Source organism: Brevibacillus laterosporus (genome assembly GCA_007833815.1).
In the GTDB taxonomy this organism is placed as follows: domain Bacteria; phylum Bacillota; class Bacilli; order Brevibacillales; family Brevibacillaceae; genus Brevibacillus_B; species Brevibacillus_B laterosporus_D.
The window spans coordinates 3,698,087-3,755,757 of the sequence record CP033464.1 but is presented as its reverse complement, the minus strand read 5'-3'; the positions used below and the strand labels follow the sequence as shown (position 1 = coordinate 3,755,757).

The following is a 57,671-nucleotide window of genomic DNA, read 5'->3' as shown; positions in this document are numbered from 1 at the left end:
CGTAATCTTGAACACATCTCTACGATCGGCTTCCCACAAGACAAAGTACTTGGGGCTGGTCTCATTGACGGTAGAAATATTTGGCGAGCAGATCTAGCTCATAAGACAAATCTTCTCTCAAAAATTACAGGCCATGTCGATGCATCCCATGTCTGGATTCAGCCATCTAGTAGTTTGCTTCATGTTCCAATAAGTGTAAAACAAGAGACACAGCTTGACACGCTGGTAAAGGATTCCTTGGCGTTTGCGGATGAAAAACTAATAGAAATCAAGCATGTTACAGATTGGTTGCAAAATGGAGCGGAAAGCATCAAAGAAGTACTTGCTGAAAATCAAACGATCATAGAGCGAGTAGCTACCTCTGGAGCTAGAAATCGTCCTCATGTACATGAAGCTGTGGCGAGCTTGAAATCAGATCAGATAGGACGTATATCAAATTATGAACAACGCCGCCAAAAACAGCAAAACGTCTGGCATCTGCCTATCTTACCGACCACAACGATTGGTAGTTTTCCACAAACAACGGAGGTTCGTCAGGCCAGAAACAGATGGCGCAAAGGCGAATGGTCTAATGAACAATATGACCAATTTATACAAGCAGAAATCCGTGAATGGATTGAGATACAAGAAAAAGTTGGGCTTGATGTATTGGTTCATGGGGAGTTTGAGCGAACAGATATGGTCGAATTTTTTGGTGAAAAACTAGGTGGATTTGCTTTTACTAAGAATGGATGGGTGCAATCATACGGTTCTCGTTGCGTAAAACCGCCAGTTATCTATGGAGATGTAGAGTTTATTGAAGCGATGACGGTCAAGGAGAGCGTTTATGCACAGTCGCTTACCACTAGGCCAGTCAAAGGGATGATCACAGGACCAGTCACTATTTTAAATTGGTCGTTTGTGCGTGATGACATTACCAGACAACAAGTCACATATCAAATTGCACTTGCCTTGCAAAAAGAAGTGGAAGCGTTAGAAGCCAATGGCATCACTATGATTCAGGTAGACGAACCAGCATTGAGAGAAGGCTTGCCGTTAAAGAAAACAGAATGGGAAGCGTATCTGGGATGGGCCGTAAAAGCATTCCGCTTAACCACTGCTTCTGTTAAAGACACTACCCAAATCCATACGCATATGTGCTACTGCGAGTTTCACGATTTTATTGACTCCATCAGTGATTTAGATGCTGATGTTATCTCGATAGAAACATCGCGAAGCCATGGTGAACTAATTCATTCATTCCATCATCACTCCTATAATAAAGGAATTGGTCTTGGTGTGTATGATATTCATAGTCCCCGTGTACCAGCTGTGCAAGAGATGGTGAAAATGATTGAGAATGCTCTACTAGTGCTTGAATCTAGACAGTTTTGGATTAATCCCGATTGCGGTTTAAAGACGAGAGGTCATAAAGAAACGATTGCTTCCTTGGAAAATATGGTAACAGCAACTCGAATGGTCCGAAATAATGTAACGGCTACTCCTTAAGTGGATAAAAGGATCGATGAATAAATTAGTTCAGGAGGAAAGAAGTGGAACTACTAGCGAAAAGAGTACGAGATTCCAAAACATACATGACTGATCTTGTGTTTCCTCCCGATACAAACCATCACAACACGATTTTTGGTGGAAAAGTGATGGCGTATGTGGATAAGATTGCTTGCATAGCTCTGGATGAAAAAAGAAAACCTACTCTGGTTCCACCGATCATTCCTGAAACAGAAGAAGAGCAACGACAGTATGAACAAGCGCAAAAGCGTTATGAGGATCGAAAAAAACGTTGAAAAGAAAAGGAAAGCCAATTGGTGTGGAAACAAGGAAAGCTAAAAGAGCTCAGAGTAAATGGGATAAAATATAAGAGTTTTGAAGGAATCATAAACGAATGAAGCTAAGGCAGCATTTCTAGATGGGAACGAATCCTGATCACTGGAATGCTGCCATTACTATCTGGTTAAAAGTTTATCATAAGTATTCCAAGCAATAAAACCATCAGGACGAATAAGTACAGCTGCTGGTTCTTGTAGGGTGGATGAACTAGCACACTTATAAATGAGAAAGATATTCACTTTCAGTTGTGGATCGTTTATACTTAGCAGTAATGTTTTTGCTAGTAGAGAAGAGAGAAAAGAGAGAAAAGAGTGATACATTCGTGTTACGTCGGTTTTTTTCCTATTACCGCCCTTATAAAGGTTTATTCATTTTAGATTTTACATGCGCTATTATTGCGGGCCTGTTAGAACTAGTTTTTCCGTTAGCAGTAAATCAGTTTGTCGATAAACTGCTGCCGGGACAGGATTGGTCGTTAATTGTTGGGGCTTGTATTGCTTTGTTGAGCATTTATGTTCTGAACACAGCTCTAAATTATGTTGTTACCTATTGGGGGCACATGCTTGGTATTAATATTGAAACGGATATGCGTAAAAAACTATTTGATCATATCCAGAAGCTGTCGTTCCGCTTCTTTGACAATAATAAGACAGGACATTTAATGTCGCGCATGTCCAATGATCTAATGGAAATTGGCGAGATTGCTCACCATGGGCCAGAGGATTTGTTTATTGCCGTAATGACACTATGCGGCGCATTAGGTGTAATGCTATATATTAATTGGCAGTTAGCATTGCTTACGTTTTTAGTTATTCCTTTTCTTATTTGGCTAACCGTTTTCTTTAACAAAAAAATGACGGTTGCCTTTCGAACAATGTTTACCGATATCGCTGACTTTAACGCTAGAGTGGAGAATAACATTGGTGGTATTCGTGTGGTACAAGCATTTGGTAATGAAGAGTATGAGAAATCACAATTTGCAGTAAATAACGGACGTTTTCGTTTGACCAAATTACTTTCCTACAAAATTATGGCTATGAACATGTCCATCAGTTACCTACTCATGCGTCTTGTGACATTGTTTGTATTGATCTGTGGAACTTGGTTCGTGATTAAAGGCCAACTGACAGCGGGTGAGTTTGTCGGTTTTGTATTGCTAACGAACATCTTGTTTAAGCCTATTGAAAAAATCAATGCAGTTATTGAACTTTATCCAAAGGGGATTGCCGGATTCAGACGCTATGTAGAACTTTTAGATACGGAACCAGACGTGGCTGATTCACCAAATGCAATTGCTGTTGATCATCTAAAAGGAAACATTGAATACCATGATGTTACTTTTGGCTATCAAAACAAGGATAACATACTAAACAAAATTAATTTAACGATTTGTGCAGGTGAAACAGTAGCATTTGTCGGTCCATCTGGTGCTGGGAAAACAACATTGTGTAGCCTATTGCCACGTTTTTATGATGTGAATGCGGGTAGTATTACAATTGATGGAATGGATATTCGGGATATGAAATTAGAATCCTTACGTAAACAAATTGGGATTGTCCAGCAGGATGTTTTCTTGTTCGCAGGCACACTTCGTGAGAATATCATGTACGGAAAATTGAATGCCAGCGATCAAGAAGTATGGGATGCAGCCCGACACGCTAAACTGGAAGAATTTATTCACTCTCAAAAGGATGGATTGGAAACAATTGTTGGTGAGAGAGGTGTTAAGCTGTCAGGTGGGCAAAAACAGCGTCTTGCAATTGCTCGTATGTTCTTAAAGAACCCGACCATCCTCATTTTGGACGAGGCAACGTCTGCGTTGGATACAGAGACGGAATTGGCTATCCAGCAATCGCTTGAAAAGCTATCTGAGGGAAGAACTACACTTGTAATCGCTCACCGTTTAGCTACGATTAAAAATGCTGATCGCATAGTGGTTGTAACAAAAGACGGGATTACGGAGCAAGGAAATCATCAGGAGCTTATCGCTGCAAAAGGAGTCTATAGCAGACTGCATGAGGCGCAATTTTCAACACTAGTGAAATAAGCAGTGGTTTCATTGATCAATAAATAAAAAGCATCCCACGTTATTCCAATCAAATGGATGAAGTGGGATGCTTTTTTGATGAAGAATGCGAAAAGACCTCATTACGAATCTATCAAAATGTGGTCTGGTGGGACTTGTTAACGCAGGGTATCAGATAGAGTAGGAAGGGTCCGATCTGTACTAATTGTAGAAAGCAAGGTAGGCAAGTCTAATAATACGATCATGCGAGTACCTAGTTGAGCCATGCCATAGATGAACTCAGAAAAGAAGCTAGGCATCTTTTGAATGACGTCGCTTGGCACTTCTACAATATCGGTTGCGGCATCAACCATCAGCCCGAATATCTGATTTTTCACCATCACCATTATATAGCATCTGGATTCGGAGGATGATGTAGTAGCGTAGTTAAAAACCTTACACATATCAATAATAGGAATAATTGTACCTCTTAAATCAGTAACGCCGATAAAAAAAGGATTTTGGTTGGCAATAGGAGTAATTGAGCAGGATTTTTCAATAGATAAGATCTCAGTGATCGAGATGCCATACTCTTCCTGTTGAATACGAAAAATCACTTCTTTTTGACTGTTTGCTACTTTTTTCATCTACTCACCTGCTTTATAAAAGTGTATGTATAGAATGAATTTTCTGAAATAAACAAATCTACTGATTACAAATATGTTTAGTAATCATATAGCTTAACTATACTTGAGGAAAGGGTAAATATGCAAAACAAAAAAACAAAGTGTTGTAGCGGGTAACATCACCAATACCCATCGATAAAAAATCCCTATGTAAAAGTAATAGAAGATATGATACTATCATTTGAGAATGATAATCAATAGCATTTTACATGGATAGGTTACTTGACGTGCAATGAATTTGATAAAGGAATGATAGAGAAATGGTATCCCATGAGTCTCACAACGAGCAGGATGAATCAACAAAGCAAATAAAACAAAAATCTAGGCCTGCAGTTGCTATTACCATGATTATTGGTTTGTTAATCGCACTTGCTTTCGGAATGGTCGCTTCCATTTCTTTAGGTGCAGCAGATATTGATTTCTTGACCGTTTGGACAAGTATATTCTCGTTTGATCCAGACTTACCCTCGCATCAAATTATTCAAGAACTGCGTTTGCCTAGATCGATAGCAGCAGGTTTAGTAGGGGCTTTTCTAGCAGTATCAGGGGCAATCATGCAAGGTATGACTCGAAATCCTCTAGGAGATCCGTCTATTATGGGGGTAACAAATGGAGCAGGTTTTGCCATAGCAATTGCTTTTGCATTCTTTCCAGGTCTGTCTAACATCAACATGATGGTATTTTCCTTTTTAGGAGCAGGATTAGGAGCGAGTCTCGTTTTCGCAGTTGGATCGATGTCTAAAGGTGGGCTAACTCCCGTAAAATTAGCGCTTGCTGGTGCTGCGGTTGGTGCGTTACTAACATCATTATCTACGGCCATTGCCATCCATTATCATGTAGCAAAGGATATTAGTTTTTGGTTTGCAGGTGGAGTAGCTAACACACCTTGGACTAGTGTCGGATTGTTATGTATCGTGGGTGCGATAGGCTTCCCGATCGCCTTACTAGTAGCTCGTTCAATAACAATCCTAAGTCTGGGAGAAGACGTTTCTAAAGGCTTAGGTCAGCGGAATTTTTTCATTAAAGTGATTTGTATTTTAGTTGTATTACTTCTTACGGGTGCATCCGTAGCGGTGGCTGGTTTCATTGGATTTATTGGGCTGGTGATTCCACACGTAACTCGTGCTTTGGTAGGCGTAGATTATCGATGGATTATTCCGTGCTCCGCTTTGCTAGGTGCACTGTTGCTACTATTATCAGATATTGGTGCTCGTTTAGTAAATGCACCCTTTGAAACACCGGTGGGGGCTGTCACTGCCATTCTGGGAGCACCGTTCTTTCTGTATCTGGCTCGACGCGAAGGGAGGGGCTTATAATGCAAGTATTACAAAAAGGGAGAAAAAGCCCCTGGTTAGTCCTTGGAATGATCGCATCACTAATTATTGTTTCTTTTTTTGTTAGTTTACATTTAGGGGTCATTCGTATTGAACCGCTGGATGTAATATCTACTTTGTTTGGATTTGGAACAGCAGATAACAGTCTGATTTTATTTGAATTCCGGTTACCACGAATGGTTATTGCTTTGTTAATTGGTGCTGGGCTCGCTATTTCCGGCTCCATTTTGCAAAGTGTATCGCAAAACGAACTAGCTGAACCAGGTATTATTGGGATTAACTCTGGTGCTGGCTTATTTGTGGTGGTCTATATTTATTTATTCAGTGGCTCGATGACAGCTATTAGTACGTTTTCTATTTTTATTTTGCCATTAGTAGCATTAGCAGGTGCCTCACTTTCCGCCTTTCTCATTTATATATTAGCATGGAAAAATGGTGTGACACCGACACGACTCATTTTGGTCGGGATTGCATTGAATGCTATTCTGGGTGCTTTACTAATCGTCTTTCAGCTAAAAATGAACGATACCGACTTCATGAAAGCTATGATTTGGTTATCGGGAAGTATTTGGAGTACAAATTGGAAATATGTATTAGCTACGCTTCCGTGGATTGTTTTTCTGATTCCTTATACGTTGTATAAAGCACGTTATTTAAATGTATTAAACCTTGGCGATGATGTTGCCTTGAGTTTGGGCACCGCTGTGGAAAGGGAGCGGCGATTGTTACTGTTAGCGGCTGTAGTATTAGCAGGGGCTTGTGTGGCTGTTGGAGGAGGTATTTCGTTCCTCGGATTGGTTGCTCCACATTTGGCTAAAAAGATCGTTGGACCAAAACATCAAATTTTAATTCCAACAGCCGCTCTACTTGGAGCGCTTCTCTTGCTCACAGCAGATACAATTGGGCGTAATATCCTAGCCCCTTCGGAATTGCCGGTCGGGATTGTTGTGTCTGCTTTAGGAGCTCCTTATTTTATCTACTTGTTAATGAAATCGAAGTCATAGACGGTTTCTCTACAGAAAGTTACATTGAAAAAGCGTGTAGCTTGCCTAATAAGGTGCAGCTACACGCTGATAGGTTATCTAGGAAAAGAAAGCCCGTTTATTTTGAGCATATTATCCCCGCCCATTCCCAAAATCCGTGTAAACAGGATAGGAAATATATAATCCAAACGGTAATAATACTAAGATCCCTCCGACATTTTGTGAAAATCTTACGCCCATTCATAAAAAGGCCGCTTTCGCTCAGAGGGACTTATCACAAACATGTAGACTAACTCTTCCTCAGTTTAATACCTTATTTTCAAGGAACAGTTGTTGCCTACATTCGCTTAGTGGTTTGAGATAAAGAATGATGCCATTCCCATTTAGGGACGGCTTTTTTTTGCTAAATCCATCAATAACTAGTTATTTATATTTATCTCATATATATTTCAAATTAGTATATAGTGCATAAAGTCTAACTTACCAAATGTCAAAAAAATGTAAAATGTTATATATTATGTAAAAAGAAAGTTGATTTACATTTAAAATAAATCTTTTCTCAGTAACAAGTGTGGACTCCCTTTATAGATACATTGTTAGAGGATAACTTTGTGTTATGAAAAAAGTAAGGAGTCGATACTTAAGGTCAGGAGAGGGGGAAGATGATTATTACATTAGCGATCTATCCTATTAACCAATTTTTTGATCCCACTCCAATTGGTAAGAAGTGTATTACAATAAGTTGTATTTTTTGACATTTTATGCTAATATTCATCGAGGGTAATTTTAAGTGTATAAAATAGATTCAGAATGGAGGGGAGAATTTGAATATTATCAAAAAAGCATCAACTATATTAAATGAAGCACATATGAATTTTTTGGAATAATTGGTTTAAATACAGAAAGTGATTTTTATTACATCTCAATTCTATAAATTTAGAAAATCGTAATGGTAAAGAGAAATAAATCCATTATGAATATTGATAATCCGACAGGCTCCTCAGATACACAATAAGATTGAGAGAGCCTCGTTTGAATAATTCTTGAACTCTACCAGTGCCATATTGCAAAGGGGATAAAACTATGAAGTTTACAGCCATTGAACAATTCGATAATCACATGCTTCGAAGTGTTGAACGATATCAGGAGAATTTTACTTCGAAGGATAGCCCTCTTCCAAAGCGTGTTCCTGGGGGAGCAAGAGTTTCTTCCAAAGCAATAGAGGCTCGATGGGATTTGCTGTCAGTTGGACTTGATACCAGAGAACAATTACTAGATCATCAGTCATTGAGCCAACTTGAATTGTATCAAAAGAACATTGAGAATCTTATCGGCACAATCAACATTCCGGTAGGTTTGGCCGGTCCTCTACGGATAAATGGTCTCTATGCACAAGGAGATTACTATATTCCATTAGCTACTACAGAAGCTGCTCTTGTGGCTTCTTATCACCGCGGTGCACAGGTCATCAGTGAAGCAGGCGGTTGCAGAGCAGTAGTTTTGAAAGAAGCAATTGGTCGGACGCCTGGATTTATCTTTGAGAGCGTAGTGGAAGCAAGCCGATTTGCGAACTGGGCGGCTTCCAAATTTGATACCTTCCGAGTAGTAGCAAAGAGCACAACAAACTTCGGACAGTGTATCAAAATGGATCACATGATTGAAGGCAATCATGTATACCTTAATTTCGAATTTTCAACCGGCGACGCAGCCGGACAAAACATGGTAACGATCGCAACTCAAGAAATCTGTAACTATATTCGCGAACATTCACCGGTTTTGTTCAAGCATAGTTTCGTTGAAGCAAACTTTTCTGGCGACAAGAAGGCATCTGCAAAATCCTTGATGACGGTGAGGGGGAAAAAAGTTTGTGCCGAAGTGGTGTTACCTGCGAAATTGGTTTGCTCACGCTTCCACACCACTCCTGAGAATATGGAAAAGTACTGGAGAATGGCCTTTGTAGGTGGAGTGCTACAAGGTATGATAGGTTCCCAAGGTCATGTGGCTAATGGGCTGACTGCTTTATATTTAGCAACAGGACAAGATGTCGCTTGTGTATCGGAATCAGCTGTTGGTATCACTCGGTTTGAGCTGACATCGAATGGAGACCTTTATGCATCGACGACTTTGCCGAATGTCATTGTTGGTACAGTGGGCGGAGGTACGGGGCTACCGAGCCAGAAGGCATGCCTTGAAATCATGGGACTTTCAGGTGCCGGGCATGCACATGCGCTTGCGGAGGTATGTGCCGGCCTGGTCTTGGCTGGGGAACTGTCTATCATCGGTGCTTTGGCTGCTGATGATTTTACTAGGGCCCACCATAAGCGATCGCGTGGCAATGACGGCACAACTTCCGGGGTGGTGAAAGAATATGTCTGATTTGACATATCAACAACTCTCTTGGTCGAAACGTTGGTGGATTTACCAGCAAGAGAGATTCCCAATTGTTCAAAATGGAATTGTGGTCGCGGTGTTCAGCATTTCTACGATGCTATACTCTTCTATCCTGAGACATGGGTCTTCACCCAGTCTCAAGTCGCTTGTTATTGGTTTCCTGTCGACCTTTTTGTTCTTTTTGCTGTTGCGCATTGCCGACGAATTTAAGGATTTTGAAGAAGATTCCCGATTCCGTTCGTATCGGGCTGTTCCACGTGGTGTTGTGACCCTGAAACAACTCGGAGTACTTGGCTTTTTCACTGGGCTTGTTCAGCTTGGTATGGCATTTTGGTTGTCTCCAAAGCTCATTCCTTGGTTGATGCTTGCATGGGGCTATTTGGCCTTGATGAGTAAGGAATTCTTCGTCAAGGAATGGTTGAAAGCTCATCCGATTCTCTATTTGCTGTCCCATATGGTAATGATGCCGATGATCGTGATGTATGTTGTGGCTTGCGACTGGGTTACAGTTTCAGCAACAATGCCTCATGGGCTTCCTTGGCTTTTATTAGCCAGCTACGGAAACGGAATCATTCTGGAGATCGGGCGCAAGATTCGAATTCCAGAAGATGAGGAATACGGTGTGGAGACCTACAGCTTCCTTTGGGGATATAAGAAGGCAACCTGGATTTGGGTTTCGGTTGTGCTTCTTACGTCCTGCGTGGTTTTGATGGCTTCTGCACAGGTGGGAACTGGCCATATCGTGTTGTGGGGCACTCTTTTGAACGCACTGATCACTTTTCTGATGGCGTTGACTGTTCTAAGATACATGACAACCAAAGTAGCCAAGGCAATTGAAAAAGTTTCAGGCTTACTCATTATCTTGATGTACCTTAGCTTGGGAATCGTTCCACTTTTACTCTAGATGCAAAGGAGGTTATAACAAATGACGTACATTCTTCAAGTGAATCACGCGGAAGCGCTTGACCTGCAAAAGATGGGTGGTAAAGCCCGTGCCCTCGCTCTTCTGGGGCAGGCAGGAATGTCTATTCCCGAGTGGTTCGTCCTTAGTCCAGATGCCTTTTTTGTAAGTGTACCTAAAAGCCTTGTAGAGGAGCTAAAGGCAGCGGTCCTCCAATCCGAAGAAGCAGTTACTCGAGTTTTGAAAGACGTCACCTTAGATCCTGATGTGGTGGCTATGCTAAAAAAAGAAGTTCAGACACTCAGTCCGAATGGAGAATTGGTTGCAGTTCGTTCCTCGGCACTAGAAGAAGATGGAGCAGACCACTCCTTTGCTGGTCAGTTCGAAAGTTACTTGTTTGTCAAACCTGAGGATGTGCCATCCAAGGTCCTTCAGGTTTGGCGGTCTGGCTTCAGCCAACGCATCCTGACCTATCGCAAAGAGAGAGGGCTTAATCTACTGCCTCAACCACCGGCAGTCCTTGTACAGCGAATGGTTGATTCGGAAACAGCAGGAGTTGCATTTAGCGCAGACTCCTTGACGGGGCAAAGAAAGATTGCCATTGTAGGTTCCCTGTATGGTATTGGTACGGCGCTCGTGTCAGGGGAATGTGACGCTGACACGTTCAAAGTGAATCGTAAAGGGGACATCGTGGAGCGTGACATCGCCGCAAAACTTGTGGCCCATCGTTTCTCTATGGCATGTAATGATGGGGTGGAGAGCGTAGCGGTAGCACCTGAGAAGGCTAATCAGCCAGCCCTTACGGATGAGTGGGTGCAATCGGTTGCAGAGCTTGCTCGCCGATGTGAACGGCATTTCGGACGTCCTCAGGATATAGAGTGGGCAATCCAAGATGGAAAGCTTTACTTACTTCAATCCCGTCCAATCACCAACATGGCAGACATTATTGACCCCGATGATGAGTTTAACCTATGGGACAATAGTAATATCTCCGAAAGCTATGGCGGTATCACTACCCCTTTGACATTTTCATTTGCACGCCACGCTTATGCCGAGGTTTACAAGTCATTCTGCCGAATTATGGGGGCCTCCGATGAGGAAATCGCTGATCGGGAAGCTGTGTTCCGCTGCATGATTGGTCTCATTAATGGACGGGTGTATTACAACCTTTTGAACTGGTACCGCTCTCTGGCGTTGCTTCCTGGTTATCAGATGAACCGAAATTTCATGGAACAGATGATGGGTGTCAAGGAGGCTCTTCCACAGCATCTTACGGATGATGTCCAGCAGCAGGTGAGCATGCAGGACAAGTTCAAGGACGCGATGCGCCTTGGCAAGACAGTTGTCAAGCTGCTTGGCAACTTCAGACGCTTGCCGAAGACGATCGACGTTTTTTATCAACGTTTGAACAACGCGCTTGGTTTTACTCGCCCCGATTTACACCAATACAGCACGGTCGAGCTAGCCAACTACTATCTTAAGCTACAGGGTCAGCTTTTGACACGTTGGGATGCGCCATTGATCAATGATTTCGGAGCAATGATCTTCTACGGTCTGCTACGCAAATTGACTACCAAATGGTGTAATGATGAGGATTCCACCCTACAGAATTCACTGCTCGCAGCAGAAGGGGGGATTATCAGCGCAGAACCGGCAATGCGTATGAAAAGGCTGATGCAGGTAACGAATCAAGATGCCAAATTCATCGACATACTCTGCAATGGCTCTCTCGTAGCGATTAAGGAGGAGATGGATGGGTTCCCGGAATTCAAAGAAGAGTACGAAGCATATTTGGACAAGTTTGGAGATCGGTGTTTAGATGAACTCAAACTGGAAAGCATAAACCTGTTTGACAATCCGCTTCCGTTGTTGCGTTCTATTGGCTATCTTGCATGCCGTCCCTCCCCAACCGAGAGGGGACCGAGCGAAGAAGAAATACGTCGCATGGCAGAAGAACAAGCATACCAGTCAATCGGCTTCAACCTGCTTCGTCGTGTTCTGTTTCGCTGGGTACTTAAAAATGCGCGGTTGCGCGTTCGTGATCGGGAAAACTTACGGTTCGAGCGAACACGTGTCTTTGGCCGCTGCCGTTCTATCTTCCTCGAAATGGGGCGTCGCTTCTATGCACTTGATTTGCTTGATGATCCCCGCGATGTATTCTATCTGGAAGTAGGAGAACTGCTTGGTATGGCAGACGGAACCGCGACTTGCAGTAACCTTAAAGAGTTGGTGGTGCTGCGAAAAGCCGAATTTGAGAAGTATTATGAAATGGATGTGCCTGAAGATCGCTTCGAAACATACGGCGTCATCTATAAGGGAAATACGTTTAAAGCGAAGACCCCGAAAGAACCATTGACTGGGGATGTGATGAAAGGAATCGGCTGTGCGGCAGGTGTCGTGCGCGGTCCGGTTCGTGTGGTTACCGATCCCCGTGAGGCGACGTTGCTACCGGGTGAAATCTTAATAGCTGAGCGAACCGATCCAGGTTGGATAGTGCTTTTCTCCGCAGCAGCTGGATTACTGGTTGAGCGGGGAAGTCTACTGTCTCATGTATCAATCGTCTGCCGCGAAATCGGCATTCCAGCGATAGTCTCTGTAACTGGCCTGACTCGATGGCTGAAGACAGGTGATTGGGTTGAATTTGACGGTAGCACGGGGGAAATTCGTAAGATCAGCCCGGAGGAGGGATCGATCAGTGCCTAAGAGTGTTGGAAATCTCGCTCCACAAGTACCGATAGAAGCGCGTCCTGAACTAGCTAGGGAAGTTGATTTTTCCTTGGTCCGTTATGCCCAGTGCTGGGAGGATGCTGATATCCTTCTCGATGCACTCGATATACAGCCTGGAGATAACTGCCTAGCTATCTCCTCATCTGGCGATAATGCTCTGGCGATGTTAAGTAAGTCGCCAGAGCGTGTTGTTGCTTTAGATCTGAGTCATGCACAGCTTGCTTGTCTGGAATTACGCGTGGCTGCCTATCAGGCATTGACACATACAGAACTGTTGGAACTTATGGGCTCAATCCCTAGTAACCGGCGCAATGAACTATATCAAAAATGTCGCAATCAGCTCACCTCTGCAGTGAAAAGATATTGGGATTCTCAATCTGCTGCAGTGGAGGATGGAATCGGCAGAATTGGTAAGTTTGAACAATACTTTTCTTTGTTCCGCAACTCTGTCTTGCCATTTGTTCACTCGCGTTATCGAGTGGAAAAACTTCTTCAGCATCGGACGCTGGAAGAGCGTCGAACGTTTTACCAAAAAGAGTGGAATACATTACGTTGGCGATTCATGTTCCAATTCTTTTTTTCACGTTTTGTCATGGGGAGGCTGGGTCGTGATACTCGTTTTTTCCGCTACGTCGAGGGTAGCGTGGCAAGCCGGATTCTGCAAAGAGCGCAGTATGCCCTAACCGAGCTTGATCCCATGCAAAATCCCTATTTACAATGGATTTTACTAGGTCGACATGGTAATGCACTTCCTTATGCATTGCGACCTGAAAATTTTGATGCGATACGAAACAACTTAAACCGCATTGAATGGCACTGCCTATCCCTCGAAGAATATTTAAATGATGTGGGCAAGAACGCTTTTGACCGGTATAACCTTAGTGACATTTTTGAATATATGTCTGAAGACCAATATGAAAAATTACTGGAGCTTCTGGTACAAGCAGGGAGGAAAAAAGGTCGATTGGCTTACTGGAATATGCTTGTTCCTCGGAGTCGCCCTGAGAGCATGGAGGATTTGCTTCGTCCGCTTTCGAAATTGAGCCAAAATCTTTTCAAGCAGGATAAAGCCTTTTTTTATAGCGCGTTTGTTCTGGAGGAGATCATATGAATGGTGTTATTTCCTTAAATCCTTGGTTCGGTATTGTGCTCCTGCTTGTCGCCATGGCAGTGTTGATTGCCGGCTTGCGTTTTTACCAAGTCAGATTTCATCCTGATCCAGAATGGGTCCGCAAGCTTTTTCATATTAGTTCCGGTCTATTTGCATTAATTGCACCTTGGCTTTTTGTTCAAGACTGGCCGGTTTTGGTTGTATTAGGGCTAGTCGCTATTGTCCTATTTCTTTTCAGAGTTACTCGGCTAAAGAATGGACCTGGAAAAATCTTATCCAATGTATCGCGTTATTCATTTGGCGAGATGTATTTCGTTATGAGTATTGCCATTCTTTTCATTTTTACAGGATCGGAAGAAAGGGTGCTTTACAGCATTTCTCTCATCATCCTCACATTAGCTGATGCGATCGCCGCTCTTATCGGCGTTCGCTACGGTCAGGTGCGGTACCTGGTCCCCGAGGGTGAGAAGAGTATTGAAGGATCCTTTGCTTTCTTTCTAGTCTCCTTTCTGTCTACGCACATCACCTTATTTCTATTTTTTCCGATGGACGGTATGGCCAATTTAATGATCTCAATTACGGTGTCGCTGTTAGCGACTCTAGTTGAGTCCGTTTCCTGGGGTGGCAAGGATAATTTGGTGGTACCAATAGTCAGCTTCATGATGCTGAAGTTTCTCATTGCCAAAGACATTGCCAACTTGCTGATGCCGTTGTCTCTTGCGCTCTTACTATTTGTCTTGCTTGAAGCGTGCAGGAGAAGTAGGGTAGTGTGTCCACAGGCAGTACTGGGGATATCTTTGATTTCGTACGTCAGTTGGGCCATCGGTGGAGTAGACTTTCTATTGGTGTTGCTACTGCATTCCTTATCATCGCCCCTTATTTTAAAGAGTTCGAGTGAACTGTTTTCTGGCAAAAAGATAGGGCTATTCATCGCCACGTATACGATGAGCTTCGTATGGTTATTTTTGTACCAGCAAACTCAGAGTGAAGTCTTTTTTTTCGCTTTCTTGATCGGTCTATTGGTTCAATCCGTTTGTTTTAGCCTTACAGAGATCTTTCAGTCGTCCCGGAAAAGACATCTGTCAATTTATCTCCTTTTGAACATTCTGAAGAATTGGGGTCTGACGTTGGCAGCCTTGGTGCTTCGGTCGGGTCTGACGGGCGAAGTCGTTATCCATTCAATCTGGGCGGCTTTAAGCATGCTGATGGCGGCTGGTATTTACTATCTCCTCGTCTTCAAAAGATCTAAGGCAGAGGTGTTGATTCAACCTATCTGTGCAACGGTTGGCTCGATTATTGGAATTCTGCTTTTTTAATAATTCACTAGAAAATGAAGAGAAGGGGGAACACTTGATATGTTTAAAGCAGTGCAGGTTACAAGTCCCGAGATGAAGGAAGAGTTCTGCTTACTAGCTGGCCCTTCTGCAAATCGTCCCGATTCTCTGGATGACTCGAATGCTGACGCTCACTGGATGTTGATAGACAACGAAGGCATAGCTGCACGTTGCTCGCTGTGGTGGTCAGATGTGCCATCATATCAGAATCATCAAGTTGGTTTGATTGGTCACTATGCAGCTCGAAATGGTACTGCAGCTATTGAATTACTCCGAATGTCTTGCAGGGAATTGAAAAAAAAAGGATGTACGATCGCCATTGGCCCGATGGATGGTAGCACGTGGAAAACGTATCGACTGGTGACGAAAACGGATGGAGATCTCCCATTCTTCTTAGAACCGAATACACCGTTGGAATGGGCCGATCATTTTAGACAGGATGGTTTTGAACCACTGGCTCACTATATTTCTCGTATCGTAGATCTTGATCGAAGAGATCTGAAGGAAGAAGAGCTGGAGCTTGAGAAAAAGCGTTATCAGCAACTGACACAGCGTATAAGTGAACTTGGGATTAGTATCCGTCAGTTGGACTTGACTCGAATTGATGAGGAGTTAAACCGAATTTGTGGACTCTCGACACGATCTTTCCGGCGAAATTTTTTGTACACCCAGATCAGCGAAAAAGAGTTCTTGAAACAATACGCGAAGGTTATCTCCTATATCCAGCCGGAACTGGTTTTGCTGGCCGAACATGGCGATCGTCTGGTTGGTATTATGTTCACCTTACCGGATGTGATGCAATCCCAATTGGGAGGATCGATTGATCAAGTAATCCTGAAAACGTTGGCTGTCGATCCGGAATACCAAGGGCATAAAATAGGTTCTTTCCTCTGTAAGGCAATCTATGATAAGGCTCAGAAGCTAGGTTACCAACGTGCGATTAACGCGTTAATGATCCAAGAAAACCGATCAACTAGGTTCAACTCGAATGAAGGATACATCCTTCGCGAGTATACCTTATTCGCTAAGAAATTGGAGAGGGAAGCATGAATATCATTGAAATTGTAAGACCTCATTTTCAAAAACGTCCAAACGCCGTAGCGATACAGGATATGTACGAAAGGGGGACCCGTCAACTAACTTTTGCCGACCTAGACAAACGTTCTGCTCAAGTGGCAGGTATTTTTAAGAAACAGGGGTTGCAGGCGGGTGATGCGGTTCTGCTCTTTTATCCGATGTCGATTGAATTGTACATAACCTTAGTAGCAGTCTTCAGACTCGGGTTGATTGCGATGTTTCTAGATCCATCTGCTGGAAAGGATCATATTGAACGATGCTGTGTACTGAACCCACCTAAAGCGTTGATCGCAAGCCCAAGAGCACAGCTATTGAGGCTATTATCTCCAGCAATTCGGAAGATTCCGCGCAAATTTGTTATCGGAAAGAGATTGCCTGGAGCCATTTCCTTGACCACACAAACTAATGCAAATCCGTACTGTGAGTATCACTCATGTTCTCATGACACGCCCGCTCTAATTACCTTTACCAGTGGCAGCACCGGAGAACCAAAGGCTACAGTGCGAACACACGGATTTTTAGTTGCGCAATACGAAGTACTTCAGCACAATCTCGACATGCAATCAGGCGCAATCGACATGACAACGCTACCCATTTTTACCCTGTGCAATCTCGGTGCTGGAATGATGAGCATTATTCCGAATGGAGACTTACGCAGACCTGGAGCAATTGAACCTGGTCCCGTTATCGCACAGCTCAAGAAACACCATGCGCAGAGAATTGTAGCTTCACCTGCGTTCTTTGAACAGCTCTTGGGGCACTGTGAAAAGCATGGCATCGTCCTACCTGAGCTTACATATATCTTCAGTGGTGGCGGACCAGTATTCCCACGGCTCATGTCACGCTTACAAAAGATTGCACCTAATGCACGCATAAACGCTGTATATGGGTCAACGGAAGCAGAGCCCATCGCAGAAGTAAATTGGAACGAGATCCATTCTTCTGATCTTGAATCAATCAGGTCGGGTAACGGTCTTTTAGTGGGAACCCCCGTTCCAGAGGTTCAAGTGCGTATTATTCGCCATCAGTGGGGCAAGCCAATGGGATCTTTTTCTGCCGCAGAATTCGAAAACATCTGCCTGACTAATGGGGAAGCCGGGGAAATTGTTGTCACAGGGCCACATGTACTTACCGGGTATTTGCATGGAAGGGGAGATGAGGAGACGAAATTTCGAGTTGATGGAACAGTCTGGCACCGGACTGGAGATGCCGGATATTTCGACCAATCGGGAAGATTATGGCTTTTGGGACGAGTAGCCGCACGTATTCGAGATGAAAGAGGGATATTGTACCCGTTTGCCGTGGAAAGCGTGCTGTCGTTCGACGAATCGATCGGGCGAACAGCCTTAGCCCAATATCGCGGTCGTCGTGTGTTAATTATTGAAAGGAGTAGTAAGAGGTACATGACCACTGAATTGACCGAATTGCTTAATTGGGCACATATCGATGCCATTCTCTATATGAATCAGATCCCAGTAGACAAGAGGCACAATGCAAAAGTGGATTATGGTCTTTTGAGCAAGGCGTTGGAGCAAGGAAATTTTGAGCAACTAACTATTTCCGTTTGAGGGGATAACATGACTCTTACACTTCCGCCTGGACCGAACAAACCTCTATACAACGTATTCCGTACCCTACGCAGTATTCTGGACTTCATCAAGGAAAACGCAGACGAGTATGGTGACATAGTGTACTATCCGTTGCTCAACGAACGTATTTATCAGTTGAACAAGCCAGAACTCATAGAAGATGTCTTTATCAAAAAACAGTGTAGTTTCATTAAAAATGAGCGGCTGCAAGCCAAGCTTATCAAGAATATCTTGGGCGAAGGTTTGTTCACCGCAAACGGAGAGCACTGGATGCGGAACCGTCGAATGATGGCACCAGAATTCCACCAAAAACGGATTGAAAGATACGGTGAAACCATGGTTGAAGTAGCTAACTGTCACATCGACATCTGGAAGGAAGGTGAAAAACGCGAAATCAACAGCGATATGCTGAATCTGTCACCATAAAAATGGATCGGACTCCTGTAGGGAATGGAGAAGTGGTGGTTTAGTGATAGTTGGAAAAATATGTTTCATGATCATAAAACCGCGACCATCAGTTTAAGAACAAAGGAACAAAGTTTATCCCTTTTTCCAGTCAAAGTAAGTACTAACGTTGATTTGAAAAGTGGATAAACTAATAATGATTAAAGATGATCTGAAGGAAAGAGGATAAAAAGTACAACTTTAAAGAAATGAAAAACCAAATCGACAAAAAAAGATTGGTCAATAGTAATAAAAACAGCGTGAAGCTAACTCGATTAGAGATTTGTTTCACGCTGTTATTTTGAAGTTTCCAATGATATATACCATTTTTAAAAAAAGAAAGATTGATTTATTAACAAGCTTTTATAGGTCATAATTCATACCATCTTATTTTTCAAATTGCATTTTCCTAATTGGCATCATCATAGGGATGACATAATCTCCTTTATAAAAAATTTTCTCAGACATAGCTTCTACGGGAAAATGAAGTTGATTTTTCAAATGATGAAAAAAATTAGGCTCAAGTAAAGAGATATACTTCTCAGGATTATTTTCTTGTGCATGCAAGAAAAATAACTCCAAAATTTTGGATAGGTTCTGAGTAGAACGATGTTCTTTTAATATCGAAACCTTGTCAACTTCAATCGTATCCTGTGGAAAAAGAAACGGAAAGTATCGCAAGATTTCTGATGTAACCGTTACTGTTTTAAATTCAATTGTTCCAATTGCAACTTCCTCATCATTATAGATAATATAGCAATCTGAGTCCAAAATAGCATGTTCTACGTCATAGCCTTTTTCTATCCAATTTTTTTCTACGATTTGATTAAACTCTTTTAGGGAATCTTCTGAAGTAACCTTTTTATACATAGTAAAACCTCCCTATATTTACGTTTAGTAGGTTAAGCAGTTTCTACTTGTGTTTGCTCTTCTTGATCTGGGGGAGAAATAGGCGCCCTTTCTTTACCTATAAACAATCCAAGTACTAAGACTACAAAGGCAATGACAACAGAAACATTGAAGATAATTACAATAGAATCGGAAAAAGCAAGAACTAGTTGAGAAACAATGTTCTCAGAGAATTGCTTCTGTAGCTCTGGTTGTAAAAGGACTTCTGGATCAATATGTTTTCCAGGTGCAATGATTTGAAGGGCATTTTGTAGATGGGAAAGCTGTATGAAGCCGAGAACTGTGACACCTAATGTAGAGCCAATAATTCTAAAGAAAGAGAGCAAAGAATTAATCGTTCCACGGTGAGAAGCATCAAGCGAGTGAGCGGATGATGTAAAAAGAATCGGGATAGCGATACCGAATCCACATCCTGATAAAGTCATGTAGAGAATGATAAGCCACTGGGAATCGCCCATTTGTAAAGTACTTAATAAAAACATGGCTAAAAGTACGATACCATTAGAGATGAGCAATGCACTACGATATGTAAGTACTTCTATCAATTTTCCGCCAATCACTGAACTGATGATCACGCCAAGCATCATCGGGGTTATGATATGACCAGCGCTGGTGGCGGACCCTCCCGATACTACTTGAATATAGAGCGGAATAAAAGAAATAGTAGAAATCATCAAAGCACCTTGTATAAAACCAATACCTTGGCTTATGGTAAAAAGTCGATCTTTAAAGAACGAGAGTGAAATGATAGGATCGATCGCTCTTTTTTCAACAATGATAAATAAGATAAGGAACAACATAAATCCAGCAATCATACCAAGAATGATAGGGGAACTCCACGCCACTTGCTTGCCACCTAATTCTAGAGCTAACATGATGCAGAGCATGGACAGGATAAGAAATAACATTCCCCACCAATCAATACGATGTTTTTTAGCATTGAATGTTTCAGCATAAAAATTGTATAGAAGGGCTACAGCAAATAGACCAATAGGAAGGTTAATAAAGAATATCCATCTCCAGTTAAGAAAATCGGTGAAATATCCGCCAATAACAGGACCTAGTATACTAGACAACGCATACACAGCTCCAAGCAATCCTTGCATTTTAGACCGCTTTTCTGGAGGAAATATCTCGAAGACAATAGTAAAAGCAATTGGCATTAAAGCCCCACCGCCAACTCCTTGAAGAGCCCTAGCTATGATTAGCTGCATCATATTGGTCGCGCAACCAGCTATAATAGAGGCTAAAATAAATACAGATAAACCTATCATGAACAATCTTTTTCTCCCAAACATATCGGACAATTTTCCGAAGATAGGCATAGTGACTATTTCTGCAATCATGTAAGCCGAAAATGCCCAAACATAACTGGTCAACCCACCGAGTTCTGCTACAACTGTTGGAATGGCTGTTGCAACAATTGTTTGATCCAATGACGTAATGAACATACCTAAAATCAATCCAAGCAAGACTAGATTGCTGTGATTTGAGGATTGAACCTCTTCGCTTTTCATAGTTTCCTCCTAATTTTTGAATGATTTCCAACACAAATAAAGCCAAAAATAAATAAAATGATGCTCAAATTTGGAGTATATTGCCAATGATGACAAAGTAAAATCTACTGAAACGGGTCTATCAGCAAAAAGATTGAATATTTGCATAAATAAAGCTTGTATGTATCAGATTTATAGGTGGAATTCTTGAAAAAATGCCCAAAATGATAGATAGAAAATGTAATATATATCATTCTTTATGGTAGAGAGGAACATATGAGGAACGATCAAAAAATTCATTGTCAGCATATTTTAGGCCAAGGCTTATTGCGGCAATTATCTGAATAGCGCTTTTTTTATTATACATCTGATTTTTATTTTTGCAAAAAAATGTTTTTATTCAAAGAAATTACATGCGAAATTAGTAACAATTATATTTTTTTGTTATTTTAAAAATTATCAATAACATTCATTAACTTTGATTAAATACTAAAAATACCCTTGATAATATTTGGATAATGGTATAAATTTCTATGTAATATCTTTCCAAAGTATATGTCTTTGTACTTTTAACACAAGTATAAACTACAAAATGTAAATAAATGTTAAATTGTTACTAGGAGGTCATATAGACATGAAATTGTTTTGCATCCCGTTCGCCGGGGGATCTGCTGTAATGTATGATCGATGGCAAAAGTTAATTCAGTGTGAAATTGGATTTGATCAAAATCAGCTAGAAATTGTTCCGCTCGAGTTACCAGGAAGAGGTAAAAAGATGCGAATTCCTCCCTTAGATGACCTAGACAGTTGTGTTGAGCATTTATACGAATCTATAAAGGGATATTTACAAGAGCCATATGCAATTTTTGGTCATAGTATGGGTAGCTTGTTGGCTTTTGAATTGTGTCGATATCTCAGAAAGATGGGAGACCAAAGTCCTGTACATGTTTTTTTCTCAGGACGTAAAGCACCTCAACATGCTAATCAGGACAAAATCTATCACGACCTACCAGAACAGGAATTTCTTCAGGAAGTATATAAGTACGGTGGAACGACTAAACAAGCTTTCGAAAATAAGGAGCTTTTACAATTGTTTTTGCCCATTCTGAGAGCTGATTTTAAAATGATTGAAACTTATGACTATTTGGATAAACGCGAAAAGCTAGATTGTGATATTTCCGTTTTATCAGGGGACTGTGACTACGGAACATCGATGGATAATCTTAAATCATGGCAGGAGATTACTAGAGGTACATGCAAGTTCCGTACGTTCTCAGGTAGTCATTTTTTCATAAATGAGGTGACGGAGGATGTGGTAGGGTATATCTATGCGTCACTTAAGGAGCCTTTAAAAATGTAGGTACCAGCATTTACTTTTATTACAGGAGGAGGAAGTCGAAAATGATGCCGAAAATAGCTGACTCATTGCTAGAAGTGCGAAAAGAGTGGCTTAATCATTTTCTTAAGGGCGTGGGTGCTCTCAATTTGGTGCCTGATTACCCAAGAACAGTAAGAAATCCCATGAAAAAAGAGAAGATTTTGTTTGAAATTGATAAACAAACGCTATCAATGATACGAATAGTGGCACGTGATAATGGGGTTACTCTACCCATATGTTTACTTGCGGTTTATAGTATTCTCCTACATAAATACACCAATCAAAACGAGCTTACAATTGGTTTGGAACTAACGAATAATGAAACAAATTCAGCTTTCGTACCGATGAGGTTTGATTTTACAAACTCTTATCATTTCATAGAATTATTAGCAAGTATTTATGAGGAAAGTAACTCTTACATGCGTGATTTAGATTATGCATCCAACCAACTCCCTTTAGATTTACAAAAGGTTCTAAAAGGTTCACAAGTTTTATATGAAGCGGCTATGTGCATGAATGAGTTTTTATCAGATACATTATGGAAAATTGGTTTAGAAATAAAGGATATTTCAGAAGAACGAGTGACAATGGCTTTTGTCTACAATCCTACGAGTTACAAGAGAGAAACCATTTCGCAAATGTCTCAACACTTTATTTCAATCATCAAAGAATGCATGGAACACCCAGAACAATATCTCTGTGAAATGAACATGGTAAGTGAACAAGAGAGACAAATGATAGAGGGTTTTCATCAAACAGAGACGCTATCTTCTTTACCAGAAACGTTTCATGCCGTGTTTGAAAAACAAGTGGAATTGACTCCTGAGCAACCAGCCCTTGTCTATGAAAGCAAAATTCTTACCTATCGGGAGTTAGATCAGAAGGCAAATCAATGGGCTCATTATCTGATAGAGAAACATGGTCTCTCAAAAGAAATGCCTGTGGGCGTTATGATGGAGAGTAGTATCGAATACATTATCGCGATTTTTGCCATTATGAAAGCTGGGGGAGCTTTTGTTCCTATCCATGCTTCTCTTCCAAGTGAACGTATGATGATGTTCATCCAAGATGCTTCGATTAAAACAGTGATGACAACAAGTAAATATCAAGAAAAGCTGTTGCAACTTCAATTGAATTGCCCCACTCTGACAACATATATAACGATAGATACTGAGGAATCTTATGAAAAAGTGAATTCAAATCATACGTACGAAAAAGTTATGATCGAATCATATTGTTCGAATCGGCTACATACCGACAGTAGAGGTCACGATCTTTCTTATATTATTTTTACATCTGGAACAACAGGAAAGCCGAAAGGAGTAATGATTGAGCACAAAGGAATTCCCAATATGGTACTATCATTCCAAAGTATGATAGGAGAAGTATCTAATAATCACAGGGTTACCCAATTTGCTAATATTTCTTTTGACGGAACCATCGCGGAAATTGCTTACTCCTTATTGGTCGGAGGAACTTTACATATTGTCCCGCCAGAGATTGTAATGAACTATCTCTTGTTCGAACAATTTCTTAATGATTGTGAGATAACAACAACCTTTCTTCCACCAGCTTATCTAGTCAATCTAAATCCGGAACGTATTAAAACTGTAAAAAACCTAATTGTTGCAGGGGCTACATCTAGTCTTGCTACTGTTGAAAAATGGAGACGAAATTTTGAATATATAAATGGGTATGGGCCAACAGAAGCAACATGTGCTACCACCCTATGGAAGTGTCCAGCAGAACAATCGCTTGAACAATATACTTCTGTTCCAATCGGTTATCCTCTCAAAAACTATGAGGTTGTCATCTTAAATCCTGATCATCAATTACAGCCTATTGGGGTGCCAGGGGAGCTTTGCATTGCGGGTATTGGACTGAGTAGAGGCTACCTACATATGCAAGACATGACAAATGAAAAGTTTATTCCTCATCCATATAAGCCAGACGTGACTATTTATAAAACAGGAGATTTGGCACGATGGTTACCAGATGGAAAAATTGAATGTCTCGGTCGAATGGATCATCAGGTTAAGATTAGAGGCTATCGCATAGAAATTGAAGAAATTCAGAACCAGATCATCAAATATCCAGCGATAATAGAAGCTGTAGTACTTGATAAAGTGGATGAGGATGGTGATAAAGTTTTAGTCGCCTATCTGGTAACAAGAAAGAACATCACCTTGTCAGAAATAAGACACATGCTATCAGAAAAGCTTCCAGATTTTATGATTCCTGATTACTTTGTTCAGGTTCAGTCAATTCCTTTGACTCCAAATGAAAAAGTAGATCGCAATGCTTTATTACAAATAAAGTCGAATGTTGAATCAGGAATGATGTATGAAGGACCTGCAAATGAAATAGAAGAACGGCTATCGCGTATGTGGAAACAAATTCTTCACCTTGACCAAATTAGTGTTCATGATGAGTTTTTTATGATGGGAGGTAATTCTCTAAAAGGAGCCTCTCTCTTGCAGCAAATCCATCTGAACTTCCATGTCAATGTACTTATCAGTAAATTGTTTGAATTCCAAACAATTAGAAAGTTATCTCATTACATTATGGAAACAGAGAAACAGGCTCATATCTATATGGAAAAAGTGCCAGAAGCTACTTATTACCTCACATCAGATGAACAAAAAAGGATGTATGCCCTTTCTGCCATTAACCCAGCAGCAACGCACTATAATATACCACATGCAGTTGAAATAGTAGGAGATTTGAATATCAGTACTCTTCAGTCAGCCTTTACAAGTATTGTACATAGGCACGATGTTTTCCGAACAACTTTTTGCCTGAAAAATGATGAGTTGGTTCAAATCGTAAAAGATGATGTTCCGTTTGAAATGGAGGTCATCCAAACTACAGAACCAAATGTACAGGAAATGATCTCTAGCTTTATCAGACCATTTGATTTGCATAAAGATGTCTTAATAAGAACTCTGCTGATTTGTTTACCTAATAAACGGCATGTACTTCTTATGGACATGCATCATATTATTTTTGATGGTTTATCTATGTCAGTACTGACGAAGGAGCTTGCAGCACTATACGACCGTCAAGAATTGCCTTCAACAAAATATCAGTATAAAGACTATGTTTACTTGAAAAATAAGGAATTTCAACTAGAAAAGATGGGAAAACAGGAAGCCTTCTGGTTAGAGAATTTTGCTCAGAACATCCCTGATTTACATCTTCCAATAGATTATTCTCGACCATCCACCCTAAGGTTTGAGGGAGATCGTTTCATACACACCTTGGATAAAGAACTGCTAGGGAAGCTTAATGTTATTGCAAAAGATACTGGTTCTACTCTTTTTATGGTATTACTTGGAGCATTTTATGTTCTTTTAACTAAATACTCGAATCAAGAAGATATCGTAATAGGGACCGTTTCGTCTGGTAGAACACATCCTGATACCCATGCTTTGATTGGTATGTTTGTAAATACATTACCATTACGCATGCTCCCTCAAAAAAGGAAAACAGTAAAAGAGTTTTTAGGGGAGATAAAGGAATATGTAGGGAAAGTCCTTGATCACCAAGAGTATCCTTTTGATCAGTTAGTTCAAAAATTACATCTACAACGAGATAATAGCAGAAACCCTTTGTTTGATGTTCTTTTTACAATCGAAAATGAAAAAGATACATTGCTCAACTTGAGTGGTGTAACTACCGTGCCTTATGAAATACCTACTCTTGTAGCTAAATTTGATCTGGCTCTACTAGCAGAACAGCGCGAGGAAGCATTCTTGTTAAAATGGGAATATCGTACCAACTTATTTTCCAGAGAAACGATTTTGCGCATGAGTAATCACTTTACACATGTGTTAGAACAACTGACTACCAATTTGGATATTCCTATTGGTTCAGTAGAGTTGATAACAAAAGAGGAAAAGGAGGAAATATTGACCGTTTTCAACGAGACGTACTATCCGATTCATGAAACTAATACCTTTAAAGAGAGATGGGAAGAGCAGGTACGATTAACTCCTAACCATACGGCTCTCGTTTTTGAGGGTAAGCAGCTTTCTTACTTGGAGGTAAATGCGCGTGCCAATCAGTTAGCGATATCTTTGAGGAAAAAGGGTGTTACACCTAATGCGATAGTTGCTATTATGGCTAAACCTTCTTTTGAAATGATTATTGGACTCATTGGTATTGTGAAAAGTGGGGCAGCATTTTTATCTATTGATTCAGAATATCCAAAAGATAGAATTCAATACATGCTAAAAGATAGCCGTGCCACTATCCTTCTTACTCAATCACTGTTACTGAAAGAAAGGAATTTCAGTGGTGAGATTATCTTATTAGATCAGCAAGAAGAGACTTCAGGAGAAGCAGGGTATCAAAACCTTGAATCGATTCATACTGAACATGATCTTGCATACGTCATTTACACATCTGGTTCCACTGGAAATCCCAAAGGAGTCATGATTGAACATAAATCACTGGTTAATCTGTGTGAATGGCATAATCATCATTATCACATAACAGCAAGAGATAGAACCACGAAGTATGCAGGCTTTGGTTTTGATGCAACTGTTTGGGAAATATTCCCTACTCTTATGAGCGGTGCCACCCTATACATCCTAGAGGAAGAGGCACGCAAAGATCTGCATCTCTTACATACCTACATGGAGGAAAATCAGATAACGGTTGCATTTCTGCCAACTCCAATATGTGAGCAGTTCATGTATGTAGATAATCACTCTCTTAGATTGGTAGTGACAGGTGGGGACAAGCTTAAATCCTATAAAAAGACAAATTATACGGTCGCAAACAACTACGGTCCTACAGAAAATACCGTTGTTACTACAAGTTGCTTTGTTCAGGAAGGGATAACAAACATCCCTATAGGAAAGCCCATTTATAATACGAGAGCTTATGTTTGTAATACAGAAAATCAGCTACAGCCTATCGGTGTTGAAGGAGAACTTTGCATCTCTGGTTCAGGACTCTCAAAGGGATATTTGTATAATGAAGCATTAACAAAAGAAAAATTTGTAGATAACCCCTTTCGATCAGGTGAAAAGATGTATCGTACAGGTGATATCGTCAAATGGCTGCCCGATGGTAATCTCCAATATATAGGACGGATTGATCGACAAGCTAAGATTAGAGGGTTCCGTATTGAATTGGGTGAGATTGAAAATAGGCTACTACAGCACCAAGCGGTATTTGAAACAGTTGTTGTGCTGAAAGACGATAAGAAAAACAATCCTTATTTATGTGCCTATATGGTTCTGGATGGAACAAGCTGTTCAATCGAGGACATTCGAGAATATTTACGTGAACATCTAGCTGAATACATGGTGCCTACCTATTTGATACCATTATCCAGCTTGCAGCTCACTCAAAATGGAAAAATTGATTTACAAGCTTTGCCCGATCCTAAAGTTTCTAGATCAAAGGAAGAATTCATAGAACTACCGAGGAATGAAGTAGAGAAAATTTTGACTGATGTTTGGAAAGACATCTTGGGAATTGATGAAGTAGGAGTTAATGACCACTTTTTTAGTATGGGTGGGGATTCCATTAAAGCGATCCAAATATCTTCACGAATGCACACATACGGTATGCAGGTCCTTGTTAAGGATATTTTAGAACAACACACTATTAGAAAATTGCAACTCTTCGTAAAGCAAAAAACAGTATTGGAAGATCAGGGAGAGATTACAGGTGAAACATCGCTTACTCCTATTCAAACGTGGTTGTTTGAGCAGCCTCTAGAGATTATTCAGCATTTCAATCAGTCTTACCTGTTTTATAGTTCAGATGGATTAGAAGCTGAGATCATCCGTAGTGTATTTGCACATATATGTAAGCATCATGATGGATTGCGCACAAGGTATCGTTTGGATGAAATAACCAAAAAAATGGTAGCTACAGTGTCCGATTCTGACAAAGACTCATTCGAATTCAACAGCTTTCCTATAAAAGAGATTGATGATTGGCAAAGCTACTATGTAAACCAAGCTGAAAAATTGCAAGCAAGCATGGATATTTCAAAAGGTCCATTAGTAAAGATAGCCCATTTTCAGACGATGTACGGGGATTATTTACTTATCGTTATTCATCATTTGATAGTGGATGCTGTTTCATGGAGAGTCTTACTTGATGATTTCATTCAAGGATATGAATGTCTTGTAAAGCAACAAAAATGGGATTTTCCTCAAAAAAGTACCTCTTTTAAGACATGGTCAACAAAAATTCTGGAGTATGCCAAGGGAGATGATCTCTTAAAGGAAGTAGAGTATTGGAAGAAACAATGGAGTGAAGCTACTCCGTTGCCACTTGATTACGAGTCGGAAGCCCATTTTGCCAAACATACCGGTTCAGTTTCGTGTCACTTGGATAAGGAGCAGACAGAGAGTTTACTCAAAAAAACAAACCATGCTTATAACACAGAAATTGGGGATATTTTGCTGACAGCTTTATCGTTATCCATGAAACAATGGACAGGAAATGATCAAACACTGGTTGCTATGGAGAGCCATGGCAGGGAGCAGATTGTCGATGCAGATGTAACTAGAACAATTGGGTGGTTTACTTCGGTATACCCTGTATTACTATCTGTAGATCCTTCTGGAGAAATTGGACGTTCTTTGAAAGAAATCAAGGAAATAATCCGGAAAATCCCAAATAAAGGAATTGGTTTTGGGTTACTAGCTTATCAATCACGTGAGGAAATTAAACAACAATTTGTTGGTTATAACAAACCAGATGTCTGCTTTAATTATCTGGGGCAATTTTCTCAAATGAACAACCAAAACTTTCAATTATCAACATTGTCACGTGGACAAGAGGTACATCCAGACTTTAATCTTGGTTACAATCTGATCCTGGAAGGAGTGATCGTAGAAGGAGAATTAGAGCTACATCTTTATTACAATAGGAAAGCGTTTGAAGAAAAGACAGTTCAAAATCTCATTTTACATTATCAGCAGAACTTACTTGATATTATCACGCATTGTATGAATAAGACCGAAACGGAAATAACACCAAGCGATTGTACTTCAGAAGATATTGATTATGAGACACTTGAGGCAGTGTTTGATCTTTTTGAAAAATAATAACTAAAGGTGGTTTCATGTATTCTAAGTCGGATATAAAAGATATCTATTTTTTAAGTCCTATGCAAGAAAGCATGCTTTTCCATTACTTAATGGGAGAGCAGACGACGACATACTTTGAACAATTTCATTTTCAGCTTTCGGGAGCGATTGATAACATTGTTTTTGACAAAACAGTCCAAACACTGGTTGCACGGTATGACATTCTAAGAACTATTTTTATTCATCAAAATGTAAAAAAACCAGTGCAGGCTGTAGTTAAACGCAGACATCAGCAAATTGACTTTATGGACATTAGTCATTTGACAGAAGCGGATCAGCGCAGTTTTATTGAACAATATAAAAAGGATGATCGAAGCCAAGGCTTTGACCTTACGAAAGATGTTCCCTTGCGAATCAGTGTCATTTGTTTAGGAGTAGAATGTTATGAAATTTTGTGGAGTTTTCATCATATTTTATTGGATGGATGGAGTGTAGGCCTACTTCTGGGAGACTTTAAAAAAGTGTACAGAAGACTAGCCTATAAAGACAATCGTCGTGAAAAAGTGATTGAACCTTTTGGCAAATATGTGAAATGGCTAGGTAAGCTGGATAAAGAAGATACGATCAAATATTGGTCTCACTATTTAGCAGATTGTGAGAAAAAATCAGGGTTGCCTACTTTACGAGATACAGATACATCCTTATTTAAGCTTGAAACAAAACGTTTTACGCTGAATAAGGAGATTACAGAGCGATTAAGACAGGTGTCCAAAAATTATAACGTTTCACTCAATATCGTGTTTAATGCGATTTGGGGAATCATTTTGCAAAAATATAAAGATACAAACGATGTTGTATTTGGGTCAGTAGTATCGGGTAGACCTCCTTCTTTGGAGAGAATGGAAGAAATAGTTGGGATGTTTATTAATACCATTCCCATCCGAGTAAAAAGAGAAGCTTCCACTACGTTTAGTCAATTGCTAGAACAATTAAGAGATAATGCTACTCAGTCTATTGGGAAAGACTATGTTCCGTTAGCAGAGCTACAATCTCACACATCACTAAAAAAGGCATTAATTGATCATGTGGTCGTCTTTGAAAATTACCCAATCGATAACTTGTTACATCGTAGGGATCCAGTTACGAGACTTAGCTTGACGAATATTCTAGTTTACGAAGAAACAAATTATCATCTCAATGTTGTCGTTGTACCGAATGAAGAGATGGAGATTCGCTTAGGTTATAACACCTATGTATACGATACACCGTATATAGAAGCAGTAGCCCAGCAATTAGAACGGCTTGCTGAAAGGCTTTCTCATGAACCTGAATTGCTAATAAGCGAACTTGGCGTAATGACTGTGGAAGAAATGGAAGAGTATGATGCGATTTATAATCAGACGCAGATGGAAAAAGCTCCATACAGGTCTATATCCCAATGGTTTGAGGCACAGGTTAAACAACATGCTCAAAAGACTGCACTCGTTTCACGTGGGGAGAAAGTCTCCTACGACGAGTTGAACAAAAAAGCCAATCAACTAGCGCGTAGGTTAATTAGCAGTGGTGCTGGTTCAGGAAAGCTCGTAGCTATCATAGTGGAGCATATTCCAGAAATGATCATAAGTATGTTGGCGGTCGCTAAGTCTGGAGCAGCTTATGTACCAATTGATCCTGAATATGGTGAGGCGAGAATTGCTAACATTTTAGAGGAGAGCCGTGCATCTGTTGTTTTGACTCAGGAAAAATTTATGGACGGTAATACCTCTAATAGAGAAATTCTATATGTCGATCATGCTTCTCTATATACGGGTAATGATGAGAATCTTATCCCTATGCATCACGAAAGAGACAATCTATATGTAATCTACACGTCGGGAACTACTGGTAAGTCAAAAGGAGTCCAAGTATCTCACGCCAATGTAATGAATTATCTGAGTTGGTTTCATGAGACCACAGGTGTATCAACGCAGGATCGCGTAGCTCTTTGTTCCTCTTATGCTTTTGATCTGGGATATACAGCTCTGTTTTCAGCTATTACAGCTGGGGCTGAACTTCATCTTGTTGAGAAGGATACGTATACGTTACCAGCGAGATTTTTAGAATATATACATGAACATAGGCTTACCTATCTGAAGATGACACCTACACTTTACTCAACACTAGTCAATCATCCTTACTTTACAGGCCAACAATTTGAGCATTTGCAATTTGTAGTATTGGGTGGAGAACCTATCAATAGTAAAGATGTGGAAAAAACTTATCAAAAAACAGCAGTCCGAATCATGAATCACTATGGTCCAACAGAAACCACAATCGGCTGCATTGCCCAATGGGTGGATAGGGATGATTTTGAGATGTTTCGGGATAGACCAACGATCGGAAAGCCTATTGGTAATACTCGAATCTATATTTTAGATAAAGATGGAAACCAACTTCCTCCAGGAGTATTTGGCGAAATAAGTGTTGCTGGAGACGGTGTGTCTAATGGCTATATAGCTCAGATGGAGAGTAATCAAGAAAAATTTGTCATACAATCTATAGGTAGTCGATTAGAAAGATTATATCGAACCGGTGATGTTGGAAGATGGCTTGCGAGTGGTTGTATAGAATATCAGGGTCGAATCGACAATCAAGTGAAAATAAGAGGTTATCGAGTTGAACTTGGAGAGATTGAAAATGCACTACTTACACATGAAGCGATAACAGATGCTGTTGTAACGGCTACAAGTGATGAGCAGGGGATAACCTATCTCAATGGATATGTGGTATCCACATTGCCGTTAAAGAAGGATACTCTTCGATCTTATCTCATGCAACAGCTACCAGATTATATGGTGCCCACTTCTTTTATACAACTAGAGAAAATACCTGTGAATGAAAATGGAAAGGTTGATCGTCTAGCTTTACCAAAACCAGTGTTTGGTTCACATGGCTATCAGTCATATGTAGCACCCCGAACAAAGCTAGAAGAGAAGATGGTGCAAATCTGGCAGGAAGTTTTAGGCATTAAAGTAGTTGGCATCTACGATGACTTTTTCCAACTAGGGGGTCACTCTCTTAAAGCGATTACCTTAGTATCTAGAATTTTGATGGAATTCAAAACAGAGATAACGCTAAGACAATTATTCGCATCACCTACCGTATCAGGTCTAGCACTTCTGATAGAAGGTAGCAATAAGAAAGAAATGTTTTACCTACAACCTACAACTCACAAGGAGTATTATGTAGCCTCTTCTGCTCAGAAGAGAATCTATGCTCTTGCAGAGCTTGATCTAGAAACAACGATCTATAATATGCCAAGCATTCTAGATGTAGAGGGTAAGTTAGATAGGGGAAAACTGGAACGTGCTTTTCAGCAACTTATAGAAAGACATGAAGCTTTGCGTACTTCATTCGATGTAATCGAAGGCAAACTTGTACAGCGTATAGCTAATTGTGTAGCGTTCAACCTAATAGAACGTACCATGGAAGAGGGCTCCACCATACAAGATGTCATCAATTGTTTCATTCAACCATTTGATCTGAGAACAGCACCATTAATACGAGCTCAACTGATTCATGTAGGAAATAAAACGCTACTAATGTTTGACCTGCACCATATTATTTCAGATGGGGTTTCATCTGGGATTATAGTGAATGATTTAATTCATCTCTATGAAAATCAAACACTGTCCCCTATAGAATTCCAATACAAGGATTTTTCGGAGTGGCAACAGAGTCTTCTTCAATCAGACGAGATGATGAAGCAAGAGGAGTATTGGCTGAAACAATTTGAAGGAGAAATTCCTGTCCTCAACTTGTTGACTGATTTTATGAGACCTGCTGTTCAAAGTTTTAACGGACACAGCGTAGATTTTGAGATACATGCAGAACTTGTTGAAAAGCTTCGCGAGCTTTCACGTGAGACGGGTACTACTATGTATATGGTATTATTATCTGCTTATCTCATGCTTCTTTCCAAATATACCTCTCAAGAGGATATTGTAGTCGGTACTGTATATGCTGGAAGGTCACACATAGAATTTGCGAATACTCTTGGGATGTTTGTTCAAACGTTACCGATACGTCAATACCCGACAGGATTGAAAACGATCAAACAATTCTTGTTAGAGGTAAAAGAAACGTTCCTAGATTCTCTAGAAAATCAGGAGTACCCGTTGGAAAATATGCTTGAGCGCTTGCATATAACAAGGGATGCTAGTAGAAATCCGCTTTTTGACACTGTTTTTGTGATGGAAAATATGGACATCCCTACCTTTACTTTGTCGGGTGCAAAGCTGTCACCACAAGTTTTTGATTACAAGGTTGCCAAATTTGATATGACTCTTCTTGCTGAAGAAAATGGTGAGAAAATTCGCTTTAAATGGGAGTATTGCACAGATCTGTATCTACGCGATTCTATCAAGAGAATGATTATTCATTATCAGCAAATTTTGCAGCAGATGGTAGCTGAGCGTAATCAATTGATTGAAACGGTGACATTAATTACGCAAGAAGAACAAAATGTAATACTGAACAACTTCAATCAGCCATCTACTTGGTATCCTAAACAGAAAACACTATCGCAGTTATTTGAAGAGCAGGTAGAGAAAACACCGGATAAGATAGCCCTCATACATGGAGAGGAACGAGTCACATATCGAGAGTTAAATGAACGGGCCAACCAATTTGCACATGGTTTACAAGAGAAGGGAGTTTCACCTGGAACGGTAGTTGGCCTATTAACAACGCCTTCAACGAAAATCATTGTTGCAATTCTGGCTATTTTGAAAGCAGGTGGCACCTATCTACCTATGGACTCTTCTTATTCTTGGGAACGAATTCAAATGATCATGGATGATTCGGGAGCTACGATATTGCTGGTTCTAGATAAAGTTGACTGGCAGGGAGACGAGTATCTCCATGATTTGGTACAAGAGGTTCTTGTTTTGGACGAACTGTCTAGTAGTGTATGCGAGTTAAACCATAGCAATGTAGCGACACAGATAGATAGTAGCTCTATTGCTTATATCATGTATACGTCTGGTTCCACTGGAAAATCAAAAGGGAACATGACATCTCATTATAGTATTACCCGCGTTGTCAAAAATACGAATTATATCGAAATTAAAGAAACGGATGTACTTTTAAATCTTTCTAATTTTGCATTTGACGGATCAACTTTTGACATGTATGGAGCATTGCTGAATGGTGCAAGCCTCGTATTGATTGACAAAGAAACGATGACAGATGTGCAGCTACTTGGAGAGACGATCGCTAAAGAAAATGTTACTTTGTTTTTTTTGACGACAGCTTTATTTAATACGATTGTGGAAATTGATGTTAAATGTCTATCGAACGTGCGTCATATCTTGTTTGGTGGTGAGCGAGCTTCTGTGAGACATATCAGAAAAGCGATAGATGTGCTCAAAGATAGTCAGCTTATCCATGTGTATGGTCCTACGGAAAGCACAGTGTTTGCTACCTATCATTATCTGAATGAACTATTGAATAACGTTGTACCAATAGGAAAGCCAATTTCTAATACACAGATTTTTATCATGGATCCCTATTTGAAGCTTCAGCCTGTAGGCGCTATTGGAGAGATATGTATTGCTGGTGATGGACTGGCTAGAGGATATCTCAATCGACCGGAGATGACGTCTGAAAAATTCGTCGATCACCCGTTTGAAACAGGTCAAAAATTGTATAAAACAGGTGATTTGGGGCGTTGGCTTACAGATGGTAGTATTGAATTTTTAGGAAGAATAGACAATCAAGTAAAAATAAGAGGATTCCGAGTAGAGTTAGGAGAGGTAGAGGCTCATTTACTTGCTTTGAATGGAATCAAGGAAGTAACAGTCATCACTCGTGAGGATGAAATAGGAACTACATTTTTATGTGCCTATTTTGTATCTGAATTTGATCTACAGCCAGAAGAAATAAAAGAGCAATTAGCCAAGACACTGCCATATTATATGATTCCTACTTTCTTTATTCAGATGGATAGTCTTCCACTTAATGCTAATGGAAAAGTGAATCAAGCAATTCTTCCTTATCCAGACTGGGGAAAATTACATGTAGAAATGTATGTAAAGCCAAAAAATGAAATTGAAAAAGAAGTGGCAGAGATATGGCAAGATACGTTGGGGGTGCAAGATATTGGTGTGCGAGATAACTTCTTTGCACTGGGTGGACAGTCTCTGAAAGCTATTGTGATGCTAGCCAAAATTAAAGAAAAATTCGGTGTTAGAATCTCATTAAAACAGTTGTTTGCAAATCCAACGATTGAGAATGTAGCCATTGAGATTCAGGAGGTTTCGCCAACTGAGCAGAAATCTATCCCACGTGTAACAGAACAGGCACATTACCCTACTTCATCTGCCCAAAAAAGGATGTATTATGCAGCTCAATTTGGAGAAGAGAGCACTTATTATAACATCCCGTATGCTTTTAACATTACTGGTGTATTATCCCTTGAAAAATGGAGTTCGGCTTACTCTCAACTTGTCGCTAGACATGAAGCATTACGAACAACCTTTACATTATTAGATGGAGAAGTAATTCAATTTATTCATTCAGACATGGTCCCTAGCTATGATTTCCAAATAATAGAGAAGAGTAAACTAGATCAAGAAATACAAGATTTTGTAAAGTCTTTTGATCTAGAAGCAGGGCCATTATTCCGAATGAAACTAATCAGGCTTGCAGATGAAGAATATGTAGTGCTTATGGATATTCATCATATTGTGGCGGATGGGATTTCTCTAAACATTCTGCATAAAGAACTGATGGAATTGTACAATGGCAAGGTTCTTGAGCTCCCGAAACTTCAGTACAAAGATTTTGCAGTATGGGAACAATCAGCGGAAGCAATCCATGAGAGAGAAAAAATGGAAGCGTATTGGATTAAACAATTTGAAAGTCCTACCACGTCTCTAAAACTTCCAATGGATTACACCAGACCTGCTATCCAAAGGTTTGAAGGAGATTATCTTCCTGGTATGATAGATCGCTTACTTACGGATCAACTAAAATCACTTGCTCAGGAAGCAGAAGTTACACTTTACAGCTTATTACTTAGCGCTTTTTCGATTGTATTAGGAAAATACGCGGGCCAAGAAGATGTTACGGTTGGCACAGTGACGGCTGGAAGACAACACCCTGATCTTGAACCCACAGTAGGAATGTTCGTAAACACGTTAGCTTTACGTAATTATCCTGAGTACAAAAAGACGTGCAGAGAATATGTCAAAGAAGTAGGGTCACGAGCACTTGAGGCTTTTGACAACCAGCAGTATCCGTTGGAGAATCTGGTGAGTGCCTTACGTTTGGAACGTGATTCATCTAGGAATACGCTGTTTGATGTTATGTTTGTTTTGGAGAATATGGAGCTAGCTGAATTAACATTACCTAATCTTACATGTACACCTATTGAAATTTACAGCAAAACCACCAAAACAGATATTTCTTTGGTTGCACAGGAATCGGAAGAAGGCATTTGGGTGAAGTGGGAGTATTCGACTCATCTATTTAAGGAAAAGACGATTGAACGTATGCATTCTCACTTTGTTCATATTATTTCTCAGCTGGTCACCGATTTTGATCAGTCAATAGGAGAACTTGAAATCGTAACAGACGTAGAAAAAGACCAATTGCTTTTTGAATGTAATCAAACGCGAGTTCTTTATCCTACCGAGATGACTCTACTTCATCTATTTGAAAAACAGGTGGAACAAACACCTCATGAGGTTGCTTTGGTGCTTTGCAATGAACAGCTAACTTATAAAGAGCTTCTCGATCAAACAAGCTGCTTGGCAAAGGTATTACTGAACAGAGGGATTCAATCAGAAGATGTAGTGGGCATTAAGATGTCTCGATCGTTTGAGATGATTATTAGTATTCTGGCCGTTTGGAAAGTAGGGGCAACGTACGTTCCTATCGATCCTGATTATCCTATGGATCGCGTTTTGTATATGCTTGATGACAGTAAAGCGAAGTGGCTTATGATTCAATCAGAATCACAACATGTCGGAACGTGGGATCAAAAGAACATTATCGAGGTTGATCGTACCAAACTATGTATAGATGATAAAATATCTAATTTTGATAATTCAGTTCCTCATCATCTTGCATATGTGATCTATACTTCAGGCACAACGGGGAAACCAAAAGGTGTAGCAGTTGAACATGCCAGCATCGCCAATACGATTCAGTGGCGAAGAGACGAATATAGATTAATGAGGGAAGACGTAGTACTTCAGCTATTTTCGTACTCATTCGATGGTTTTTTAACTAGCTTGTTCACTCCTCTTGTATCTGGCAGTAAGGTCATCTTAGTGACTGATGAACATGCAAAAGATTCTTTTGCAATAGCTAACTCTATTTTTGTAAATAAAGTTACACACTTTGTCAGCGTTCCTAGTCTATTTGATGCCATATTGAATTCTTCGGATTATACAACCTTATCTTCTTTACAGAAAGTTACATTAGCAGGTGAAGCAATTACGCAACAATTGGTTAGGAAAAGCAAGGACTTGTTGCCAGAATTAGAGCTTGTTAACGAGTATGGACCTACGGAAAATAGCGTCGCATCCACAGTTCTTAGAAATGTGGATGTAGAATCCAGTGATTCCATAGGAAAACCTATTTCTAATACTGTGGTAACCATTCTGGGAAAAGACAATAAACTTGTTCCGATAGGCGTAGAAGGCGAATTATGCTTATCAGGAGTTGGTTTAGCGAGAGGATACTTACATCGTCCTGGCCTTACACAACAAAAATTTATTGAACATCCCTATCACCGAGAGACTCGGTTATATAAGACAGGAGATGCCGCACGTTGGTTACCAAATGGAACGATTCAGTTCTTAGGAAGAATAGATCATCAAGTAAAAGTCAGAGGCCATCGAATTGAGCTAGGCGAGATTGAACACGCATTACATAATATTAATTATGTAAACCAAGCGGTAGTCATAGGAATACCAAATGCGAGAAATCAAACCCAGCTATGTGCCTACATCGTAGCTTCTAAAGAATTACATGCTAGGGAAATCAGACAACAGCTGTCCTCTACGCTTCCAAATTACATGATTCCGGCTTATGTGATTCAAATCGAAGAAATACCACTTACACCTAATGGGAAGGTTGATAGTAAACAATTGTCCGAGGAGAATGTGTTTTCGTTGGAAAAAGAAACACAAATTCCTGCGTCTACCGTAACAGAGGCCAAGCTTGTAGATATTTGGTGTAAAGTACTAGAGGCTCCTTCTTTTGGAATTGATGATTCATTTTTTGAACATGGAGGAGACTCACTCAAGGCTATGGAACTCGTGGTAGAGATCAAGCAACAATGCAACGTTAAAATTGCTTTGGCTGAAATCTTTAACTTTCCATCCATTCGTCAGCTTTCTCAATTCATTGATCAAGGGAACCAAGTTCAAATTTCTCACAAGATCAAGCCTGTTCCTCCGAATGTGTATTATCCTGCATCATCAGCGCAAAAGCGCATTTATCTCTTGCAACAAATGAAAAAGGGAACGGTATACAATGTGCCGACAGCTTTGAGAATTACAGGCCTTTTTGATTATGAAAAAGCCAATAATGCCTTTGTGCAGCTCATTGCGCGGCATGAAGCATTACGAACGACTTTTTCTCTTATGGAAGGGAAGCTCGTACAGATTATTCATAAAGAAGTACCATTTGATCTGCATCTGGTCAACGATGCTAAAGAGGATATTGAACAGCTAATCCACACTTATATTAAGCCATTTGATCTGAGCCAAGGACCTCTTTTACATGTAACCTTATGTACCTTAGGAACAGCAGAACATCTACTGTTAGTGGACTTACACCATGTCATTGTAGACGGCATCTCCGCCAAGCTGTTAATCCAGGAATGGTTGGATATTTATAACGGAAATATTTTGCCTGATATCCACTTACAGTATAAAGATTTTGCTGTATGGCAAGAGGAAATCATTCGTACGGGTTCACTTGCACAGCAAGAGCAATACTGGTTGAACATTTTTGAAAAAGATCGGCCTGTTATGAGGTTACCTTTGGATTATCAACGAACCGCTCAAACGAGTACTCAAGGCGATTTCTACAGATTTAATCTAGATGAAGAACAGACTGAGATATTGAAAGAGATTGCTAAACAGACGGGAACAACGCCATTTATGTTGTTGCTTGCTTGTTATAATGTTTTGCTTCATAAGCTAACAGGACAAGAGGATATCATTGTTGGTTGTGCTGTTTCTGGACGTAATTACTCAGAATTACGGGATATGATTGGAATGCTTGTGAATACCTTGGCATTGCGTAATTATCCTAGACGACGTGATACTTTTCAGAGTTTCTTACAGCAGGTAAGACAGCATACCTTAGAAGCTTTTGAACATCAAGATTATCCCTTTGAAAATATAATTGATCACTTGAAAATTCCTAGAGCATTCGGACGAAATCCTTTGTTTGATACCTTGTTCGAATGGCAAACGGGAATTAATGATGATCAAAAAGTATGGACTCAAGCTAGCAATCTGGTAGTAACGCAACTGGAACTAGACCTAAAACAAGCAAAGTTTGAATTATCCATGGTCGCTACTGAAGTACAAAAGCAAGTTCATTTCAGTTTAAATTATCAGGTTGATTTATTCAAAGCTACAACCATTCAAATGATAGCAGAAGATTACCTGTCAATCGTAAAGGCCATTATGGAAAACCCTACTTATGTAATTGAATCCATCCAGTTACAGAGTGAGAAGCAAAATTCCGTGAAACGAAATAAGGTAGACAATCAGTTCATTTTTGAGTGGTAACTATACTAACAAACGATTCCGAGGTGCTGCCTTATGTCCGCTAACAATTATTCGCAACAAGTTTTATTGGCAAACGGCTACTTTGTAGAAGAAGAGAAATATTGGAAAGAGCAATTCAAGAAGGATGGCCATTCTAGTCGCTTCCCAGCTGATAATAATCAGTTGGGAGGAGGCTCAGTCCGATCAATAGGTATTACTTTTCCGCTGGCGTTATCAAGAAAGTTATTACAAGTCACAAAGGGTTCGCCTTATAGTGTTCTTGTCTTCTTGCTCTCTGGTGTTAGTGGCCTGTTATATAAATACACGGCTGAAACCGATGTTTTGATCGGAACTCCTATAAGTAAAGAGGACGAAACAGAAATGATGGAAGGAGCACTAAAAATCCTTCCCATCCACTCAAAGCTTAATCCGCAAGAACCATTTAAAAATCTGATCTACCAAACAAATTCTCTTTTACAAGAAGCCATTAAACATCAAAGCTTTCCTCAGTCAAAATTGATCGAGATAGTAGAAGAACTGGAGAAAAATACTGCTTCTTTATGTATGAATACGATAGTACTTCTGGAAAATTTCCAAAACGCACAGTTTATTACCGAAATGGAACAGGATATGGCTTTTTGTTTTTCCACCACAGAAGAACAAATTCATCTAACGGTGTATTACAAGGATTCTCTTTATAAAGAAGAATCCGTTGTGCGTATCATGAAGCACTTGCACGTTTTTTTTGAATCAGCTATGCAAGCTCCTTCTACTTTACTCTATCAAATCAATATCATATCAGAGGAAGAGAGAGAGAACCTTTTCTATAAATTCAATGATACAGAAGTAGAATATCCTCTGCATATAACGATAGCCGAATGGTTTGATAGTCAAGTTAAAAGAACGCCAGATTATCCAGCAGTCTATTATGAAGGCCAAACATTAACTTATCTAGAACTACAGAAAAAATCCAATCAACTCGCACACTTCTTGAGGAAAAAAGGGGTACAAGCAGGGGATATCATTCCCCTTTTAGCTAGGCCATCGATTGAAATGATCGTGGGTCTTTGGGGCATTGTAAAAACAGGAGCTGCCTTTCTTCCCATAGATCCTGATTATCCCAAAAGTCGGATAGAATACATGCTACATCATAGCGGGTCTTCATTATTAGTAACCCAAACAGCATTGCCAAAAAATGTGGAGTATGCAGGTGAAATAGTAGAGATAAACGGGTTGTCTCTATGTGAACAAGAAGAAGCTTCACCTCTGAGCATACATTCTACATCAGAGGATATTGCCTATGTCGTATATACCTCTGGCACAACGGGGGAGCCCAAAGGTGTGATGGTATCTCAGCGGTCGTTAACTAACCTATGTAGATGGCATATCAACTTTTTTGATGTTACTGATCAAGATAAGGCTTCCAAGATTGCGGGTTTCGGATTTGATGCCTCTGTATGGGAAGTGTTCCCCTATTTGTTAGCAGGTGCTGCAATCTATGTCATTCCTGAACAATTGAAGCTCGATCTTCCAAGACTTAATCAATATTTTGAAGAACATAAGATTACGATAGGTTTTTTACCTACACCTTTATGCGAAAAGTTTGTACATCTCCAAAATTGTTCTTTAAAGAAATTAGTAACGGGTGGGGATGTGTTACGTAGCTATGTAAAACAGGACTACCAACTGATTAATAACTACGGACCAAGCGAATATACGGTGGTTACCACTAGTCATCCAATATGTGGGGATACAGCGTTGATCCCAATCGGCAAGCCTATCCATAATACCCAAGTGTACATATTGGATTCATATGACCAAGTACAGCCTATCGGTGTTGCTGGTGAGATTTGCATATCTGGAGAGGGATTGGCCAAGGGGTATCTACAGAATGAAGAGCTTACTAACAAACATTTTGTTGATCATCCATACCTACCGGGCAAAACCATGTATCGTACGGGTGATTATGCAAAATGGTTATCTGATGGAACCATACAGTATGTAGGCAGACAAGATAATCAGGTTAAAATCCAGGGTGTCCGCGTTGAAATCAGAGAAATTGAAAAATCATTATTAAAGCTTTCTGATATTACGGATTGCATTGTTTTAGTAGATAATCAGCCAGATGGGAGTAATGCCTTAATCGCTTACTATGTTGCGACACGATCTTTAATAGCTATGAATGTAAAAAAAGGTTTAGCTACATATTTACCTGAAGCGATGATCCCTTCTACATTGATTCAACTAAATGAAATTCCGCTTACTGCAAACGGAAAAGTAGACAAGAAGGAATTGCCTACAAAAGAAAGCTTTCTAGCTAAAGAAGATGACGTCCCAGTTTTGCTAACAGATACAGAGAAGGAAATGAGGGAAATATGGAAGGATATTTTACAAGTCGAACACGTAGGATTACATCGTAACTTTTTTGATATTGGTGGAAATTCTCTAATACTGGTTGATATGCACCAGCGATTGGAGGAACGATATCCGAACAAGTTAACCGTAGCAGACTTGTTTACCTATACTTCTATTTATGAACTGGCGGCATTTGTAGATCAGAGGAATGAACAGAAACGAGAGGGACCTACTTTTGAAAGAGTAGATTTTCCGCATGATTATTTGAAAGATAGGGAATGTGGGGATGATCGCGATTCAATTGAATGGAATCTAGACCGGGATGTATGTAAGGATTTACATATATTATGCAAACAAGAGTCTATTTCAATAGAAACAGTGATGCTGTCTTCCTTTATATATGTTTTGCATAACATTACACATCAAAACCAGATATCCGTTTTAGTGATGAACCCATTTTTTTCTCGTGTCAGAAATATTAGTGCTGATTTCCAGGCCCTTCATCATTTCTCAGAGCTATTTAAAACGATAAATGAAAAAATCACGCTAACAGATGCCCTTCAATCAGGCGAGTATGCATATAGTGATTTGCTTAACAAAGAAGCATCTACTAAAAATCTGTCCAAACATCTTTTACTACCGTGCTTTTCATATGAACGGGAAGAATCAAACCATTCTCTTCCGTTTGGAGATATTTTAGTAAGGGTGATAGAGAGAGAAGATGAATTGATTTGTAGAATTAATTACGGTTCTCTTATCAATCCTGACAAAATGCGAGAACTTGCGAGTGTGTATATGGAATTACTTCATATCATAATAAAAAAGGATTCTAAGGAGTGAAAGTGAGCATGAAAAAATTTGGCATCATATTTTCAGGACAAGGATCTCAATATGTAGGAATGGGGAAAGAGATTTATCAAAATTATTCCTCTGCAAAAAAAATATTCGACGAGGCAAGTGAGTCCCTATCATTTGATGTAGCGAAACTATGTTTTGAAGGAAGCATGGAGGAATTAACAAAAACAGAAAATACACAACCAGCTCTTCTTACAATGAGTGTAGCTGCTTACCAAGTATACAAAGAGGAAATTGGAATTCGTCCCGATTATTTTGCCGGTCATAGCTTAGGAGAGATTTCAGCTCTTACATGCGCAGAAGCCATTCCCTTTTATGATGCCGTGAAAATTGCACGATCTAGAGGTCTTTTTATGCAGGAGGCAGTATCGCTTGGTGAAGGGGCGATGGCAGCTGTTGGAGGAGTGGATCAGGCTGTTATTGAGCAAGATTGTGAAAAAGCATCTCAAGAGGGCTCAGTTGTCGTACTTTCCAATATTAATTCACCTTCACAACTTGTAATTTCCGGACATAAGGAAGCTGTTGATCGAGTTAGTGAATTTCTCAAGGCTCGTGGCGCTCACGTAACTCTTCTTCAAGTAAGCGCACCATTTCATAGTCCACTCATGCAACCAGCGGCAGATCAATTTTCCGAAGAATTGAAAAACTATCAGTTTGGAAAAGGGAAGATTAAAATACCTGTACTTTCTAACGTAAATGCTCAGCCTTATCAAGGAAAAGAAAACATCGTGGACAATCTGACCAAACAAATTGTAGCGCCTGTGAAGTGGCAATCTTGCATGGCGTATTTGAAACAAAACCAAGTGAAGTATCTGCTAGAAATAGGACCAGGAAAGACGTTAAAGAACCTTGTATCCAAAAATACTACTGACATTGAAAGTCATTCATTTGATAAAGATTTTGATTTGTCCTTGTTAAAAAAGACGATTCATCAATTCGAAAAAAGTAAATTATATTTCATCTCTCGTAGTTTAGGTATGGCTGTTAGCACAAAAAATTACAACGAGAATCAAGAAGAATATCAAAAAGGGGTAATCGAGTCATACAAAAAAATGAAGGAAATTCAAGCAGAGCTGGAATCTCAAGCAAAGCAACCAAGCGATCAGCAAATCAGAGAAATAGCAGAATTACTGCAAATGATTTTTATTACGAAAAAAACTCCTCAAGAAGAGCAAGTCGCTCGTTTTCAAAAATTATTTGCTGAAACTGACACCGAAGAACTTTTTCAGGATTTTACATTTACGCAAGTAGGTAGAACGGCCGTTCAAACAGTTTAGAGACGGGGGAGGAGCATGGTGAAAGAGTTTCGTTTAGATTTTGATAACATAAAATTATCGGCAACTTCTGAAAATACCTTATTCAAAGAAAAATCAAGTTTACGTGTTTCCAAAAAGGATATTGCTATCATCGGACTTTCTTGCACGTTTGGGCATACAAAAAATAAAGATGAATTTTGGAACATGCTTGAGGAAGGAGAGGATGGCGTCCGCCCCCTTTCTCAAGAGCGTAGGAGATTAATAGAGAATTATGTAAAGCAAGGAGGCTCATCTGCATCCTCTGTTGAGAATTATATCGAGAAAGCTTATTTGGAAGAGATAGACCGATTTGACTATCAATTATTTTCTCTCTCTCCGGCTGAATCCAATCTTATTGATCCTAATCAACGAATTTTTTTAGAAAATGTATGGTCAGCCATTGAGGATGCAGGTTATGGGGGAAACAAACTAGCAGGGACCAAAACAGGGGTTTATGTAGGTCATTGCAATATTTCCCTAGATGAATATCTACGATTTATTGAAGTGGCAGATCCTAAATTGTTTACCATAGCTGTCCCTGGAAACATCAAATCTATTATTGCAAGCAGAATTAGCAACTTACTTGATTTAAGAGGACCAGCGCTCGTCGTAGATACAGCTTGCTCATCTTCACTGACAGCTGTTCATCTTGCTTGCCAAGCTATTCGAAACTCCGAGTGTGAAATGGCTTTAGCAGGTGGAGTTAAACTTACACTGATACCTGGTCAAAATAGTGAAACAGAGGACATAGGAATAGCTTCCTCAGACGGGAGAACTCGAAGCTTTGATAGTAGTTCTACTGGGACTGGTGGAGGAGAAGGTGCCGGTGTTGTACTCTTGAAACCCTTGCAAAAAGCTTTGGAGGATGGTGATTCCATCTATGCGGTTATCAAGGGGAGCTCGATAAATCAAGATGGTAAATCTTTGGGGATAACTGCGCCCAACTCGGTAGCCCAAGAAGAGGTCATCGTAGCAGCTTGGGAAGACGCCGGCATAGATCCTGCAACCATATCTTATATGGAAGCTCATGGAACGGGAACAAAATTAGGTGATCCTGTAGAGATCAATGGGTTGGAAAGAGCTTTTCAGCGTTTTACGAATAAACAACAGTTTTGTGCGATAGGTTCAGTTAAGACCAATATTGGTCATTTGGATGGGGCAGCAGGTATTGCAGGTCTTATCAAAGCTATTTTGGCAATCAAGCACAAAAAAATACCACCAAACCTGCATTTTCAAGAACCTAATCGAAATATTTCTTTTATTACTTCTCCCGTATATATCAATGATCAGTTGTGTGACTGGACAACAGATGGAGTGCCCCTGCGTTGTGGTGTGAGCTCCTTTGGATTAAGCGGTACCAACGCTCATGTGGTTTTGGAAGAAGCACCACCTGTAGAAATGGACACATTCATAGATAATGAAGAAGATTCGTTCCAGATTCTCACACTCTCTGCTAAATATAAGGATGGATTGCAACGATTGGTTGAGCAGTACGAGCAATACGTCCTTCATGAACATGTTGGAAAAGATTTGAAAAATATTTGTTATACATCTCAGACTGGTAGAGGACATTATCAATATCGTGTAGCTCTATTAGCACAAACAAAAGATCAATTAGCTTCTTTGCTTACAAGCATCTCAACAAATGGACTTGGAGATACAGATGAATCGGGTTATTTTTACGGTACGAACCGAATCGTATCGGATCAAAAAGAAAGCCGGGGAACAGGTGAGTTAACAGAAGAAGAGAAGCGTAAAAAAAGTTATGAAGCAAATCAACTCATCCAGCACAATCATAAAGAGTGGAATCAATTGAAATGGGAGAAATTGTGCCAGCTCTATGTAGAGGGCGCTGAAATTGAATGGGATTTGTTACATAGGAACAAGAGGATCAAAAGAGTTCACGCTCCTGTTTATCCATTTGCACGTCACAGATGTTGGGTAGAAGGACAAGGAAAACCATCTTCATATGCTCAACAGGGTAATTCAGGTGATGTAAGAAAAGGTATGCACCCTCTCATTGATCAATGCTTGGTGGATTCTATGGAAATCAACATCTATTCGACCCAATTTAGCGCAGATAAACATTGGGAGCTACGGGAGCATGTATTAGGTGGATACCCTATACTACCTGGAACCTGCTATTTGGAAATAGCGTCGGAGTTGGGAAAAGAAATCCTTGGTTCTAGAAATATTGAACTACAAGATATTTTGTTTATTTCTCCATTGATTGTTCCTTTTAATGAGATGATAGAAGTTCAAACCATTATAAAGAAAATACAAGATCATCAGGAATTTGCAATTGTTAGTAAATCGAAAGAAACGGGGCAATGGACGAAACATGTAGAAGGAAAAATCTATCCAGTCACACGCTCAAAAGAAATTTCGACTAGCTTCGACATTCAACAAGTAAAGAAAAATAGTATCACTACATTACTAATTAATGATGAGCTGTTAGCTGAGGCACATGTTCAAACCGGGAAAAGATGGAGAAATATACACAAACTCTATCTGGGAGAAGATGAAGTAATGGCAGAATTACTATTTCCTCTCGAATCCGCCCATGAATTAGAACATTATTTCTTATATCCGTCCTTGTTAGATGGAGCAGTTAATGCTGCTAATGGCACGATGGGTGAAGGATTATTCCTACCGTTGCATTATGAAAAAGCAAGATTTTATCAACCTATACCTCGTCGATTCTATAGTTATTTGAAAAAGAAAGATTTAAGTAAAGGAACGAATGATATCGCAACCTTTGATATTACTCTTGTAAATGAGCAGGGAGTGATTATTGGAGAGATTGAAAACTATACCATTAAAAAGTTCCATGAGTTCCAAACGAAATTGCATCAGCTGTCAGGTAAGACTAGTTTGTACCACAAAACAATATGGTCTAAAGAGCCATTAGCTGATTTTGCTCCCACTCTTCATCAGTCTGTATTGTTATTTACAGATCGAAGTGATAAGAGTGAAACGATTGCTCAAAAGTTAAAAGAAAAAGGTACGACTGTTATTGAAGTAACGTATGGTAAATCCTTTTACAAACATGACGAACATAAGGTAACCATTTCTGATAACGAAGATGATTACATTCAATTGGTTCAAATCATGAATCAGCATCATGTATCGCAAATCGTTCATATGTGGAACATAGATCATTCAGAAGATATTAGGGAAGAAGAAGAGTTGCAACAAGCTCTTCATAAAGGGGTAATGAGTCTGTTCTCTTTAACCAAAGAGCTTGTCAGACAAAAGATAAATAGAATAATAGATATTGTTTTACTATCTTCTACTGGATATGCAGTAAGTCAAAATGACCAGTTGATACATCCTCACCACGCATCTATGTATGGATTAGGGAAAGTAATTGAACATGAATATAGCAATCTACAGGTAAGATCGATTGATGTAGATGAATATACCAAAGCAGAAACCATTCTTCAGGAAATTCTACAAAAGAAAAAGACTTACACGGTTGCTTATCGTCAAGATGATCGATACGTAGAGGAGTTTATTGAAACCACACTAAATAAACATGAGAATGTTGATTTTCACATAAATCCATCTGGTGTGTATGTAATTACAGGAGCTTCAGGTGGAATAGGAATTGAGTTAAGTAAGTACCTTGCCTCTCAAAGTGATGTTCATTTAGCTTGGTTAAGTAGGACAATTCTTCCTGATAGAAATACATGGAGCGATTTTCTTAACGGTCAGAAGGATGGCAAGATTACTCGGATGATAAGAGCCATTTTAGAACTAGAGGCCTCTGGTTCAACGGTTGATTATTTCAGCGTAGATTTGACAAATGGTGAACGATTAGCAGATGTGCTGCAACAGATGCGTCAAACCTATGGCAAAATAAACGGAATTATTCATTGTGCAGGTCTTGCTGGTGATGGTTTTTTGATCAAGAAAGAGGCACGAGTATTTACCGACGTAGTAAAGCCAAAAATCCTTGGTACGTGGCTACTTGATAGCTTAACAAAACAGGATCATTTAGATTTCTTCGTCCTTTGTTCTTCTCTAACATCTGTATTTGGTGCACCTGGACAGTCAGACTATACGGCTGCTAATGCTTATCAGGATTCATTTGCCGCCTATCGTAATCGATTAGGAAAGCCTGCCTTAACCATCAATTGGTCTGGATGGAGCGAGACAGGCATGGCAGTTGATCACGGTGTTCACTTGTCTCGAAGCATGTTTGTACCTCTGCAAACAAGAAATGGGATTGAGGCATTTGGCCACGTAATAAAAAAACGATTGGATCGGATCATGATTGGTCAAATGGATGATGAGATGATTATACCTTCTTTGAACGCACTTCCTATTGTCTTATCTAAGTCTCTTACAGATCGATTGGATCAAAAGTCAATCGAACAGACTAAGCTTCAAGAAAAGGAGCACTCAAGAAAAGGTGATACTGAATTGAGTATTACTGGCAAGGATAAAGCTAGTTTAAGTGAAACAGAAAAGACAGTAGCAAGACTCTGGGGTCAAGTTTTAGGACTCTCAGAAATAGATGTCTATGACAAGTTTTTTGAGCTGGGGGGAGACTCATTGCTAGCCTCTCATTTACTCAAAGAAATGGAAAAAGTATACCCAGGACTATTAGATATCACGGATGTCTTTATTTATGCCACTATTGTCGAGATGGCTGCGTTTATTGATCAGAAACAAAAACCTGTACAGACAACGCGAATAGCCAAAGCAGATATTGAAAAAGATATTGATTTGCTACTTCAAAAAGTGTCTCTTGGCCTTCAAGACTAAATCATTTGAATCTATTTGAAAATGGGAGCTGAGGATTTGGAAAAGCTAAAAGAGTATATAATTAGTCAATTTGCTAATCAACATTTGTCTCAACAGGAAGCAAAAAATTTATTGATGGAATTGTACGAACAAGAACAGGAACAGGAACAAAACAAAAGTGAGAATGATAATGACATTGCGATTATTGGAATGAGTTGTAAATTTGCTGAGTGCGATTCCCCTAGTGAGTACTGGAGTAATTTAGAAAATGAAAAAGTATGTATGATTAAATATCCGACAGAACGAAAAAAATTCTTTACTCCCTTAAGTAAGAATGCTCACTATGCGGAGTTTCTAGGTATAAGCTTAGAAACAGATGAGGAAAACGAGCAGAAAGGGGTAGTGGCTGGTTACATTAAAGATGTCGAGATGTTTGATGCCAAGTTCTTTGGCATTCAGCCAAGAGAAGCTAAATCTATGGATCCCGCGCATCGTTTATTCTTAGAATCAGCTTGGAGTGCTATAGAAGATGCTGGATATAGCGAAAATATGATCCGCAATACCAATACGGGCGTGTATGTAGGTAAGGATTGTACGTCAGGTGGAACATACTATCGATACATCACCGAAGAGGACGCTCATACCTTAACAGGAACATGGCATGGCATATTGGCGAGCCGTCTAAATTACCTATATAATCTGCGCGGACCAAGTATGGTTTTAGACACGGCTTGCTCCTCTGGATTAATGGCAGTTCACGAAGCTTGCCAGGCGTTACGATTAAAAGAATGTGAAATGGCTATAGCAGGCGGAATTTCTCTTGGCTCTTCCGCTCAAGGAAAAAGTGATAATGATGATGAAACAATGGTCGACTCTGTTTCATCTAGTGATAACACCGTTCGAACGTTCGATCGTAAATCTACAGGAACTGTTTTTGGAGAAGGAATTGCTACTCTCTTGCTTAAACCTCTTACACAAGCGATAGCTGATGGAGATAACGTTTATGCTGTAATCAAATCTACAGCAGCTAATAATGACGGGGCCTCTAATGGTATTACTTCTCCAAATCCATTAGCTCAAGAAGACGTGATTGTTAAAGCATGGGAGCAAGCGGGAATCAATCCTGAGACTGTCAATTATGTAGAAGCACATGGTACGGGAACTATTTTGGGTGACCCCATTGAATTCAAAGGTTTAACCAATGCTTTTAAAAGATACACGGACAAAAAGCAATTCTGCGGGATTGGTTCAGTAAAAACAAACATGGGACATCTTGTCGGTGCTTCTGGTATCGCTGGAATCATGAAGATTGCATTAGCCTTACAAAATAAGAAACTACCTGCAAGCTTACATTTTGAAGAACCAAACCCTCATATTAATTTTGTGGATTCACCTTTATATGTGGTAGATCAGTTACAAGATTGGACAGAAGGAGAGGTTCCTAGACGTGCAGGAGTTAGCGCATTTGGTTTTAGTGGTACAAATTTGCATGTCTTATTAGAAGAAGCTCCTAAGGTAGCGAACAAAACAGAAAAAACGATACAACCACAAATCATTGCTCTATCAGGTAAGAGTGAAAATGTCATTATGGATTGGGTAAAAAAATACCAAAATTTCCTAGAAATAAATACTACAATTGACTTAGAGCAGTTGGCATATACAGCTAATACAGGTAGAGGACATTATGAGTATCGATTAGTGTTCATTGTAAGCAGCTTACAGGAATTTAAACAAAAAATAGCTGGTATTTTAGCTAATGGAGTAAACGAAATACAAGAAAATGGGATCTACTTTGCAAGACATAAGGTTGTTTCAGATAAGAAAAAAGATAAAGATGATTATGAAATTTCAGAGATTCAGAAACGTGAGATGACGAGTGAAGTAAACAATCTCTTGCAACAACTAGTGGGTGTCAATATAACAGAGAATTCTAGGAACCTTCATCATCTTGCTACGCTCTATACCGCAGGAGCAAGTGTGGATTGGAATAAATTGTATGAGGGTAAAAAACTGCAACGTATTACTTTACCAGTCTATCCTTTTGAAAAAATACCTTATTGGGGAGAAATAAAAGTCTCTAAATTAAAAAACAACCAGGTTCAAAATACAACTGAATACCCACACCCGTTAGTAGAGGGCTGCTTAATAAAATCTATCTTTCAAGATATATATACAGTCAAATTAAATGTAAACAAACAGTGGGAGTTAAGTGATCACGTCTTGTTTGGGGTCTCGATTGTTCCAGGTGTTGCCTATTTAGAAATTGCTAGAGAATTAGCTAGTAGGTACTATGAAGGCAATATTGAGCTGACAGATGTAGTGTTCCTTACACCAATCGTGGTAAAAGAGAATGAAGATAGAGAAATTCATTTTCTCGTCCAGAAAGAAAAAGAGTACTTAAAACTAACGGTAACAAGCCAAGATTGCGAAGAGGATGGAACTCTTAAAGATAGTTGGACGATCCATACACAGGTTAAAATTGTTCCTTTGTCAGAACCAAATCATATCACCCATTCTCCAACAGAAATTCGTCAGCGACCAGATATGCATCAATTGATTGTTGAAAATGATAGTTTCTCCAACAATCGCGTCAGATTTGGACCTAGATGGCTTAATGTGGACTATGTAGCACGTGCAGAGAAAGATGTATTTGCCGAACTACGCATTCCACAACAATGCCAAAATGACTTGATTCTATACAAATTGCATCCTGGTATGTTGGACAATGCAGTAAATGCGGCCACCCAAACGTTTGGGGATGGGTTATATTTGCCTCTTTCTTACAAGAGCGTAAAAATTTACGGCCCAATGCCTTCTCTATTTTATACGCATATTCGCAAAAAAGACAAGGGTTCCAAAAGCTTGGAGACTCTTAGCTTCGATATATCCCTCTTTGATGAGCAGGGCAATGCTTTTGCTGAAATAGAAGAATATACAATCAAAAAGGTACAAGCAAGTGCATTAAAAGAAATCAATAAGAATCACTATTATCAGGCGAAATGGGTGCAGGAGGAAAGGGCAGCAGAGCAGTATGAACCAAAACAGAAAAATGTCGTCGTTTTAAAAGATTCCGTCGGGTTTGCCGAAAAACTAATAGCTGCTATGACCGATTCAAAGACTACCTTTATTGAGGTTGAGCTAGGAAGCGGATATCAAAAGCTTGATGAGCAGCATTATCAGATTGATGTATCGGAAGAAAGTTATATGAAGCTTTTCGAAGAGCTACAGGATATAAAAATTGATCAAATTTTGCACCTTTTCTCTGTTAATGGAGATAGGGATCTACAAAGTTATACTGAGCTACAAAACAATGTAGATAAAGGTGTTACTAGCTTGTTTAATCTTTCGCGTGCTACTGTAGCAAGTAAACTAAAAAATACAGTGGATTTGGTAGTAATGACAGACTATGCTTATCAAATTGCTGAAAAGGAAGAAATGATTCATCCACACAATGCAGCACTTCTGGGATTGGCTAAAGTAGTGGCTCAAGAGTTCCCTAATCTGTTATGCCGTAGCATTGACATGGATCACGAATCACTTCATCAAGTGGTTAAAGAATTATATGCTACAGAAACTCAATTCCGTACGGCATTCCGAGATAACAGACGTTATATTGAACAATTCGATCGTATGAATGTAAATCAACCAACCCATACTGCGACTCCTATTAACGATCAGGGTGCCTATATCATTACTGGGGGAATGGGTGGTATTGGTATGGCAATGACGGCACATTTGGCTGCTAGAGGAGCAAAAAATATTTGCCTTCTGAATCGTTCATCTATACCTGCACGTGAGGATTGGGAAGAAATTATCAATCAAAATGAAAATCCAAAGCTGGTGTCAAGATTATTGAAGCTGAAGCAAATAGAAGAAGCAGGTACAAAAGTACAATGCTATTCAGTAGACATTTGCAACGAAAATGTACTTTCTTCTGTTCTTACAGATATTCGTGAGCGTTTTGGTAGCATTCACGGTATTCTTCATGGTGCAGGTGTAGCAGGGGACGGATTCCTTATTTTAAAAGAGAGAAGTGCTTTTGAAGAAGTTCTCAAACCGAAGATAAATGGAACATGGTTGTTAGATCGTCTCACAAGAGAAGATAACTTAGACTTCTTTGTTGCCTTCTCGTCTATGACCACTTTGTTTGGTTCAAGAGGCCAAGGAGATTATACAGCGGCTAACTCTTTTCTGGACTCCTTTGCTCATTACAGAACAAGTCTAGGGAAGCCTACAAGTGCAATTAATTGGCCAGGATGGAAAGAAGTTGGTATGGCTGTTGACTTCAATATATCGGAAGAATTCGCTATGTTTAAATCTATTCCAAATGAATTTGCCTTCCATATTTTTGATGAGGTCATTAGTTTACACTTAAGCAATGTAATTCCTGGTGAACTCAATATAGGATTACTGTCTTCTATAGAAAGCCAAGTTCCAATGCAGATGTCTCCGCAGATTAAGCTGGAACTATCTAATTATCGTAGCCAATCAGCCAACCAAGCAGAGAAAGGAAAGGCGAAAAAGCGTAGCATCGAAGAAATTCTCCTAACAGGTAAAGGAGAAGACGAATATACAGCTACAGAGCAAAAAATCGCATTCATCTATGCTCAGGGTCTGGATTTGGACGTGATCGATATCTATGAAAACTTCAATGCACTAGGTGGAGATTCTATCATGGCGACGGAGTTGTTAAGCTATATTAATGTAGAATTCCCAGGTATTGTGGACATATCAGATATGTTCTCATATGCAAACGTTGCGGAAATGGCAACCTACATCGATTCCAAAACAGGTACTCACTCTTCAGTTGGGAATGCAGGGTAAGCAGAGAAAAGCGTATATGAATTAGAAGAAGCTATTCCGACAGTAGATTATCTACCTAGGAATAGCTTTTTTAGAAATAATAATCGAATTTTCCGACTACTGAATGTTGACATAATCAGATTATAAATTTTCACATGTTCTCATTATTCTTTGTAGGTTTTTTGGGGGAGAAGATATAAGAAGAAGTAATGAGACCATCAATGAATAGAATGGTTGACCAAATACCACTCGCAGCATTTAGTTGCTTCATACTTGTAAAAGTGGCGATAATCCACTTTCCTTTATCTAATAAGGAAAGCTCAGCTGGCATTACATCTTGGTTTACCACCCAGAGATAGATAAATACAGATAGATGTGCAAATGCGAAGAGCAACGCGTGCTTGGCAAAACCGATAAGTTCCTTTTTTGTATGATCCCATCCATAGAGTTGATTTTTAAGGTAAGCAATATCCTCCGATAATGTAGGCCAGGGCTCACCTTTCCAGGCTGCTATTTTTCTACGAAGGAACATGTCCACCTTTATTGCATCTTGTTTTCCATACGTGACTGCGTATAGAAGGAGGATACCAATAACAATTTGGTAAATAGAAAATACACCTGTTTGTATGTAATCTATAATACCTAATCCAATAATCCAAATTTCATTTAGCAAAAGGAGTACCAATGAAATCTTTGAAGCATAACTCTTTTGAAACAAATAACGAAATAGTAAGAAAGAAAGAAATAGTAGCCAAAATGTGATTTCGGCTACAATGAGAAGCACCCATCTGCTTTCTACGATAAGGTTAGTCATTATCATCACTCCTATAGCAAATGATAAACTAAAATGTAATCATTTTCAATTTTTTGTACGACAGTCAATCATATTATTTCTGTGGTAAATTGGTATTTTCTATTCAACAAACCAAGCCTGATATAACAATATATGAAAACCAGCATCCTTACCAACAATGGTGGCTTTGTCACCAAAATATTTGTGGATGGAGGATATCAGGGTTCGCATTGCTATCAATAAAGATCAACAAGGCATGGGATTTGGTGTTGCTTTAAAATAAAGTTTGTTCAAAAACACCTCATAAACCAGTATTTTACGATAAATAAAAGAATCCATTTTGAAAAAAGTTTGATCAAAATGGATTCTTCTCTAACAGATTTATGTTTAGTCTTCATAAAAAAGTTTGATCATTTTAGCTACGTTCTTCAACTAAAGCACCATATAGTTTAATAACCTGATTTACTGATTATATCTTCAATTTTTCATATTTAACTACATAGATATCGTTTTTGTTGCAACTGTTTGTTGAAATGCCTGATCATGCTCAACAATAACCATTGTGGGATTAAATCTTTGAATAAGCTCTTCAATCTGCATGCGCGAATAAATATCAATAAAATTTAACGGTTCATCCCAAATATATAAATGAGCTTTTTCACATAAACTTTTGGCTATAAGCAGCTTTTTCTTTTGTCCACCAGAATAATGAGATATATCTTTCTCAAATTGAATTCGGTCAAAATCCATCTTACGTAGGATGGATTTAAATAACGTTTCATCAATCTCATGCTCTTCAATAAAGTCCGATAACAGTCCCTTCAAATGAGAAGTATCTTGTTGGAGATAGGAAATAATGAGGCCTGAACCTAAATTCATTGAGCCTGTATGATGTACCGGATTTCCTAGAATTAGTTTTAGGATACTACTTTTTCCGCTTCCATTCTTTCCATTAAGTACAATTCGGTCACCTTGTTCAACTTTAAAGCTAATTGGCTTATTCACTATCTGGTCATCGTACTTAACAGACACATCAGCCAAAACAATCAATTCATTTGACTGAAATTCCAATGGTTCTAATTTTAATGACTCAGTTTTTTCCACATTTTTTAGCAGTTTTGACGTTTCCTCAATAGCTTTTTGTTGCCTTGATTCAAGGTTCTTTGCTCTCTTCATCATCTTTGCCGCTTTATGTCCTACAAAACCCTTGTCCAACTTAGAACCCGAATTCGTTGTCCCATTTTTGGAAGCTTCCACTTGATTAGACCAACCTGCTGAACGCTTTGAAGACTGTTTTAATCTCCCTATGTCTTTTTGTAGACGCTGATTTGTTGCCTCTTCGTGTTCCTGCTGTCTATCAAAATTTAACTTCCAAGAAGAATAGTTACCACTTTGAACTTCAATATTTGCCCTATTTATAGATAAGATATGGTCAACGCATCCATCTAAAAAGATTCTGTCATGTGAAATTAAAATAAACCCTTTTTTCTTCCTTAGATAATCAGAGACCATCTTTCGTGCATCAGTGTCTAGATGATTGGTTGGCTCATCAATTAATAGAAATTGACCCTCAGTCAAAAAGAGTGCAGCAAGCAACACCTTTGTTTGTTCTCCATTTGATAATGTTTTAAATGGTCGGTACATGACTTCGGCATCAACATTTAGATAGGATATTTCACGAAGAAATTCCCAATCTTCTGCTTGGGGGCAAATTTCTTCAAAGATTTCATGAGTATACTTGTTTTTATCCGAAACTGGATAAGGGAAATAATTAAATTCTACCGAAGAAATGATTTTCCCACTATACTCATAATTCCCTAATAATAAATTAAAGAATGTTGTTTTACCTCGTCCATTTCTACCGATAAATCCAAGTTTCCAATCCGTATCTATTTGAAAGTTTACACCTTCAAAAATATTGTCAAAGCTACCTGGATAAGAAAAAGTTAAGTCTTGAACTTGTATCATTGACATGATAATTCCTCCTTTGTATATCAACCCTTTTTACTTTTTATACAAAGTCGGCACATCCATCTATTCTAAATTTCTCCGTATAAGTTTGATGGATATTAACGACTTATACGGAGTATTACATGCGTAACAATAGTGTCTGAATTGCTCATTTCTCTCTCTCCTTAATTTATTAGATTAAAGTTACAGTTAAAAAATATCAATCTTAACTATGAGAGAATAAAAAATCCTCCCAATTTGTAATTGGAAGGATTAGTCTTTCACTTATATTAAATAAGTTCTTTTTTGCCATTGGAATCATGACAAATAAAGTGTAAACTGATTAATAAAAATGGATAGACTAACCCTATATTTTGTAGTTTGAAGTTATTCATTTCAAATAAAAATATAGATTAGTTAATCATTGTCCATCCATCAGTCCTCTCATAATTGTATTTTTATATTAACAAATTTTTTTATGGAATACAATTCAGCATCATCTTCACCTCAAATTACTGCTTGTTGCTCTTTTGATAATTTCCATACAATTGACCACAAGCAGCATCTATATCAATTCCAAATTGACTTCTAATGGTCACATTAATACCTGATGATTTTAATTTTTTGTAAAAATGAACAACATGACCTTCATCAACTTCACCGAGCCTTAAAGGAGAACTGACGGTTGGGTTATATCTGATTAAATTTACATGATATAAACGTCCTTCTTTATATCGACCTTTTAATAGACTTACTACTTCTTTAGCATGGTCAATAGAATCATTCACACCAGGTAACATAATATAAGCAATATATACTTTTCTTGATGTTATTCGT

General features: G+C 39.3%; 24 protein-coding genes and 2 pseudogenes (2 of these 26 running past the window's edge). 20 read left to right on the top strand and 6 right to left on the bottom strand.

Annotated elements, in window-relative coordinates:
- The 3 genes from metE to EEL30_18845 all read left to right on the top strand — a co-directional run.
- Window positions 1–1,488: the 3' portion of a 5-methyltetrahydropteroyltriglutamate--homocysteine S-methyltransferase gene (gene metE, locus EEL30_18855; GenBank protein ID QDX94162.1), read on the top strand. It extends 807 nt beyond the left edge of the window; 1,488 of the gene's 2,295 nt are visible here — the last part of the coding sequence; its start codon lies off the left edge, out of view; it ends in the stop codon at window positions 1,486–1,488.
- Window positions 1,489–1,574: 86 nt separating this feature from the next.
- Window positions 1,575–1,784: a hypothetical protein gene (locus EEL30_18850; protein QDX95820.1), complete on the top strand. Its 210-nt coding sequence runs from the start codon at window positions 1,575–1,577 to the stop codon at window positions 1,782–1,784.
- A 365-nt stretch (window positions 1,785–2,149) separates the two neighbouring features.
- Complete coding sequence (locus EEL30_18845) at window positions 2,150–3,874, top strand: ABC transporter ATP-binding protein (GenBank protein ID QDX94161.1); 1,725 nt, start codon at window positions 2,150–2,152, stop codon at window positions 3,872–3,874.
- Between the two features lie 137 nt (window positions 3,875–4,011).
- On the opposite strand, the gene EEL30_18840 is transcribed toward EEL30_18845, so the two are convergent.
- Window positions 4,012–4,479, bottom strand: coding sequence for a purine-binding chemotaxis protein CheW (locus EEL30_18840; GenBank protein QDX94160.1), 468 nt, complete (start codon window positions 4,477–4,479; stop codon window positions 4,012–4,014).
- A 299-nt stretch (window positions 4,480–4,778) separates the two neighbouring features.
- Here EEL30_18840 and EEL30_18835 point away from each other — a divergent pair, with 299 nt between their 5' ends.
- The 10 genes and pseudogenes from EEL30_18835 to EEL30_18790 all read left to right on the top strand — a co-directional run bounded on the left by EEL30_18835 (window position 4,779) and on the right by EEL30_18790 (window position 18,385).
- On the top strand, window positions 4,779–5,834 hold the full coding sequence (locus EEL30_18835) for an iron ABC transporter permease (protein ID QDX94159.1): 1,056 nt from the start codon (window positions 4,779–4,781) through the stop codon (window positions 5,832–5,834).
- Complete coding sequence (locus EEL30_18830) at window positions 5,834–6,856, top strand: iron ABC transporter permease (protein QDX94158.1); 1,023 nt, start codon at window positions 5,834–5,836, stop codon at window positions 6,854–6,856. Before EEL30_18835 ends, EEL30_18830 begins: the two co-directional genes overlap by 1 nt.
- A 1,062-nt stretch (window positions 6,857–7,918) precedes the next feature.
- Window positions 7,919–9,211, top strand: coding sequence for a 3-hydroxy-3-methylglutaryl-CoA reductase (locus EEL30_18825; GenBank protein QDX94157.1), 1,293 nt, complete (start codon window positions 7,919–7,921; stop codon window positions 9,209–9,211).
- The gene (locus EEL30_18820) at window positions 9,204–10,130 is read left to right on the top strand and encodes a hypothetical protein (GenBank protein ID QDX94156.1); all 927 of its coding nucleotides are present in this window, start codon (window positions 9,204–9,206) and stop codon (window positions 10,128–10,130) included. The genes EEL30_18825 and EEL30_18820 overlap by 8 nt, the downstream gene beginning before the upstream one ends.
- Window positions 10,131–10,151: 21 nt before the next feature.
- Window positions 10,152–12,830, top strand: a complete 2,679-nt coding sequence (locus EEL30_18815; GenBank protein ID QDX94155.1) for a phosphoenolpyruvate synthase — start codon at window positions 10,152–10,154, stop codon at window positions 12,828–12,830.
- Window positions 12,823–13,965: a DUF3419 family protein gene (locus EEL30_18810; GenBank protein ID QDX94154.1), complete on the top strand. Its 1,143-nt coding sequence runs from the start codon at window positions 12,823–12,825 to the stop codon at window positions 13,963–13,965. The genes EEL30_18815 and EEL30_18810 overlap by 8 nt, the downstream gene beginning before the upstream one ends.
- Window positions 13,962–15,281 (top strand): cytidylyltransferase, encoded by a 1,320-nt coding sequence (locus EEL30_18805; GenBank protein QDX94153.1) that lies wholly within the window; start codon window positions 13,962–13,964, stop codon window positions 15,279–15,281. The genes EEL30_18810 and EEL30_18805 overlap by 4 nt, the downstream gene beginning before the upstream one ends.
- A gap of 39 nt (window positions 15,282–15,320) precedes the next feature.
- A complete protein-coding gene (locus EEL30_18800; protein ID QDX94152.1) occupies window positions 15,321–16,349 on the top strand; it encodes an N-acetyltransferase in 1,029 nt (342 codons plus the stop codon).
- On the top strand, window positions 16,346–17,944 hold the full coding sequence (locus EEL30_18795) for an AMP-dependent synthetase (protein ID QDX94151.1): 1,599 nt from the start codon (window positions 16,346–16,348) through the stop codon (window positions 17,942–17,944). The genes EEL30_18800 and EEL30_18795 overlap by 4 nt, the downstream gene beginning before the upstream one ends.
- 9 nt (window positions 17,945–17,953) lie before the next feature.
- Window positions 17,954–18,385, top strand: a pseudogene (locus EEL30_18790) (cytochrome P450).
- Window positions 18,386–18,796: 411 nt separating this feature from the next.
- Here the strand turns inward: EEL30_18790 and EEL30_18785 are convergent.
- Together EEL30_18785 and EEL30_18780 are read right to left on the bottom strand one after the other, a co-directional pair.
- Window positions 18,797–19,279, bottom strand: coding sequence for a hypothetical protein (locus EEL30_18785; protein QDX94150.1), 483 nt, complete (start codon window positions 19,277–19,279; stop codon window positions 18,797–18,799).
- Between the two features lie 32 nt (window positions 19,280–19,311).
- Window positions 19,312–20,835: a DHA2 family efflux MFS transporter permease subunit gene (locus EEL30_18780; GenBank protein QDX94149.1), complete on the bottom strand. Its 1,524-nt coding sequence runs from the start codon at window positions 20,833–20,835 to the stop codon at window positions 19,312–19,314.
- Window positions 20,836–21,448: 613 nt separating this feature from the next.
- On the opposite strand from EEL30_18780, the gene EEL30_18775 reads away from it, so the two are divergent.
- From EEL30_18775 to EEL30_18745, 7 genes are read left to right on the top strand one after another with little or no spacing between them, the layout of a single operon-like run.
- Window positions 21,449–22,174: a thioesterase gene (locus EEL30_18775; protein ID QDX94148.1), complete on the top strand. Its 726-nt coding sequence runs from the start codon at window positions 21,449–21,451 to the stop codon at window positions 22,172–22,174.
- A gap of 41 nt (window positions 22,175–22,215) precedes the next feature.
- Window positions 22,216–29,271, top strand: coding sequence for an amino acid adenylation domain-containing protein (locus tag EEL30_18770; GenBank protein ID QDX94147.1), 7,056 nt, complete (start codon window positions 22,216–22,218; stop codon window positions 29,269–29,271).
- A gap of 17 nt (window positions 29,272–29,288) precedes the next feature.
- Window positions 29,289–40,052 carry an amino acid adenylation domain-containing protein gene (locus tag EEL30_18765; protein ID QDX94146.1) on the top strand — a complete coding sequence of 3,588 codons (10,764 nt, stop codon included), beginning with the start codon at window positions 29,289–29,291 and terminating at the stop codon, window positions 40,050–40,052.
- A gap of 33 nt (window positions 40,053–40,085) precedes the next feature.
- Window positions 40,086–43,226, top strand: coding sequence for an amino acid adenylation domain-containing protein (locus EEL30_18760; GenBank protein ID QDX94145.1), 3,141 nt, complete (start codon window positions 40,086–40,088; stop codon window positions 43,224–43,226).
- Window positions 43,227–43,234: 8 nt separating this feature from the next.
- Complete coding sequence (gene fabD, locus EEL30_18755; protein QDX94144.1) at window positions 43,235–44,518, top strand: [acyl-carrier-protein] S-malonyltransferase; 1,284 nt, start codon at window positions 43,235–43,237, stop codon at window positions 44,516–44,518.
- A gap of 15 nt (window positions 44,519–44,533) precedes the next feature.
- Window positions 44,534–49,309, top strand: a complete 4,776-nt coding sequence (locus EEL30_18750) for a KR domain-containing protein (protein ID QDX94143.1) — start codon at window positions 44,534–44,536, stop codon at window positions 49,307–49,309.
- Between the two features lie 21 nt (window positions 49,310–49,330).
- Window positions 49,331–54,112 (top strand): SDR family NAD(P)-dependent oxidoreductase, encoded by a 4,782-nt coding sequence (locus tag EEL30_18745; GenBank protein QDX94142.1) that lies wholly within the window; start codon window positions 49,331–49,333, stop codon window positions 54,110–54,112.
- Between the two features lie 130 nt (window positions 54,113–54,242).
- Here EEL30_18745 and EEL30_18740 read toward each other — a convergent pair whose 3' ends face one another.
- The 3 genes and pseudogenes from EEL30_18740 to EEL30_18730 all read right to left on the bottom strand — a co-directional run.
- Complete coding sequence (locus EEL30_18740) at window positions 54,243–54,905, bottom strand: hypothetical protein (protein QDX94141.1); 663 nt, start codon at window positions 54,903–54,905, stop codon at window positions 54,243–54,245.
- Window positions 54,906–55,379: 474 nt separating this feature from the next.
- Window positions 55,380–56,858 (bottom strand): Lsa family ABC-F type ribosomal protection protein, encoded by a 1,479-nt coding sequence (gene lsa, locus EEL30_18735; GenBank protein QDX94140.1) that lies wholly within the window; start codon window positions 56,856–56,858, stop codon window positions 55,380–55,382.
- Between the two features lie 488 nt (window positions 56,859–57,346).
- Window positions 57,347–57,671: pseudogene (locus EEL30_18730) on the bottom strand (23S rRNA (adenine(2503)-C(8))-methyltransferase Cfr) (it continues 431 nt past the right edge of the window).

Excerpts from the sequence above, each read along its gene's own strand:
- EEL30_18850 (QDX95820.1), top strand. The coding sequence starts at position 1,575 with ATGACTGATCTTGTGTTTCCTCCCGATACAAACCATCACAACACGATT.
- EEL30_18840 (QDX94160.1), bottom strand. The coding sequence starts at position 4,479 with ATGAAAAAAGTAGCAAACAGTCAAAAAGAAGTGATTTTTCGTATTCAA.
- EEL30_18835 (QDX94159.1), top strand. The coding sequence starts at position 4,779 with ATGGTATCCCATGAGTCTCACAACGAGCAGGATGAATCAACAAAGCAA.
- EEL30_18830 (QDX94158.1), top strand. The coding sequence starts at position 5,834 with ATGCAAGTATTACAAAAAGGGAGAAAAAGCCCCTGGTTAGTCCTTGGA.
- EEL30_18825 (QDX94157.1), top strand. The coding sequence starts at position 7,919 with ATGAAGTTTACAGCCATTGAACAATTCGATAATCACATGCTTCGAAGT.
- EEL30_18820 (QDX94156.1), top strand. The coding sequence starts at position 9,204 with ATGTCTGATTTGACATATCAACAACTCTCTTGGTCGAAACGTTGGTGG.
- EEL30_18815 (QDX94155.1), top strand. The coding sequence starts at position 10,152 with ATGACGTACATTCTTCAAGTGAATCACGCGGAAGCGCTTGACCTGCAA.
- EEL30_18805 (QDX94153.1), top strand. The coding sequence starts at position 13,962 with ATGAATGGTGTTATTTCCTTAAATCCTTGGTTCGGTATTGTGCTCCTG.
- EEL30_18800 (QDX94152.1), top strand. The coding sequence starts at position 15,321 with ATGTTTAAAGCAGTGCAGGTTACAAGTCCCGAGATGAAGGAAGAGTTC.
- EEL30_18795 (QDX94151.1), top strand. The coding sequence starts at position 16,346 with ATGAATATCATTGAAATTGTAAGACCTCATTTTCAAAAACGTCCAAAC.
- EEL30_18785 (QDX94150.1), bottom strand. The coding sequence starts at position 19,279 with ATGTATAAAAAGGTTACTTCAGAAGATTCCCTAAAAGAGTTTAATCAA.
- EEL30_18780 (QDX94149.1), bottom strand. The coding sequence starts at position 20,835 with ATGAAAAGCGAAGAGGTTCAATCCTCAAATCACAGCAATCTAGTCTTG.
- EEL30_18775 (QDX94148.1), top strand. The coding sequence starts at position 21,449 with ATGAAATTGTTTTGCATCCCGTTCGCCGGGGGATCTGCTGTAATGTAT.
- EEL30_18770 (QDX94147.1), top strand. The coding sequence starts at position 22,216 with ATGATGCCGAAAATAGCTGACTCATTGCTAGAAGTGCGAAAAGAGTGG.
- EEL30_18765 (QDX94146.1), top strand. The coding sequence starts at position 29,289 with ATGTATTCTAAGTCGGATATAAAAGATATCTATTTTTTAAGTCCTATG.
- EEL30_18760 (QDX94145.1), top strand. The coding sequence starts at position 40,086 with ATGTCCGCTAACAATTATTCGCAACAAGTTTTATTGGCAAACGGCTAC.
- fabD (QDX94144.1), top strand. The coding sequence starts at position 43,235 with ATGAAAAAATTTGGCATCATATTTTCAGGACAAGGATCTCAATATGTA.
- EEL30_18750 (QDX94143.1), top strand. The coding sequence starts at position 44,534 with ATGGTGAAAGAGTTTCGTTTAGATTTTGATAACATAAAATTATCGGCA.
- EEL30_18745 (QDX94142.1), top strand. The coding sequence starts at position 49,331 with ATGGGAGCTGAGGATTTGGAAAAGCTAAAAGAGTATATAATTAGTCAA.
- EEL30_18740 (QDX94141.1), bottom strand. The coding sequence starts at position 54,905 with ATGACTAACCTTATCGTAGAAAGCAGATGGGTGCTTCTCATTGTAGCC.
- lsa (QDX94140.1), bottom strand. The coding sequence starts at position 56,858 with ATGTCAATGATACAAGTTCAAGACTTAACTTTTTCTTATCCAGGTAGC.